Below are 57,671 nucleotides of genomic sequence, written 5' to 3'. Positions count from 1 at the left end.
GAACTCACTTACAACACTTCCAATCGGTGGCGGTAAGGGTGGTTCAGACTTCGACCCTAAGGGTAAGTCAGACAGAGAGATCATGGCATTCTGCCAGAGCTTCATGACAGAGCTTTGTAAGTATATCGGTGCTGATGTCGATGTTCCAGCTGGAGATATCGGAACAGGCGCTAGAGAGATCGGTTTCATGTTCGGTCAGTTCAAGAGAATCCGTGGATCATACGAGGGAGTTCTCACAGGTAAGGGACTTACATATGGTGGATCACTTGCTCGTACAGAGGCTACTGGTTACGGACTGCTTTACCTTACAAACGCACTGTTAAAGGATCATGACATTGATATCGCAGGCAAGACTTGTGCAGTATCAGGTGCTGGTAATGTTGCAATCTACGCAATCCAGAAGGCACATCAGTTAGGTGCTAAGTGTGTTACATGTTCAGATTCTACAGGTTGGATCTACGATCCAGAAGGAATCGATGTTGCACTTCTTAAGGAAGTTAAGGAAGTTAAGAGAGCACGTCTTGATGCTTATGCTGCTGCTAGACCATCAGCTGAGTACCATGTAAAGAAGGATGCAAATGATCACGGCGTATGGTCAATCAAGTGTGACCTTGCTCTTCCATGTGCTACACAGAACGAGCTTAACCTTGACGATGCTAAGATGCTTGTTGCAAACGGCGTTATCTCAGTAACAGAGGGCGCTAACATGCCTACAACTCTTGAGGCTACTAAGTACCTTCAGGAGAATGGTGTTCTCTTCGTTGGTGGTAAGGCTGCAAATGCAGGTGGTGTTGCTACATCAGCTCTTGAGATGAGCCAGAACAGCGAGAGACTTTCATGGACATTCGAGGAAGTTGACGGCAAGCTTAAGGGAATCATGGAGACAATCTACGCTAACATCTCAGATGCAGCAAAGAGATACGACATGACAGTTGGCGGAAACGCAGACTATGTTGCAGGTGCTAACATCGCCGGCTTCGAGAAGGTTGTTGACGCTATGCTTGCTCAGGGTGTTTGCTAATCATAAGCATTTGACGAGAGCCACATCTTCAAATCAACTAGACATAAGATTATAATATAAGACTATAGACGTCCATCTGTGGAGTGATCCGCAGATGGGCGTTTTTGCGTTGCAGTTGTCTTCGGTGACTCCTGTTGGTGTAATCTCTATGTTGTATATGTCTACCCTCACTTTGACTTTGCTTCCATCGTGCACGCCGCGCCAAGCACGATAAGGGCGCCTAGCTCTCTGCGGCGGCACAGAAGCGTCAAAGTTCGGTCGCCGACACTACCGATTGGATATACAACGTAGAGAATACACACCAACAGGAGTCACCGAAGACAATTTTTTATATTTAAAGTTCGTTTAAGTTTTACAGGCTATTATAGCATCATCAAGAGGGAATAAGGTAAAGAAAGGATGATGCTTATGGCAGACAACACGTTTAAAAGATATGAACTTAAGTACATGTTAGATAGAGAACAGTACGAGCAGATAATGAGCGAAATGATAAGGTATATGCAACCGGACAGGTTTGCACATAGCCAGATCATTAACATATATTTCGACACTCCTTCCCACAGGCTCATCAGAGACTCCATAGAAAAGCCGGTTTACAAAGAAAAGCTCAGGCTCAGAAGCTATGGAGTCCCGGATGACGATTCAGAGGTTTTTATTGAGCTCAAGAAGAAATACAAATCTGTTGTGTACAAAAGAAGGCTGGAGGTGCCTGAACAGGAGGCTATGGATTATCTGGTGGGCGGCCAGCCGCTGCACAAGGATTGTCAGATCGGCAGAGAGATCGATTATTTCATGCAGGTATACAAAGATCTGGAGCCTGCGGTGGTTCTCTCGTATGAGAGAGATTCCTACAAAGGGATAGATGATCCGGAGCTCAGGATCACGTTTGATTACAATATACTGTGGCAGAATGATGATCTGACACTTCAGAAAGAACCATATGGGCACAAGGTCGTACCAGAATATAAGGTGTTGATGGAGATCAAGATGGCAGGTGGGTTCCCGCTGTGGCTGTCACATCTGCTGACAAAGTATGGAGCATACAAGACGTCATTTTCAAAGTATGGAGAGGCGTATAAACAGATGGTAGGCTGACATAAGTGGATCATATACATTTAAAGCCAGAAACTAAAAAAGACGAATTATGTAAATGATAAAGTGGCAAACATAGACAGGAGGAGATAGAAGATGACAGGATTATTTGACAGTATATTTGGAACGGCGACAACGATATCAGTGCAGGAGTTTCTGACCTGCATAGCGGTATCCCTTATAATAGGAGTATTCCTTGCGTTGGTTTACGCATTCAGAAGTAAATACACCCAGAGTTTTCTGGTGACATTGGCACTTATACCTGCGGTTGTGTGCGTGGTGATCATGATGGTAAATGGCAATGTTGGCGCGGGTGTTGCTGTGGCAGGTGCATTCAGCCTTGTAAGGTTCAGATCGGTTCCAGGTTCGGCAAAGGAGATATGCGCCATATTCCTTGCGATGGGAGCTGGACTTGTGACCGGAATGGGATTTATAGGATATGCAGTATTATTTGCCACCATACTAGGCGGAGCGATGTTCATTTGCAGCCTTACTGGATTTGGCGGCGGAAGGGATGAAGAGAGAGCCCTGAAGATCACCGTGCCTGAAAATCTCGACTATACAGAGGCATTTGATGAGATACTTGCCGACTGTACAGACAGTTACAGACTGATAAATGTGAAGACGACCAACATGGGAAGCCTGTTCAAGCTTACATATGTGGTGAAGCTTAAGAAGCACACAAATCAGAAGGATATGATAGATAAGCTCAGAGTGAGAAATGGCAACCTTGAGATCATGCTGGCGCAGGTGGATTCGGGGGACATGACATTGTAGAAGTCAGTTGATAAGGCAGATACTTAGTAAGGAGATGATCGTATGAGGAAGAATAAATATATGAGACATATAGCGGGAATCCGCAAATGTCTGGCTATAGGGTTGACAGCGGCCATGTGCATGGCAATGCTTGCCGGATGTTCAACCAGCCAGAGCACAAGCTCGACTTCTGATACTGAGGTGACAAGTGATGTGAGCACAGAGACGGACGCTGATAAAGAAAGCCCAAATGGCAGTGCGGATGCAGAGAATACCAGTGTAAAGACAGAGATGACTGTGGAGGAAATGCAGGCGGCTATAGATGAAGCCATGAGCGATGCGGCTATAGATATAACAGATATGTTCACGAAGCGGGATCTGGCGGGAAACTATGATGAGAGCGAGGCTGTAAAGATAACATTATCGGGAAAGACAGCCGCATGTAATAGTTCAAATGTTCAGATCGAGGATGGAGTGGTGACTATCAAAGCGGCCGGTGTATACGTTCTGTCAGGGACACTCACAGACGGCACCATCGTGGTGGATGCGGGCGATGATGATAAGGTTCAACTTGTACTTGACGGAGTATCGATCATGGCTGCGGACTATGCGGCTATATATGCAAAGAACGCTGACAAGGTATTTGTTACGTTGGCGGAAGGGGCAGGGAACAGTCTTACGGTATCCGGAGACTACGTCCAGACGGATGACAATAATGTGGACGCTGTGATATTTGCCAAATGTGATCTCACACTTAATGGCACTGGAAGCCTGACGGTCAAGGATAACACGGGACATGGAATCGTGTCCAAGGATGACTTGGTGGTTACAGGCGGCACTTATACCATATACAGTCAGGATCACTGCCTGAATGGCAAGGATAGCGTGAGAATTGCGGATGGAACATTTAACCTGAGCTGTGATGAGGATGGTATACATGCGGGAAATGACGACCAGCAGGATGGATATGTATATATAGAAGGCGGAGACATCAACATATCGGTTGGGGATGACGCGCTCCATGCGGAGGGACTTCTGATAATAACTGGTGGAGATATAGATGTATCTAAGAGTTGTGAGGGGGTAGAGGGGTATAAGATTCTTGTGACTGGCGGTGATATAGACGTGGTGTCAAGCGATGACGGATTTAATGCGGCCGGAGGAAGCTCAGGCTCGGGATACAACCATGATGGTTTTGGAGGCGGCCCAGACATGGGCGGAGTGTACATGGATGCCGACAGTGATGCATATATTTTTATAACAGGAGGAACGATAAACATAAATGCTGATGGTGATGGAATAGACTCCAACGGCTGCATTGGAATTACAGGAGGCAGCGTGTATGTACTCGGCCCTTCTGACAATGGCAATGGCGCGATGGACTACGGAATCTGTGCTGCGATAACAGGCGGCGAGATCGTGGCTGTAGGTGGTTCTGGTATGGCACAGGGATTTGGAGATGAGTCCACACAGTGCTCGGCTCTGGTCAACTTTGACGAGTGGATAGACGCCGGAGAGACGATCACACTCACCAATTCCGATGGCAAAGAAGTGCTCAGCTACAAGGCAGACAAGAAATTTAACTCGGTTGTCATCAGTACATCAGATATGAAACAGGGTGGGATCTACACTCTGACTGTTGGAGACCAGGGCAGTACATTTACACTGGATGATATTACATACAGCGAGGGCTCAGGCGGAATGCAGAGACCGGGCGGCAATTTAGATAATGGCGGAATGCAGAGACCGGGCGGCAACTCAGATGATGGAAATATGCAGAGACCAGGTGGCAATTCAGATGATGGAAATATGCAGAGACCAGGCGGCAACTCAGATGATGGAAATATGCAGAGACCAGGTGGCAATTCAGATGATGGAAATATGCAGAGACCGGATGGTGATTCAGATAATGGGCAGAATGACAGCGCAAATGGCAGTTCACAGAACAAAGACAATAGTTCGAGCTCAGACAGCATGAGCATATAGAAGATAATTACAGACGCTTTAATAGCCGAAAACAGTTGATTAATTTGCAAAAATGCTTAATATTATAAAGACATGAGATTTTTGTAGTTAATACACAGTTGGGAGAAAGAGCAGATATTCAATATGACTGGAAGGAGAAAACATATGAAGTTATATGTTGCAAGACACGGAGAGACGGAATGGAACAGACTTAATAAGGTCTGTGGCAGGACAGATTCCCCTCTTACAGATAAAGGACTTCAGCAGGCACAGCTCCTTGCAGAGAGATTGGATAGCTGCTCTATTGACGTGATAATAGCATCGCCGCTCTCCAGGGCACAGGAGACAGCACGAGCGGTGGCGGAGAGAAAGCATTTGCCGGTACTTACGGATGAAAGGCTTATAGAACAGGATTACGGTGTGTATGAGGGTGTCCAGAGGGACGACAGGGATTTCCTGAACAATAAAAGAATGTTCGCATACAGATATCCTGGTGGAGAATCCATGATGGATATTGCCAGGAGAACGTACGATCTTATAATTGAAACCCGCGAGACCTATCCGGATTCGTCGGTACTGTTTGTCTGCCATAACGGAATATGCAGGGTGATATGCAGCTATTTCATGGATATGACCAACGAGGAGTATTTTGGATTCAGTCAGGACAATTGTGGGTACAATATCTACGAGTGCTGATCTGAGAAGGAGTGTTTTATAATATGAAGGAATTGCTTATAGATTCATTTAAGGATGCACTGTTTGATACGGTGAAGCTCATCCCGTTTCTGCTCATCACCTATGTGGTCATGGAGTGGCTTGAGAGAAAAACTGCAGGCCGACAGGCACATGTGCTTGGAAAGGCAGAGAAGCTTGGGCCATTGATTGGCGGAGTGCTGGGAATAGTGCCACAGTGCGGATTTTCACTTATGGCATCCAACCTGTACAGCGGAGGCGTGATAGGGGCGGGCGTGCTCATAGCCGTGTTCATGTCAACCTCGGACGAGATGCTGCCGATCATGCTGTCAAATGACGCGATAAGCGCGGGGACAATAGTGAAGATCCTTGCGACAAAGGCGGTCATAGCCGTAATAACAGGCTATATAGTAGGATTTGTGCTGGACAGACTGAGAAAGCCGGTCCAGGTAAAGAAGATAGATCCAGTCCACAGACATGGCGGACATGATGAACACGAACACCATGGCGGACATGTGCACAGTGACACTGCAAAAGCGGCAGAAAGCTCCATACATACACAGAATATAGTGTATAAGGATGCTGCTGAGAAGAAAGGAAAGGGACATGTGCATGACTATGTCCATGAGCACAGTCACGACCACGGACATTTGGGAGAGAAGAATATCCATGAGGTGTGCGAACAGGAACACTGCGACTGCGAGGGTGGAATATTCAGATCTGCTCTGGTGCACACTGCAAAGATTGCGATATTTATATTTATATTCTCACTTGTGATAAATGTGATCATAGAGGCTGTAGGAGAGAAATCCATAGCCCGCATATTCAATGATGTGCCTGTGCTTGGAGAGGCGGCAGCAGCGTTGGTGGGTCTTATTCCTAACTGTGCGGCATCAGTCATAATAACCGAGCTGTATCTTCAGGGAATACTCAGCGCGGGTGCTATGATGTCAGGACTTCTGGTGAGTGCAGGAGTAGGCCTTGTGGTGCTCTTTAGGATGAACAGGCATAGACCTGTGGAGAATATAAGGATAGCAGTGGTGCTGTATGCTGCAGGCCTTGCGTGGGGACTCATAATAAATGCTCTTGGAATCACATTTTAGCAGAGTGTAGAGAAAATAAATGTAAGCGATGTGCAGTGACCGCATTGCAATAAAGTAAAAAAGGGCTGCGAAAAAACTCAATCGATTTTTTTCACAGCCCCTTGTGTGTGTGTGTTGTTACTTTGTGCGTTTCTTACCGCAGACAGGACAGATATCCTGATCCGTAGGCTGTCCGCATCCCCAGCAGATCCAAGTGTCCCCTTCACTGGATGGTTGCTCCGCCAGCTTTTGTGTCGGCTTCATCTTGAAGTTTTTGGAAACAATCTCCACATTGCCGTCCTCGTCAAGAGTAGTCTTGATATCTGCGGCGGCGGGAGTTGTGTCCGATGAAATATTTTTCTTCTTTTTCCCAAATCCAAATCCCATTTTATAACCCCGATTCTATAACATATATAAAATATTCTAATGCAATATATACAATTAAGCAATAGAAATTTGGACGAAATTGCCTATACTGTTGTAAAATTTGATGAAAAGCACCTATTGCCATGCGCCATCAAATGTGATCACCTGACCATTCAGGTATTCTCCACACTCGGCAATGTGCACAATGAAATCTGCCGCTTCAGAAGGTATGGCCATTCTTCCTGCAGGTATTTCATCCTCCAGCATCTGGCGTTCCTCCGGTGACAGATGACCGTTCATGGAGGTGTCAATTGCGCCAAATGCTATGGCGTTGACAGTTATACCGCTTGGAGCAAGCTCTTTTCCAAGAGCCTTTGAGAAGGAATTTACAGCACCCTTGGAGGCTGAATATGCGACCTCACACGACGCACCGACATTTCCCCACACGGATGAGATATTGATTATGTGTCCTTTGTGGTGCTGGATCATGTGAGGAACCACGAGTCGGCAGCTATTGAAAACCGAGTACACATTTGACTTCATGGTTCTGTCAAAATCCTGTGCGGTCATATCGTTTATAAGCCCCACATAAGATATGCCGGCATTGTTGATGAGGAGATCGATGTCGCTGCCGAGATGATCTATGGTATTTTGTATAAACTTCTCCATAAATTCCATATCCCCGGCGTCTCCGGTCTCACAGTAACAGATGCAGCCTTTTGCCATAAGTTCGTCTCTCAGAGAGAGAAGCTCTTCTTTGTGTTTGAATGAAGTGATAGATATGCTGTTATATTTGCCTGAAAGCGCCAGTGCTGTCGCCCTTCCGATGCCTGTCGAGGCGCCAATTATTATCGCTGTTTTCAAATCTGTACCTCCGCTATTTGTGAACAAAAATTTAATTCTAGTATATCATGCGAATTAAATGTTGAAAATAAAAAAGCACTTTGGTATACTCTAGTTGTTTTTGTTAACAAATGAGAATATACATTTATATTGAGATGGAGGCTATATAATGGGTAAGAAAGTAATGAAATTATTCTTAGATACAATGCTCAGAGCAGCGGTTATCATACTTGCAGTGGCTATAGTTGTCATGCTCGTACTGCTTGCACGAACCGTCAGCAAGAGCAAGAAATCAGACGCATCGGACACGGGCAATAAGACAAGCATCGTGACTGAGGAGTCAGATCCGTCAGATCCTACATTTGGAGGTTCAGGCGATGCTGCAGACAGCTCAGACACATCAGCGGATGACAGCTCACAGGACGCTTCAACAGAGGATGCAAATGCAGGAAATGGCAAGGATGCAAAAGTAGTAGTGCTCAACGCATCAGGCGTGTCAGGTGTGGCAGCTACATGGCAGACAACACTCACAGCGGATGGATACACATCAGTAGATATAGGAACATATGACAACGGAGATCAGTCAACAACAGTTATCTACACATCAGATTCATATGATGTGAGCGGACTTGTAAGCCTTCTGGGTGGAGCGGCAACGGCTGACAGATCAGATATTGACTCATCTGTTGCTTCAGATGTTGACATTTCAGGTGCAGACATTGTCGTAGTAATAGGTGTGGACAACGCAGCCAACAACTAGATATAGAAGAATATGTAGAAAATATATAGAAAACTCTGCTGATATCGGAATAGAAAACGCCGATATCAGCAGAGTTTTTTTACTGTAGTACAAAATGTTACAGATTTTGCCGGCTGTTCTACATTTTTCTGGTTTGTCAAGTATATATATGAGTAAAAACAATAGGCAAAAGTAATAAAATATACCGAAAACGTGACGAAAAACCCTATTGACATAAATGGGTATGGTGAAGGTTTCACAAAAAAGGAAGTTTAAACCAAGGGAAAACGGTTCGAAAATCGTCAAAATGTTGCAAAATTTGTGCACGTATACAATTTAGACAAAAGTTTAAAAATTTTTTTGAGCAATAATCACATAGAATGAAAAATGCCAATGATGTAGAATAACAATAGTTTTTAGGGTGAACAAAAACAAGATTATATACACTACGGAGGTAATTTCAAATGGCAAGTTTATCACTTAAGAACATTTACAAGGTATATCCTAACGGATTCAACGCAGTTAAGGACTTCAACCTTGAGATCGAAGACAAGGAGTTCATCATCTTTGTTGGACCATCAGGATGTGGAAAGTCAACAACTCTTAGAATGATAGCAGGACTTGAGGATATCAGCTCAGGTGAGTTATGGATCGGCGACAAGCTCGTAAACGATGTAGAGCCAAAGGACAGAGATATTGCGATGGTATTCCAGAACTACGCTCTGTACCCACATATGTCAGTATATGATAACATGGCATTTGGACTTAAGTTAAGAAAGGTTCCAAAGGAGAAGATCGACAAGGCTGTACATGAGGCAGCTAAGATTCTTGATATCGAGCATCTTCTTGACAGAAAGCCAAAGGCTTTATCAGGTGGACAGAGACAGCGAGTTGCTATGGGACGTGCAATTGTCCGTGAGCCAAAGGTATTCCTTATGGACGAGCCTCTTTCAAACCTTGACGCTAAGCTTCGTGTACAGATGCGTGTTGAGATCTCAAAGCTTCATCAGAGACTCCAGACAACTATCATCTACGTAACACATGACCAGACAGAGGCTATGACACTTGGTACAAGAATCGTAGTTATGAAGGATGGTATCATCCAGCAGGTAGATACACCTCAGAACCTCTACGACAAGCCATGTAACCTGTTCGTTGCCGGATTCATGGGTATGCCACCTATGAACTTCATCGATTGTAAGGTTGTTAAGTCAGGTGCTGACGTTCTCCTTATGTTCGGTTCACATTCAATCAAGGTTCCAGACAGCAAGGCTGAGAGACTTATCGCACTTGATGCTATCGATAAGGAAGTTGTTCTTGGTATCCGTCCAGAGGATATTCATGATGAGCAGCTCTTCATCGAGTCATCACCAGAGAGCGTAATCGATGCAAGAATCAACATCTACGAGATGCTTGGTGCCGAGGTTTACTTATACTTCACAATCGACCAGTTCGATATCACAGCAAGAGTAAATGCTCGTACAACAGCTAGACCTGGCGACACAGTTCAGTTCGCATTTGACTTAAGCAAGATTCATATCTTCGATAAGGAGACAGAGGAGATCCTTGTTAACTAGTCTTAGATAACACATAGAACTTACAATTACACTCCAGATAACTGGAAACAGTAGTTTAATTCTTGGAAAATTGAGAAAATGCAGAAAATACATATAAAAAATCTGCATTTTCTCTTTTTTTTTCTGCATTTTTGCTTTAAAATAAGAGTAATGGATTACGGGATAAAACGTATAATGAGTATAAGGAGTGAAAAGAATGATATCAAACCAGATTCTTCAGGATACAATAGACGGATTAAAAGGTATAACAAGAACTGACCTGTGCGTGTTGGACACAGAGGGAAAAGTGCTTGCGTCAACACTTAAGGATATAGATGACTGCGAGGATTCAGTTCGTGCATTTGTTGATTCACCGGCAGAGAGCCAGGTTGTAAGAGGTTATCAGTTCTTCAAGGTGTTTGACGATAACCAGTTAGAGCATATTCTCATGGCAAAGGGCGAGACCGATGATACATATATGGTCGGCAAGATTGCAGCATTTCAGATCCAGAACCTTCTGGTCGCATACAAGGAGAGATTTGACAAGGACAACTTTATCAAGAACCTTCTTTTAGACAATCTCCTTCTGGTTGATATCTACAACAGAGCAAAGAAGCTCCACATAGATACTGATGTGAGAAGAATCGTATTTATCATAGAGACAAAGAATGAGAAGGATACCAATGCACTTGAGACAGTACGTAATATCTTCTCAGCCAAGACAAAGGATTTCATCACTGCTGTGGACGAGAAGAACATCATTCTTGTCAAGGAAGTCAAGTCCAACGAGACATATGACGACATGAACAAGATTGCCAAGGTCATCGTTGACATGCTCAATACCGAGGCGATGTCATCTGTACATGTATCATTCGGAACAATTGTCAATGAGATAAAGGAAGTTTCACGTTCATACAAAGAGGCTAAGATGGCTCTGGATGTTGGAAAGATATTCTATGAGAACACAGATATCATAGCATACAGCAATCTTGGAATAGGACGACTTATTTACCAGCTTCCACTTCCTCTGTGCAAGATGTTCATCAGAGAGATATTTGACGGCAAGAGCCCTGATGAGTTTGACGAGGAGACTTTGTCAACTATCAACAAGTTCTTTGAGAACAGCCTGAACGTATCAGAGACATCAAGACAGTTGTACATCCACAGAAATACTCTGGTATACAGACTTGATAAGTTGCAGAAGAGCACAGGCCTTGATCTGAGAGTATTCGAGGATGCCATCACATTCAAGATCGCTCTTATGGTTGTAAAGTACATGAAGTACATGGAGTCACTGGATTATTAAAATGTCCGGTGGACAGTTATCTGGAATATAGATTGCATAGAAGCGGCAGCCTTACATATGGATATATGAAGACTGCCGCATCGTGTATTAATTTTAATTCACAAACTATACACAACAAAACAATCAATATGTAGTATAATGAAGCGAGGATGAAATGAATCAGAATCATCCGACTATGGACAAATGTAAGATAATGTACAGTTTATGCCGTAAAGAGGCAATATAGGAGACATGAGATGATAGAGTTAGAGAACGTGAGTATGACATACCCTGGGGGCAATCAGGCGCTCAAGAATGTGAACATCAATATAGAAAAAGGCGAGTTCGTATTTATAGTTGGAAGCAGTGGATCAGGCAAGACCACTCTGTTTAGGCTTCTGCTCAAGGAGCTCGATCCTACGGAGGGAAATATCACTGTTGCCGGATACGACTATGGCAAGATAAAGAGAAAAGATATACCGAAGGTCAGAAGAAGGATTGGAGTCGTATTCCAGAACTTCAGGCTTCTGAAGGACAGGACTATATACGAGAATGTTGCATTTGCACAGAGAGTTATCCAGACTCCGGCGAGATACATCAGAAGACGTGTTCCGGCCATGCTGACGCTGGTTGGACTTGCAGACAAGTACAAATCATATCCAAAAGAGCTCTCAGGTGGTGAGCAGCAGAGAGTTGCCATGGCGAGAGCACTGGTCAACAATCCTGACATCATACTGGCGGATGAGCCTACAGGAAATCTCGATCCTAAGAACTCATTGGATATCATGAACCTCCTTGAGGATATCAACAAGAGAGGAACCACAGTTGTCGTGGTAACCCACAACAAGGATATCGTTAATGAGATGAAGAAGAGAGTTATCACCCTGAAGAAGGGTGTAATTATCAGCGACGAGAAGGAAGGAGGATATATAGATGAAGATTAGTACATTTTTCTATATCCTCAGACAGGGCTTTGCGAATATAAGAAGAAACATATTGTTCTCACTTGCATCACTTGGAACCATCATATCATGTCTGTTCCTCTTTGGAATCATATATGCGGTGGTTGTAAACTTCCAGTCCGGTATGCAGGAGCTTGAGAATACAGTTACAATATCAGTGTTCTTTGACGAGGATGTGTCGGACGACACGATACAGCTTATCGGATCACAGATAAGAACTCTGGATTATGTAAACACGATGGATTACGTGTCGGCGGATGACGCATGGAATAAATTTGTTGAGCAGAACTACGATGATCCACAGGCGGCAAAGGATGCATTTGGCGAGGACAATCCACTTAAGAATTCGGCCTCATATGAGGTTACGCTCAAGGATGTGGCCAGACAGCCGGAGTTCGTGGCATTTGCCCAGGGGCTTTCAGGAGTCAGAAAGGTCAAGAGCTCTGACGTGACTGCGGACAGCATCACGACACTGTCATCCCTTGTCGGATATGCATCCATAGGAATAGTTGTGATACTGATGCTGGTATCTATCTTCCTTATAAGCAATACTATCACCATAGGTATCACGGTGCGAAAGGAAGAGATAGGGATCATGAAGCTGATCGGTGCGACAAATGTATTTGTACGGGCGCCGTTCATCATAGAGGGCGTGATCATAGGTGCGGTCGGTTCGGCTATACCTCTGGTCCTTCTGTACTACATGTATGATAAGATACTGACATATGTTGCCGGAAGATTTAAGGTTGTCACAACGCTGTTTGCATTTGTGAGCCAGCATGACCTGTTCAAGACCATGATACCGGTTGGACTTGTGCTTGGTATCGGTGTTGGACTGGTAGGAAGTATCCTTACCACGAGGAAGCATTTGAGAGTATGATATAATGAGCATTGCGACGGATGCGCTTGCGCAAGACGTCATAATGCGAATGCCCTCATTGAGCCGGCAGGCGATATAATATAATGAAGCACGCTGATGCGTGCGCAGGTCATCGCGCTCACGCACGACGACATAAGATATACTAGTTAATTGTTAGATGGGGATAACAAGGAGTAGTAGATTATGAAAAAGAAAGTCAACGTAAAAGGGAATATCAGAAGGATGGCATTGCTTGTTGCGGGATGTGTAGTCATGGGGGGCATGGCTGCGTCTCAGACCGGGGGAAATATGGCATATGCCATGACGAAGGAAGAGGCTGAGCGTCAGAAGGATGATGCCAGTGAAAACGAGAAGAATGCCAAGGACGTTCTGGATTCTCTGGAGGAACAGCAGAACAAGATCGTTCAGGACGTTGCGGATCTGGATGCCAAGATGACATCCGTCCAGACTCAGATAACGAGCCTGCAGGAGCAGACAGACGAGCTCCAGACGGAGATAGACACAACTCAGAAAAGTCTGGATGAAGCTCAGAAGGCAGAGGATGAGCAGTATGAGGCGATGAAGCAGAGAATACAGTATCTGTATGAGGAGGGGGAGACGGAATATGTCGATGCCCTGCTCACATCCATATCATTCAGCGATCTCCTGAACAAATCAGAGTATATAGACCAGATATCGGAATACGATCAGAGGCAGCTTGCAAAGCTGATCAAGACCAAGACAGATATTGCCAATTATGAGGCGCAGCTTGAATCTGACCTCAGACAGGTGGAGTCGGTCAAGACGGATCTGGAGAGTAACGAGGCTGAACTGCAGACCATTATAGATCAGAAGCAGGAAGAGATCACCAGATATGATGGTGATATAGAAGCCCAGAAGTCGTTGATGAACAAGTTCACTGTGGCCCGTGAGGAAGCCGAGAGACGTATCGCGGAGATATCCAGACAGGAGATGGGCAAGGCAAATGCAAATGGTACGGGTGCGTATACGAAAGATGGAAAGGTATACGACACCTCCAAATATAAGGGCAAATTCATGTGGCCGGTATCGACCGGAGGTGTTATCACGGATGAATTTGGTTACCGAGATGCTCCTACAGCGGGAGCAAGTACATATCATCAGGGACTTGATATAGGCTGTGATTATGGAACAGATATTGTTGCGGCGGAGGCCGGCACAGTCGTGATGTCCTGCTACAATGGCGGCGGTGGCAACATGGTCATGATCAGCCACGGCGGCGGAATATGTACGGTATATATGCACAACTCACAGCTATGTGTAAATGTTGGCGACAAGGTTGTGAAAGGTCAGGTCATAGCAAAGGCAGGAAGTACGGGTGTGTCGACAGGTCCGCATTGCCATTTTGGCGTGTCGATAGACGGAACGTATGTCAATCCGCATGACTTCCTTGGACAGTAGACCGGGCAGGGGATATGGAGAGATTCAGGTATTTGATGGCAATACAAGGTTAGGAGATAATGATATGAGGAAAATGTTGAAGAAGACAGTAGTGACAGCGGTGCTGGCAAGTACGGTGATCGGTCTGACGGGCTGCGGTACATCAGGTGTGTTCAGTGGCACACTCAGCGGCAAAACCGGCAGTTCCACCAAGATAACCTATGATGGCAATCTGTTGGATGCGGACGTACTTGACAAGACAGAGAAGATCGAGAGTATCATAGACAATTATTATTACAATGATATTGACGATGATACGATCAGGGAGGGCATATACAAGGGTATAATGGAATCCCTTGACGATCCGTATGCACAGTATTACACCAAGGAAGAGTATGCCAAGCTGCAGGAGGATGATTCAGGTGAGTATGCCGGAATCGGAGTTACGGTCAGCAAGGATGAGGATACGGGATATGTCCGTGCGGTAAATATCCTTGAGGGTGCACCGGCTGAGAAGGTGGATATACAGCCTGATGACATTATTGTACAGATAGATGATCACGAGATCACTACAGACGATGATCTTGACTACCTCGTATCACTCATAAGAGGCGATGCTGGAACTGATGTTACGCTGAAGATATACAGGGAGCGTGATAAGGCTTACCACGATGTCACCATCACCAGGGAGATCGTTGAGTACAGTACGGTATCATCATTTATGATAGACGACAAGATCGGATATGTGAGGATCACGCAGTTCATAGACAACACAGACGAGCTTTTCCAGAAGGCAGTTGAGGAGCTCAAGAATGAGGGCATGCAGGCACTGATGATCGATGTCAGAAGTGATCCGGGTGGAATGCTCACCACGGTCGTAAACATTTGCGACTATCTGCTCCCAGAGGGAACCATAGTGTCCATCAAGGACAAGACCGGCAAGGTTGTGGACGAGTATAAATCGACAGATGATGAATACCTCGATATGCCTATGGTAGTCCTGACAAATGAGTACAGTGCCAGTGCGTCAGAGATACTTACATCGGCACTCAAGGAATTCGGGGCTGCAACTGTTGTAGGAAAGAATACCTACGGTAAGGGAATCGTGCAGAGTGTTATACCACTTGGTGATGGCACAGCGATCAAGCTCACGACACAGAAGTATTTCACACACGATGACAACGATATCCACAAGAAGGGTGTTGCGCCTGATATTGAAGTGGATCTTCCAGATGATTATACCTATGAGGATTTCCAGGGCAAGAATGACAGCCAGTACCAGAAGGGTATTGAGGTTCTGAAGGAGAAGCTGAAGTAGGGATTAAGATAGAGATTGGTATAAATATAGTTATATAATAGATTTCAATACTGAGTGGGCAGGGCAGATGACGTTACTGCGTTATATAAATTTGTCAGTGAAGTATCTGTTCGAATGCTATCGTATATGTAAAATGCATAAATAATTAAAACAACATAATTTTTAGATAATATGCAGCACAAAAGTGCTGCATATTGTGTTATACTAGGAAATGTTCAGAAATCTGTTATAAGTAATAAAAGGCAACAAAGGAGATATACATGGATAAGGAACTGATTATCGTATTGGACTTTGGCGGACAGTACAACCAACTGATCGCCAGACGTGTAAGAGAGTGTAATGTATATGCCGAAGTACATCCGTACACATTGCCGCTGGAGAAGATCAAGGAGATGAATCCAAAGGGAATCATCTTTACAGGCGGACCAAACAGCGTATACAAAGACGATTCACCTAGCTGCAGCAAGGAGATATTCGAACTGGGTATTCCTATTCTCGGAATATGTTACGGTTCACAGCTCATGGCTCATCTGCTGGGCGGCAAGGTCAGCACGGCCCCTGTCAGCGAGTATGGAAGAACAGAGGTTGAGGTTGACAAGACATCCAAGCTGTTTGCAGATGTGAATGACAAGACCATCTGCTGGATGAGTCACACAGATTATATTGCAGAGGTACCAGAGGGCTTCAAGAAGACAGCTTACACTCCTGTATGCCCAGTGGCAGCCATGGAGAATGCTGAGAAGAAGCTGTATGCGACTCAGTTCCACCCAGAGGTTATGCACACCGAGGAAGGTATGAAGATGCTCAGAGCATTTGTCATGGATGTATGCCAGTGTGCAGGCGACTGGAAGATGGATTCATTTGTAAAAGATACAATAGAGAGTCTCCGTGCCAAGATAGGCGATGGCAAGGTGCTGTGCGCCCTGTCAGGTGGTGTGGACTCATCAGTAGCTGCGGTTCTCCTGTCCAAGGCGATAGGCAAGCAGCTCACATGTGTGTTCGTAGACCACGGCCTTCTTCGTAAGAACGAGGGCGACGAAGTTGAGGCGGTATTCGGACCAGATGGACCTTACGACCTGAACTTCATCAGAGTAAATGCGCAGGACAGATTCTACAGCAAGCTTGCCGGAGTAACCGAGCCTGAGGCAAAGAGAAAGATAATAGGCGAGGAATTCATCCGTGTATTCGAGGAGGAGGCCAAGAAGATCGGTGCCGTTGACTTCCTCGTACAGGGAACCATATATCCTGATGTCATCGAGTCGGGCCTTGACAAGTCAGCGGTCATCAAGTCCCACCACAACGTAGGCGGACTTCCTGACTATGTAGATTTCAAGGAGATCGTGGAGCCACTCCGTCTTCTCTTCAAGGACGAGGTCCGCAAGGCCGGCCTTGAGCTTGGAATCCCAGAGTACCTGGTATTCCGTCAGCCATTCCCAGGCCCAGGCCTTGGAATAAGAATCATCGGAGAGGTCACAGCCGAGAAGGTCAAGATCGTTCAGGATGCCGACGCCATCTACCGTGAGGAGATCGCAAAGGCAGGCCTCGACAGAAGCCTCGGTCAGTACTTCGCAGCCCTGACCAACATGCGTTCAGTTGGCTGTATGGGAGATTTCAGAACGTACGATTACGCCGTAGCACTCCGTGCTGTAAATACAACAGACTTCATGACAGCAGATTGTTCAGAGATACCATTTGAGGTGCTTCAGAGGGTAATGAACAGGATTATTAATGAGGTCAAGGGTGTTAATAGAGTAATGTATGATCTGACTAGTAAGCCGCCTGGAACGATTGAATTCGAATAACGGATTAAAATGCCGAAAACCTGTATTTATGCGGGTTTCCGGCATTTGTTTTATCAAATGGCTCTGGTTTGGCTCTATTTGTGGGGAGAGTAATTGATGCAAATGTAATTTTTCATAAGAATGAAAAGGAAAAAATGATATGAAGAAATGCAAACTTCTTTTTTTTGATTTAGACGGAACTTTATTACAGAGTGAAAAAACAATATCAACAAGAACATTATCAGCTCAAAAAAATGCAGGGAAAATGATATATTGATAGGTGTTTCCACCTCCAGAAGTGAGCAAAACTCTTTGGTATTTTTAAATGAATTGATGCCCGATATTTTAATATCGAGTGGAGGGGCATTAGTAAAATACAAAACAGAATATATTTATAGGGCAGAATTTTCCGAAGAAGAAACGAATGTGATGATTGACATGGCAAGAAATATTTGTGGAAATGATTGCGAAATTACGATAGATACAATAGATACACATTATTGGAATTATAAAATAGATCCTAAGAAGTTAGATAAGAGTTGGGGAGATAGTATTTATACAGATTTTTCAGATTTTAACGAATGTTCATTAAAAATGTGTGTCGAGATATTTAATCAAGATAAGGCAGATAAGCTGGCTCGAAGTCTCTCTGATTGTGATTGTATTCGTTTCTCTGATGGATTTTGGTACAAGTTTACAAAAAAGAATGTGACGAAAGAAAACGCAATTATGAAGATTACGGAAGTATGTGGATTTAGTACAGATTCAATTATTGCATTTGGAGATGATTATGCAGATATCGGAATGCTTGAATTATGTGGAACAGGTGTTGCAATATGGAATGCGATTGATGAGGTAAAAGAGAGAGCGGATATTGTAATTGGTTCAAATGACGAAGAGGGAATTGCGGATTTTATTGAAAATGAAATATTGTAGATATGTACATGGAGAGGAAATATGGTGGAAGTAAGATTTTATGATACAGTTAATGATGAACTATTGAAATTTGCAGTAATTATCTCACAGAGTAACGGCAAGTGGGTATTTTGCAAGCATAAAGAAAGAGATACATATGAAGTGCCGGGAGGGCATAGAGAAGCTGGGGAGAATATTCTTGAAACGGCTAAAAGAGAGTTACAGGAAGAAACAGGGGCAGTCAAGTTCGAGATAAAGCCGATATGTGTATACTCAGTAATCGGTAAGACCAGAGTAAATGATACTGGGGAGGAAACATTTGGACTGCTTTGTTTTGCAGAGATAACTGAATTTGCAAAAGAATTACATAGCGAAATGGAGAAGGTTGTGTTTATGGATGAGCTACCCGAGAAATGGACATATCCTTTGATACAGCCTAGGTTGATAGAAAAGTATTTGCAGATGAAATAAAGCTATAATGGTACAATAATAGCTATCTCAGTTGCCAGACCATATGAAAGGCATCATCCAGAAAATAATAATTGAGGATTGTACAATGAAGTATGGTTATATTGAAAGAATTATGGTGTTAGAAGGATAATTGAAGCAATATATGTAATGAGAGATAGGAAAAAATGATAAAAAAGTATGTAATATAGCCTTGATTAAGAGTTGTTTAACTTTTAGCCAAGGCTTTTGTTGTACATAAGTTGAATATGAAATATGGGGACGTTTATGATTGGTAACAATACTGGAAGTAAAAAATAACTGCGAAAATGTAAATAAAATATTTACAACAATGTGCGGGAGTGATACTATAATTTATATGAATGCGGAATTTATATCAAGGAGATTAATATGCAGAATAGTAATGATTTGTTTGATTTGAGAGCAGCAATAGGAAGTAAAATAAAAAAACAAATGGAACAGCAGGCGATTTCAAAGGCTGAATTATGTCGTGAAACTGGCATGTCGAGACCAACGTTGGATAAGATGATCTCAGGAAGTATTACAAATAAGACGAATTATGATAAACATATATCAAAGATAATGGATTGCCTTGGGATATCGTCGGATGTGCTTTTAGGCAATATAAAAAAGAATCGGACTAGAAATATTAGAGAGATTTTAAGGAAATCTATTGAAGACATAGCAAAATTTACTGGCATATCAGTAGATCGTTTGAAAGATATAGAAGACGGTGCGGAGGCAACATTAACAGAACTGAGAGATATTGCTATGTGCTTTTCTACAAGCGTCAATGTAATACAGGAAAAAAATTTCTTTGAACCTCAACTGGCAGAGATGGATTTGTTGATTTCTACTATTGCTGAAAAGGGTACCAATGATGTAAGTGGTTTTTGGGGTCATGTTGGGATTCGGATATCGCGTGGAAAAAAATACAAATGGTTTCCTATTACTAGAATTACCAGAAAATTTGTATATCAGGATATGGAAAACAAATACATGGTAATCCCGTGTATGAACAACAAGGTTCTATTTCTGAATATGGATAATATTGATAGAGTTGTATTGTTAGACGACGCATGTGATCCGCCTGCTGATTTAGATTGGCCGATGTGGAGTGGGGAAGAAAAAATTAGTGAGGGAGAAGTCCCTCAGGTGTTATATGAACTTCTAGAGGATTATTACTTTGGCGAATTGACAGAGATTTCAGACAACTTGCATAAATGTTTAGAAGGGTTCGTTAGAGAGTATAAAATATCTGAAGAAGAAATGAATGATATTGTAAGTGGGATTGAAATATATTATGCTGATGGGCTGCACGAATCAGATACGATATATTTTGATGATAATGAAAATATATCAGAAGCAGTCTCGTATGTGTATGATCATGATGATTATGACGATTATGATTGTATGGATGAGGTTCTATATTATACTGGATATTGTGAATGCGAGAATTTGATAAAATTAAAGAATATAGCTATGTTAGAATTGCCATTTATAAAACTTGAAAATGCTATAATCGAAAAAAATGACTTATGAACATAAGGGGAAAGGAAAGGGTGGATATTGTTTGGACAAGAAAATATTTATAAGTCATTCTTCTAAGGATGTACGATACGTAGAAAAAATAATAGATCTTATTGTTGATATGGGTGTTCGTGAAAAACAGATATTTTGCTCGTCTGTACCAGGCTTTGGGATTCCGATGGACAAGGATATATATGATTATCTTGCAGAAGAATTTAGCAGGACTGACGTACATGTAATATTTGTGCTTTCGCGCAACTACTATAAAAGTATTCCCTGTTTGAATGAAATGGGGGCAGTATGGGCACTGAAAAAAGAGTATATGACTATATTATTGCCTCATTTTGATTATCAGGAGATCAAAGGCGCAATAAATCCCAGACAGATTTCGTTAAAACTTGATTCCGATCAGGGGGAGATGAAGGAGCGGATTGAGGAAATGAGAACTAAGTTAAGTAAGGAATTGGAGCTGCCTCCAATTGTTGTTACGAGATGGGAGAGGAATAGAGATAGGTTTATTAAGGATGTGTTGGAGATTGATGATTGGTTTTAGAAAGTTTGAGATATAAAATCAAGAAGGTGTCTCATAATTGATTGAATTCTCAAAATATAGTTTGGGTTGTATTAAATAAAGTTGAAGCCATTCGTATCGATTTTATATGACGAATGGCTCATGCTTTATAAATAACAAATGAAATTACTATTTAGAGGTATAAAAAATTTTTGGCTGTCTTAAGTCGTAAATTAAAGATTCATATTTAGTATAATCTTTATAAAAAAATGTCCTTATAATAGGTACTAATGAAAAAATAGAGACCGTTTCAAATTTTGTGTAAACGTTAAAAACCGATATAAGATTTGTGAATAGTTACAAATGGGCAGAGCCGACTTCGCGGGTTCTGCCCATATCTGCATTATACAGGAGTTTTTAGGCATGTCAATAAGACCTGGCTAAAACTTATCTGTTTTACAGGTTCCGTCCTGCCAGGCGTTCTTCAAAATAGATTTCCAGCTGGGAGTAAATCTGACCCCAGTCGTGCCTATGACCTGTCCATTTTTTCGTGATATCCATAGTTGCCAAATACAGCATTTTTAAAAGGCTGTCATCCGACGGAAAAACAGTCTTGCTTTTTGTTACCTTTCGGAGCTGGCGGTTAAAACCTTCGATGGCGTTTGTTGTGTAAATCAGGCGACTTACTGCTTCTGGATACTTGAAATAAGTCGACAGAGTTGCCCAGTTATCATACCAGGATTTGTAAATCTTAGGATACTTGGAATCCCATTTATCTCTAAACAGCTCTAGCTCATTTAATACTGTTTCTTCCGTTGGTGCAGCATATACGAGTTTCAAATCAGTCATTAGTTTTTTGATGTCTTTATATGAAACAAATTTTGTTGAATTACGGATCTGATGGATGATGCACTGCTGGATCTCTGTTTTAGGATAAACAGCCTCAATTGCTTGTGGAAATCCATTCAAACCATCAACACATGCAATAAGTATATCTTCAATTCCACGGTTTTTTAATCCATTCATGATTGAAAGCCAAAACTTTGCACTTTCGTTTTCGCCTACGTACATTCCAAGGACATCCTTGTCTGTGATCCTGCTGATTGTACTATCAGAAATATCAATATCGTATAATTCGCGCATGTGAGATTCGATATCGCCGGTTGTCATTCCCTTGGCATACATGGAAAGTATTTTTTCTTCCATGTCCTGAGTTACGGTATTTTGATATTTTTTAATCAGCTGTGGTTCATAATCACCGTTACGATCCCTTGGAATGGCTACATCCATATCTCCATAACTGGTATGCATAGTTTTATGGGAATGTCCATTTCTACTATTGTCCGTTTCTTTGTTTCGGTAGTCATACTTGGAATATCCTAATTCCTCATCCAGTTCTTCATCCAAGGCACCTTCTAAAAGGACAGACATCATGTCGCGCATGATACTGTTTACATCGGTGCCGTCTTTGATGCTGATATCATTATTTTTCAGATAGTCACGCATCATTTCTCTCATTGCTGCTTTTTGTGGGCTGTCTTTTCTTCTTGCCATAAAAATAACCTCCAAACTGAGTAATTTTATCTTACATCAGTTTGGAGGTTTACACAAACTTTGGGATGCTCCTCATGAGAAACAGCTGTATGATTGTTTCTTTATCAAACTTATTCAGTTGTTCCTAATCATACATTTTTGCCATAACAGACCTCCGTTTACATGAGTCTATTATACTATATCTCTTTTGAATTGGCGAATTGTGAATCCATGTGTTTTCGTCATAATGACTATGCCTCAGACTTCTTATACTGCTTGTAGATATGCTTTAAGATAATCAGATCTTTTGAATATCGAAATGTACTTGACCGCATGTAACGAATTAATTCTGTCCCCTGCAACATATATATCTATGCAGGGAGTAGGTGCTTTTTTACGTGAAATATCATATATTTTTCTTTGTTATGCACAAAAGTTATCAGCTCATGTACTCAAATGATACTTCTTTAACCGACTTTCTCGGCTCTATTGTCAAGCCCTCCATCAGCCACCTGAACTGTTTTGCAGTCAAGCTCTTTACTTCACTTGCATTCCGCGGCCACTGGAACAAACCATTTACAAGTTTCTTGTAAAGCAGAAGAAAACCATCACCTTCCCAGACTAATCCTTTGATCCTGTCTGATCTTCTCCCACAGAATAAATACAGCGTATTGGCCGCTGCCGGATTCTCGATGCCTAGTGATCGGAGAACTCCGGCAAGACTGTCTATGCCATATCTCAGATCAGTTCTGCCGCATACTATGTAAATGTTATTAAAACAGGTGGCTTTATTTAGCACGTACAGCCACCTCCATAATTGTCCGTATTATGTTCACGTCTGCTGTCACCGGTATGCTTATATTTAATTGTCCATGATTTATAGTGATCATATCTGTAGAAATATCTTGCGAGGTATCAACATCTTCGCACTCGATCCTCACTACTTGATTTATTTGAGCAGCCTCATTTTTGCTTTTGATATAAGCATTTTCTCGTACAAGCCTCAGCCAATAATAATACTGGTCTTTTGAAATGTTATTCTGATCCAACCAGTCCTTGGTCTTCAAACCGCTATTCTTGCATTCTTGGATAATCAAAGCCCAGCTTTCTAATTGTTTTTCTCTTGCAACTAATCGTGTATCCATAGACAACCTCCTTAACGTAGTTGGAAAATCCGCACGGATTTTCCAACTTTTTAGGAAGATTATCTCAAATTTTTTAAGAATACGGTAGGGTACTGGCTATGGAGCGTTTACTTTATAGAAGTTATATTTCTGTCTGCGTTTTCGTCTGATAATTAGTTTTTCCTGCTTCATAATACGGCGAACCACTTTTTCAGAAACTTTTACACCTTCACGATGAAGCAGCATATGAATTCTTCGATAACCAAATATATCTCGATTTTCATGAAACAGTTGTATAATTCTTTTGCGAAGATCAGAGTATTTATCTTCTGCATAAATGGTTTTTTCTTGATAATAATAGCTGCTTTTTGCAAGGTTAAGCTTTTTAAGAAAATCCGGCAGTGAATACTTATTTTTCAAGGCATCGATTATCACTGCCTTCTCCCAATTTGTGAGAGCTGTCTGGTCGATGCCGGGGTCTTTTTTTAATACATTGATTGTTTCTTTAAGAATATCTATTTCCATCTGCATATCGAGCATCTGAGCTTTAAGCTCATTGATATCTTCAGCAGAGGTAATATCGTTTGGATTTACATTAATGCGGGCAGTAGTTTTTTTCATGGGTTGAAAACATCCCTTCTCCCGATACTTCCTAATCCATTTATATATCAAGGAGGGGTGTATCCGATTTCTTCTGCCACTAATTTTACAGGCTCGCCTTTAATAAAGCAACGTTTAATTACGTCATGTTTCAATTCAGTTGGAGCTTGTCTCCAATGCTTTTGATTTGGAACATCGTAGTATTCAGGATACTTTTTGCGCCAATGATAAAGCATCGGTGAAGATGGATAACATAAGGTCTGAATTACTTTATCAGGTGATCCTGTGGCTTTTAACAATACAAGTGCTGTCGATATTTGTTCTTGTGTGTACCTCATAACATATCAGGCATTACACAGTCCAACTTTTTGTCCGCATGCTCTTAATCAGACACTGCAAATAAAGGAAATGCTGTAAAAACCTTCGTTGATTTTTACAGCATTTTGGGCTATAATAAAAGATGAAATATAGTATTGATTTGGAAAGGATGGTAACTATGCCAAATATATTACCGGTATCTGATTTGAGAAATTACAATGAAGTGTTGAAGAACTGCCAAGTGGGGGAGCCTGTTTTCCTTACTAAAAATGGCAGGGGCAGATTTGTGGTGATGGATATAGAAGATTATGAGCGTGACAAAGCTGAAAAGAAACTTTTAGAAAAGTTGCAAGAGGCAGAGGCGACTGTCAAGGATGGAAAAGGTTGGTTGTCATTGGATGAACTAAGGACAAGGGTGGGAGAATAGAACATGATGAAGTTACGGATTAATCCGTTAGTGGCAAAGGACTTGAAATCTATTAAGAATTATATTGCTGAGGATAATACAGATAAAGCATTGGAAACAATACAGGAGATTTACAGACAGTTTGAGAATATACAGCAGTTTCCTTACATTGGTGTAGACTTGTCTAAGCGTGTGAGTTTTAAGACGGATTATAAGTATGTGGTGTGGAAAGATTATGTTGTGCTGTATAAGGTTGTTAAAGAAGCAGTGGAGATTTACCGGGTGGTAAATCGGTATCAAGATATTACGAAGGTGTTTGGATAAAGTGGAGGGTAAAAATATGATAGATTTTACACAGTTGGGATTAAATACATTTCAAAAACAGATTAATCCAAGAGATATCTTCATGAGATTAACAAATAAAACGGAAAAATATCAGTATCCAAGAGATGTGCAAGGCGAAGTTTGGAAGCAATGGTTTGAGCAGAGAAATAATAGAGATACAATTATAAAAATGAATACGGGAAGTGGAAAGACCGTTGTGGCTTTAATGATTTTACAAAGTTGTTTGAATGAAGGTATAGGCCCGGCTATGTATGTTGTTCCTGATAAGTATTTGGTTGAACAGGTAATTAGTCAAGCAAAAGAATTAGGAATTAAGGTTATTGATTCAGAAACGGATTTGGATTATTCGCGTAAAAGAGCGATTTTAGTGACAACTATTCAAAAATTGGTTAATGGAAAGAGTGTGTTTGGACTTAGAGAAGAAAATAATTACAACATTGGAAGTGTCATTATTGATGATATGCATGCATGTATTGGAAATATTCAAGAACAATTTTCTATAATAGTTCCTAGGACAGATTCATTATATGAGCAAATTATTGCATTATTTTATGATGTGATGAATGTACAAGCCGAGGGGCGCTTTGCTGAAATTGTAGAAGATAGAAACATTTATGATAATATGTTAGTACCATTTTGGAGTTGGCAAGAGAAGAGTCATGAAATGTATCAATTGTTATGTGAAAATAGAGAAAAGAATTTTATCAAATTTAAGTTGAATCTTGTGAAAGATTCAATAAAATTATCTCATTGTTATATTTCTGCTAAAGGTATTAGTATTGTACCTAATTGTACACCTATACACAAAATTAAAAGTTTTGACGATGCAAAGCGAAGAATTTATATGAGTGCTACATTGCCAGATGATAGCCCATTTGCAACAGTAATGGGAGTAGATTTTAAGGAAGATATGAGAGTTATTACCCCTGAAAAAGCGAATGACATTGGAGAGCGATTAATAGTTGTACCTAAGTTAATTAATAAAGAGTTAACTGAAATGGAAATGAGAAATGCACTTATTGAAAAAGCTAAGGAATATAATGTTGTTGTACTTGTTCCTTCGTTTGCAATGTCAAAATATTGGGAGAGTAATGGGGGTGTAGTTTTATCGTCTGGAAATATTTCTGAAGGTGTTAGCCATATTAAAGAAAATAGTCATGGTTTATATGTAATTGTGAATAGATATGACGGGATTGATCTTCCCGATAATTCTTGTAGAATTTTAGTTATAGATGGACTCCCGAATATAAGCAATATGAATGATAAGTATGAACATGAAGTTGTTAGAAAAAGTGAAAGAATTCAACGTGAGCAAATACAAAGAATTGAACAGGGAATGGGAAGAGGAGTACGGTCGAGTAATGATTATTGCTTAATCTATTTATTAGGGAATCAGCTGACGAATGTTTTGTATGCTGAGGATGGATATAATTATTTTAGCAGTGCGACGAGAGCACAATTTAAATTATCTGAGAAAATGTGTGAGCAAATTGAAGGACAATCAATAGATGAGATTATGGGTATAGGAGATTATATTCTTCATAGAGATTCTAGTTGGATTGAGATATGTAAGAATGCTACAGCTAGTGTAGAGTATGTTTATTCAGTTAATATTAGTAACATGGCAAAAATGACAAGGAAAGCATTTGACTATGGAATGTATGGTGATTATGTAAAAGCGGCAGAAAGTATTAATTGCTTAGTCAACGAAGAAAAAAATGCTAGAGTAAAAGGATACTATAAACAAATTTTAGCAGAATATACAAATTTTATAGATCAAAGTGAAGCACAACAAATACTGAAATCTGCTAAAAAAGATAATATGGATGTTTTGAATCCTATTGAGGGAATTCAGTTTTTGAAAGTATCGGGAAATTTACCAGAACAGTCAAGGAATATTATTGATAGAATTAATGCGTTAAATTTTGATGAAAATAAATTTATATTATATATGGATGCTATTATGGATGACCTAAAGTTCTTAGAAGGGACGTCAAAGAAATTTGAAAATGCAATAAAAGATGTATTTTCGATAATTGGATATGGAGCAAGACAACCAGAAAGAGAAGTGGGAAAAGGACCAGATGATTTTATTATTTTAGGTTCTGGCAATTATTTGGTTATAGAGTGTAAAAACGAAACGACAACGGATACAATTAGTAAACATGATTGTAATCAGTTGAATGGATCCTATGCGTGGTTTCAGAATTTGTATCAAGATGAACAAGTAAAATGTATTCCTGTGATGATTCATAATAGTAGGATATTTAGTTTTGAATGTTCTCCAACTTCAGAAATTAGGATTATGACTCCTGAATTATTAGAAAAATTTAAAAAAAATGTAAGAGGTTTTGCTGTGGCAATGTGTCAGAAAAATAATTTTAAAAACATGGAAAAAATCAATAATTTGATACGCACCTATAAACTAAACAGAGAAGTTATAATTGAAGAATATACAACAATTTTTTCTGTAAAAAGTAGGTAATAAACGTATATTAATTAATGAAGACAGGATAAGGGCTTTAAAGGTGAAAGTTGTTACGATATAATAAAATGCTTTCTAGATAAGGTTTTATGCCCTAAACAAAAGAGATTAATTATTACTTGCGATGTATTGATGATATGTTTAGTTCTGAAGACTTTATCAAAGGTTGGGAGATATTTAATGTCGAAGGATAATAGAGATTTTTTTAAAGAGAAAAAAGATTGGTCGGAGATTAAAGATACATTATTGGGCGCATATTTAAAACCATATTTTCAAAAAGTTTTGATGACAAAACGTCCAATTTTTTATGTGGATTGCTTTTCTGGGAAAGGTAGATTTGATGATGGAAAACCAGGTTCTCCGATTATTGCACTTGATATACGCAAGGATTGTATTGCGCAGACAAGATCAGAAAATGCTCAGATTGATATGTGTTTTATTGATTTAAATTACGCATCAGATCTTGAATTAAATTTGTCTAGTTATTCTAGTTGCTATTGGAAGCCTGCTATTTTTTCGGGTAAATATGAGGAAAAAATTATTGAAATCCTTAAAACCAAGAAAAATGTTAATGTATTTTTGTACATTGATCCATATGGCATTCAGGCATTAGACTCTGAATTGTTTGATATATTTTCAACTTTTGAATTTGCATCATTTGAAATGCTAATAAATTTTAATTCCTTTGGCTTTTTTAGAGAGGCCTGCCGTGCATTAAAAGTTGATTATACAAAAGATCGTGCATTAACAGATCTTGAGGATTTGGTTGAGTACTCACCTATACAAGTGGAAGCAGATCAAAAATCTATCAATTTACTTAATAAGATTGCGGATGGAACTTATTGGCAGGAGATAGTTAGGGATTTTAATATGGGGAAATTTGATGGATATCAGGCAGAAGAATTACTATCCGCAGGTTATAAAAAACAATTACGAAAGAGATATTCATATGTTCTAGATATGCCAATACAGATTAAGAAAACAAATCATCCTAAATATCGAATGATACATGTATGTAACCATGAAGAAGGTTGCTTATTGATGGCACAGAATATGTTAAATCGTACAGATGAGTTAGTTTTAAATATACAAGGCGAAGGTCAGATGTCAATTTTTGATCTGATGTCAGATGTAAGCACTGATAGCTCAGGAAAACAAATCACTATTCAGGATGTTAAAGGCAAAATGAAAGAGCACTTATTAAATTATAACACGGGAGTGCATTTGAGTAGGCTAACTGCAGAATTTTATGTAAAATATGGATTGATAGGTTACATTAGCATGGTTAATGATGCTCTTAAAGAATTAGAAAAAGATGGATATATACAGATTGTGAGACAACCTCAATTTTCGGAGAAGACAAACAAGCCATTAAAATTTATGGACGAAAAGGGGAATCACAATGTAATAATTAGGAGGTTGCAACCATGAAGCGAGTGGCTGGTTATATTCAGCGAAAGTCAATGCTCTATGAAACAGGTGTTGAATACGGCGATTATACAATGAATCATGTTTTGGGATGTGCTCACGGATGTAAATTTCCATGTTATGCTTTCTTGCAAAAAAAAAGATTTGGACAAATACATACTTATGAACAATGGCTGCAACCATATTTGGTATCTAATACATTACAACTTCTTCAAAGTGAAATACCAAAGCTTCGAAATAGAATAGAATCAGTTCAACTGTGTTTTACCACAGATCCTTTTATGTATGAGTTTGATGAAATTGCTAAAATGAGTAAAGATGCGATTCGACTTCTAAATTTAAATGGGATAAAATGCACAGTTTTGACGAAGGGAATACTTCCGCTTGAATTGGGATACAAAAAGAATTATTCAATGGATAATGAGTATGGCATTACATTAATTTCTTTAGATGAAAAATATCGGGAAAAAATGGAGCCGTATGCAGCGCCTTATCAGCAAAGAATAGATGCTTTAAAAGCGTTGCATGATTCTGGGTGTAAGACATGGATAAGTATGGAGCCATATCCTACACCTAATTTGATTGATCAGGATATAAATGAACTTTTAGAAGCTGTGTCATTTACTGATAAAATTATTTTTGGTAGAACGAATTATTGTAAAGAGGTTTCACTAGGATATCCGCAGCATAAACACTTTTATAATGAAAAGGCAAAGCAAGTGATTGATTTTTGTGAAAAAAATAAAATAGATTCTTATATTAAAGAAAAAACAATTACACCAGATATATAAATTTTTTGCTATAGATAAATGCATAAATTGAAAGCGAGATGTTTTGATTTATTGAAATAGGAGATAAAATCTGTATAAGTTGGCATTATGTACCAAGGAGCAGATATATTGTGATTGTTTGGTAAATAAAGATAATGAAAGATTATTTACGTCGATAATACGCATGGAAATAATAAAATTTATGAAGTGGAGAAAAGCATACAGCTGAGAAATTTACATAGAGATGGATGATATTAAGTATATAATAAGTTACATTGTTGAAAAATGTTTGCAATGGCTATATGCAACAAGAAAAAAGCGATTTGGATATAGAATTATTGTTGGGATAATCTTGCTTGTTTTGCTTGTTCTTGGTCTAGCATTGATATTGTATATATTAGAGGCATTTTTGCTATATAATTGCATAGGGAATAATGGCGCAGATTTTGCTAGAATTTTAAGTGTAGTGGTAAGTACGGTAATTTTGATTATATTGTTAAACTGGGGAACTGGACAAGATAATTATAGCGAAGTATTATTGAGTTATTATTATTTAATAAGCAAGAGAAAGAGGTACCAATATAATTGGATAAAAATTATAGTAATTTTATTTGTAATAGTATTTTTGATTTCAACATTGTGTCAAGAAATAGATATTATTGCACAGGCGTTAAAGTTTAATCTGCCAGAGACCCTAATCATAGGGTTTGTAATTATATCTTTGTTTATATACATTCCATTAACAGAATGTGTTATTGATGAAGTGAAATTTTATAGGGTGAAATCAATTGCATCAATAGTGCAATTTTTGATTTTATTAGTTATATATATTACTTCCATGATGGATATGTCATCTGATGACGTAGGAAACATATATGATATAATGATTTTCGCAATTGGGCAAATTGCTTTTGCGGAGAGCGCAATAAGTAATTATAAAAGTATGTACAAAAAATTGAAAGAAGAGAAAAAAGATGAAGTAGAGAAATATCTTGAAGGAGTTGACAAACAATATGAAAAAAATGAAGAAATGATTCGGTCGGATATAAAAGAAGCAAAAAATTTTGTGGGAGAAATAGTTGATTTATGGTCTAAAATGAATTGGAAACAACGGATAAAAGTTGTAAGTGTTTTGTTGGCATTTATAGGTTTCTATGTGCTTCTTATATGGATATCAACATTATTGAGCAATATATAAATATATATATATTTGTTTTTATGTAAATGGGTACAATTTGGGTACAGCAGCTTTGAAACCACATTAACAAAAAATAAAAACGTATCAAAATGATACGATTTTGATACATGATAACATCAGATTAACATGAAAAATCGAACCCGAAAAAGAGTTTGAATAACGGACTAAAATGCCGAAAGCCTGTATTTATGCGGGTTTCCGGCATTTGTTTTATCAAATGGCTCTGGTTTGGCTCTATTTGTGGGCGGGATAAGGGTTGCGAAAGCACTGACGGAGAAATAAAGGCATAATGGTAAGGAAAAAGTGATATATGCATCTTGGAAGTACAGGAATACTGAAAATTATAAGTTCAGCTGGAACAAAAAGTATGTTATGTACTGGAGAATTCCGGGGATCTGTGGGGAGTAATTGCGGGAAAAAAGGGAAAAGCGTATAATGCAAGAAAATAATGTTTTCACAGTGTAAAATAGAGGAGAGAACTATCATGCAGAAAATACTGATTGTAGAAGATGATACAAATATCAATAATCTGCTTCAGGAAGCATTATCAAAAGCAGGCTATTCCTGTGAGCAGGCGTTTTCCGGAACTGAGGCAAAGCTGCTTTTGAATATGCAGGAGCATAGCTATGCACTGGTGTTGCTGGATTTGATGTTGCCGGGAATTACAGGAGAAGCAGTTCTGGAGGAAATACGGAAAAAGGGAAATCTTCCGGTTATTGTTTTGACTGCGAAAGATAGCTTGGATGAAAAGGTAAAGGTTTTAACTAGTGGGGCTGATGATTATATAACGAAACCTTTTGAAATCAGAGAGGTACTGGCAAGAATTCAGGTACAGCTTCGTCATACAGAAGAAAAGGAAATAAAAGAATCTAACCTTTCGTTCAGAGAGATGGTATTGAACAAAGCTACTTTTCAGGTCAGCATTGGTGGAAAAATACTTTCTAAGATAACAAGACAGGAGTTTGCGATTTTAGAATTACTGCTCAGAAATCCGAAGCAGGTTTTCAGTAAAGAGGACATTTTTGAATATGCGTGGGACGAACCATATATGGGTGAAACAAAAACTCTGGATGTACATATAAGCAATATTCGTAAAAAGATAAAAACAGTTACATCTGAGGAATATATTGAAACAGTCTGGGGAATCGGTTATCGTCTTCATCTATAATCTTTACTCTTTTTTTACTATTTATTTGCGTTTGATTAGGATTATTCCTTTATGATAAATGCAGATAAGAAAAAGGAGATGAAAAACTTGAGCGAAATGTTATTGGAAACAAGAAATTTGACTAAGCAATATGGACACCATAAAGCTGTGGACAGTGTCAATATGCATATTAAAAAAGGTGCTATTTATGGTTTTATCGGTCGGAATGGAGCTGGGAAGACAACTTGTCTGAAGATGATCAGTGGACTTTCCAAGCCAACTTGTGGAGAAATCGAGATGTTCGGATACAAGGGAAAGGATTTGCAAAAAGTTCGATCACGGATAGGATGTCTGATTGAGGCACCGGGACTTTATGAAAATATGACTGCATATGAAAATTTGAATATCAAATGCAAGCTGTTTGGAATAAAGAAAAAAAGTTATATTGAAGAAATATTGAGAATTATCGGTCTGGAGGATGTGGGAAAGAAAAAAACAAAACATTTTTCGCTTGGAATGAAACAGCGTTTGGGAATTGGTCTTGCTTTGGTTGGAGAACCAGATTTATTAGTTCTTGATGAGCCAATCAATGGATTGGATCCACAGGGTATTGCAGAGATCCGGGATACGATTCAGAGACTTCAGAAAGAGAAGAATATGACAATATGCATTTCCAGTCATATTCTTGAGGAATTATCGAAGATTGCTACTGATTATGGAATTATTCATAATGGAAGTTTATTACAGGAAATTACAAGAGAAGAATTAATAAGAAGATGCAGTGAACGGATAGAGTTGACATTGGATCATCCGAAACAGGCGATTCCGGTGCTGGATTCTATGGGATTTACCAACTATCAGGTAACAGATAAAGAGCATATTCATATTTTTGAACGATTGAATGAAAGTGCAGCGTTGAATATGGAACTTGCAAAGGCAGGAATTCCGGTAAAAGGGATTTCCATAACCAGTGAAGAACTGGAAACTTATTTTCTGAATCTGACGGGAGGTGCGGATCATGCTTAATATAATAAAAATGGATTTATACCGGATGCTTAAAACCAAAAGTATGTATGTAATCTGGATCGTACTGGCAGCAATATTATTGATTACAACATCTTTAAGCAAGACAGATTATGAGCTTTTGACTGAAAAGGATGTCATGAAACAGGAGCAGGTTACTGAACCTACTGTGGATAATATTAATGTGGGAATGATGGTAACGCTGCCTACGGAGCCGGGAGAAAAGGTGACGGTATATGATATCTTTTTTGCCAATTCCCAAGGAAAATTGTATGCACTGCTTTTGGTGATTTTTACTGTTCTGTTTTCAACAGCGGATATCAGTAGCGGATATATTAAGAATATAGGAGGTCAGGTTAGAAATAGAGGAACTCTGATTTTTTCCAGAGCAATTGCCTTGGCTGTCTTTACGGTACTGACAATGGCAGGTGCATTCTTATTTCAGGCAGCGGCGAATGGTATTGTTTTCGGGGAATTGGAATGGGGAAATACAAAGGCAATTTTATCTTATTTTGTGACTGAACTGGCTCTTCATTATGCACTTGTGCTGATTTGTATGGCGATTGCAATTATTTTGAAAAATAATGTAATCAGCATGGTCATTGCTGTCTGTCTTAGCATGAATGTAATGACCATTGTGTATGGGGTGATCAATAGTGCCATTCAAAAAATAGGAATTCAGAATTTCCAGATTTATAAGTATACGATAACAGGAAAATTATCACTGCTTCCTATGAATCCGAGTGGAAATGAGTGTTTGGCGGCATTTGGTGTGGCAATAGTGTTCATCGTTATGATGATATCAGTAAGCAGCGTTGTTTTTCAAAAGAGGGATATTTAACGGATGTATATCGTAATTGGGATATTAGCAGGAATTATTATCTTACAATTTATTATTATGTGGAAATACCAGCGGCAGGTGAAAGACATCTGCCGCCAATTGGCGTTTATGATGAAACATGACAGTAACATGTTGATTAACCATGAATTTGATGTGGGTGGAATAGGAAAGCTTTCTGACAAGTTGAATGAGCTTCTGGAACTGCGAAGAAAAGAGAAGCAGCATTATCAGGAGAAAGAAGCTCTGATTGCGGACACTTATACAAATCTTTCTCATGATATCCGCACACCACTGACATCTTTGGACGGATATTTCCAGCTAATGGAAGAATGTGAAAATATAGAGGATCAGAAACGTTATTTAAGCATTATCCACGAAAGAATTCATAGTCTGAATGAAATGTTGGAAGAACTTTTTATGTTTACAAAGTTAAAAAACGAATCTTACAGTTTGGAATTGACATTGTGCTGTATGAACCGGATTTTGAAAGAAACAGTTTTTTCATACTATGATGAATGGGTAAGAATGGAAATTCAGCCGGATATTCAGATTACGGAAGAACAGTTGTATATACATGGAAACAGGCAGGGACTCCGCCGTGTTATCCAGAATGTGATAAAAAATGGGTTGGATCATGGAGAAAAGAAGATTAGCATTGTGTTGGAACGTGATCAAAATCAGGCGGTGCTTAGAATCAGCAATCAGGTTACACATCCAGAACAGATTAATATAGATCAGGTATTTGAGCGATTTTATAAAGCAGATGTTGCCAGAAGTAAAACATCTACTGGATTGGGACTATCTATTGCAAAGGAGTTGGTTAGTCGGATGGATGGAGAGATTGAAGCAAAGATAGAGGAAAACGAGTTTATTGTTGAAATGAACTTTCCGATTGTAACCGATGCTAAATAGTATTTTGCGACGTAGAGGGATAATCAATAATTTTTATTTATCCTTGCAGAAGCATTAGCTCTTATGTTGGGATACTATCTAAGGAAAGTACCCATGACAGGGCGTTAAGTGTCCGGGGGGACGATTGTTTAGCGCCGACCGGAGCGGAGCGTAGAGGTGGCCTCCCGAGTTTTATGATATCGGACAACCGGAATACATAGGAAGGGGTGCTAGGTGCCAGTGGCACCTGCTTAGCACCGACCGAAACGGAGTGTAGACGTGGCGCCGATGTCGGCTTATGAGATCATTTCGATTTTCATTGGGATATTAGCATTGTTGATGTCCTTTGGTATAGTATAAATTGATAGAAAAAACAGAAAGTGAAAAATTCGTAGTAAAGAAGGAAGAAAATAATGAGGGTATGTGAGATATGCAATGCAAAAAAAGAAGATAGAATAATTGCAGGAATGAGTATTTGCAACAATTGTTTTACTAGATTACAAGGATTAAGAAATGGAAATGAGGATGATTTGCTATTCTTTAGAGACCCCATAAATGTTTCTAAATTTTCCCATAATGCAAAAGAATATATTGATGAAGTTGCAACAGATATTGAAAAGTCGCATAGGACAGCTGAAGAAATAATCATTGAAAGAAAGCGAATGCAAGAAGATGAAATGGAGAAACAAGAGTATGCACGTTCATTAATAGGCTTATATGAATATGCAGTTGAAACAATATTAAATGAAGATCATGGGTGTGTTGATGCAAAGAGAATGACTGAATTGATAAACAAGCGTGCTAGAGAGGGGTGGAAGTTACATACTGTTTATTCAAATGAGCTAGGCAAAAATGCATTAAAGGTGTTGGGATTAGTGGAAAATTCTACTGCTTGTGAAGATGTACTTGTATTCGAAAGAAAACTGATGGATAAGTAGTTCAAAGTTTAGTTATGTAGAATTGAATGGATACAGAAAACTATAAAAGAATAAGCATAGGCAGTTGGTTTTATAATGAGACTGCCTGACATCAATTATTTATTGTACTTAAAGGCGGGATAGAATCACCAAACCAGATTCTATCCCGCTTTAATTTTTACAAATCTCCCCATTCCCCATCTTTTATGATAAAATAAATCATACTATTTGAAATGGAGGACAACTATGATTCAGGATAAAACGCAGTTAGTACGTGCCGGATTGGAAACTGCATATATCGATGGTAATATTGCATCTGAGATATCATATAAGCCGGGCTTTGTTTCAAATAATCACAGGGAAGGCAAGAAAGTTATTTCAGTCATAGAGAGTGAACTTCTAAAATGTGATAAGTTTCAGATAAGTGTGGCATTTATTACTTTGGGCGGTGTAACACCGCTTCTTCAGACGTTGAAAGAGCTTGAGAGAAAAGGTGTTCCAGGGGAGATATTGACCTCAAACTATTTGGATTTTAGTGAGCCTTTGGCTTTGGAGAAATTGCATTCTCTGAAGAATATAAAGATTAGAATGTATGATACAAGATCTGCTAACAACGGCTTTCATACAAAGGGATATATATTCAGAGAGGAAGAAATATACAGGATCATAATTGGCAGCTCGAATATTACCAGTGCTGCACTCACGACCAATAGAGAATGGAATACGAAGCTTGTCTCCACGGCACAGGGAGAGATGTCAGAGGATATATTAAGAGAATTTGACGAGTTATGGAACTCAGAATATGCTCTGGACTATGATGTGTTTTATGAGGAATATAAGCAGAGATACGATATAATCAAAGCCCAAAGGAAAATCGCTTCAGAGGGAAATATTACCTCATTGGAGAGATATAAATTAAAACCAAACAGCATGCAGGTGAGATTTATTGCTAACCTTAAAGCTATATTGGAGAATGATGAGAAGAGAGCACTTCTTATAAGTGCCACTGGTACGGGAAAGACTTATGCGTCGGCATTTGCAATGCGTGAACTTGGATTTAAGAGAGTGTTATTTCTTGTCCATCGAGCGTCACTTGCTGTACAGGCAAAGAAATCGTATCAGAGAGTTTTCGGCAGTACGATTTCTGTAGGGTTGGTTGGTGCTGGCTATCATGAATACGATAGAGATTATATATTTGCCACTGTGGAGACGTTAAATAGGGATGTGCATTTGCAAATGTATGATCCAGCCGAGTTTGATTGTATTATTCTGGACGAGGCCCACCATAGCTCGGCAAATACATATCAGAAGGTTATGAATTACTTTACTCCACGTCTATTCCTTGGTATGACAGCTACGCCTGACAAGAGGAATGACAATGATTCTGGGGAAAATATTTATGAGATATTTAATCATCAGATAGCCTATGAGATTCGTCTGCAGCAGGCAATGGAAGAGGACTTGCTGTGTCCATTTCACTATTTTGGAATTACTGATTTATCCGTTGTACAGGATACCAAGTCAAAGAATCTATCTGAAGAAGATTTTAATAAATTGGTATGTGACGAGCGTGTAAAGCTTGTTATAGAGCAGTCGAATTACTATGGTTACAGCGGAGAACGTGTAAAGGGCCTGATATTTTGCAGCCGTAACCGGGAGTGTAAGGAACTTTCAAAGAAGTTCAACGAATTAGGATATAGGACAGTTGCACTTAGTGGTGAGAACTCAGAGATGGTTAGGCAGGATGCGTTTGAGAGACTTGCTATGGATGAGAGAGACGCAGCGGCAGATAAGACTCCTATAGATTATATTTTCTCTGTGGATGTCTTAAATGAAGGTGTTGATATTGTCGAGGTAAATCAGGTCATCATGTTGAGACCGACTCAGTCTCCAATTGTTTTTATACAGCAATTGGGAAGAGGCCTTCGAAAAGCAGAGGGGAAGGAATACGTTGTAATCCTTGATTTTATTGGAAACTATAACAACAATTTCATGATACCGATTGCCTTATCAGGAGATAGAACATATAACAAAGATAATATCCGTAGATATGTCATGGAAGGTGAACGGATGATTCCTGGTGCATCTACGGTTCATTTTGATGAGGTTAGCAGAAAGAGAATTTTTGCGTCGGTTGATAACGCAAACTTTAGTGATATAAGGCTCATCAAAGAGAATTATACGAACCTCAAGAATAAACTTGGACGTATTCCCAGATTGAGGGATTTTGATGAATACGGTGAGATGGATGTTATTCGAATCTTTGATAATAACAGTCTCGGCTCGTATTATAAGTTTTTAGTGAAATATGAGAAAGAATACAAGACTCGCTTGTCGGAGGATGAAGAAAAAGTAATCGAATTTGTTTCTAAGAAATTGGCAAATGGAAAAAGAATTCAAGAACTTCAGATGTTGAAAAGAATACTTACATATGCCCGGGGCCTAGCTAAATTTGGTTTGTTTGCCGGCCTTTCAGAGGATATGAAGAAATATGGAAGAGATGTCAGTCAGGAGCAGAAGGAAAACATTGTAAATGTTATGACTAATGAATTCCCAGCTGGAGCGAGCAAGAAAACTTACGCGAAGTGTGTGTTTATTGAGAAAAACGAAAACGATTATTGCCCAACAAAGTCATTTATACAAATGCTGTCAAATGGCGAATTTTATGATATCCTTCAAGAACTTGTTGAATTTGGTATTAGCAGATACGAGCGTGATTATAGTAATACATATGATCAAACAGATTTTGTTTTGTACCAGAAATACACTTATGAGGATGTATGTCGTCTTCTCAATTGGGAGCAGAATGAAGTTCCGTTAAATATTGGTGGATATAAATATGACAGAAAGACGAAGACATTTCCTGTGTTCATCAATTATGATAAGGCAGAGGATATTAGTGACACCACGAAATATGAAGATCATTTTGTCCCGGGCTTCAGGGATCGATTGATAGCTATTTCGAAGTCTGGCAGAAGTTTACAATCAGAGGATGTACAGAATTTCCTTAAAGCAAAGGAAAGAGGGATTCATGTAGAGCTTTTTGTAAGAAAGAATAAAGATGATAAGATTTCTAAGGAGTTTTATTATCTTGGACATATGACAGCAAGTGGAAAAACTAAAGAATTCAAAATGGCGAACACAGAGAAAACAGCAGTGGAAATTGAATGGATACTTGATGTTCCAGTGCGTGAAGATATTTACGAGTACATTGTAAATTCTTAATTGGAGGATGTTATGAAGACAATAAGAGTAGTTGCTGCAGTAATTGTAAGAGAAAAAAACAACCAAAAGCAGATATTTGCAACCCAGAGAGGATACGGAGAACTTAAAGGGGGATGGGAATTCCCTGGAGGAAAAATAGAAGCTGGTGAAACTCCACAGGACGCTCTGGTCAGGGAGATAAACGAGGAACTGGATGCAAGGATAAATGTTGGAGAATTGCTTGATACTATCGAATATGATTATCCAGCTTTTCAGTTGTCGATGGATTGTTTCTTGTGTGATCTGGCAGCAGATCATTTAGAATTAAAAGAACACGAAGATGCGAAGTGGCTCACTATAGAGGAACTTGATTCGGTCGATTGGCTGCCGGCGGATGTGACACTGGTGGATAAGATAAAGGGTAAGCAAATGTAAAAACAGATTCAAAAGTGAGGTTATAAGAAAGATCGGAAGATATTTCAAGAAAGAAGATTAGGGGTTACACCACAAGGAGCACACCGAATGGAAAACAAACGAAAAACTGCAGTCCTGGAAATCCTAAACTACTGGAAAATCACAGAATTTCTAGGTCAGATCGACATTCCACAGGAAAGTACAGAGAACAAAAAGCTAATTAAGAATATTAAGAATGGCAAAGAGGTTAAGGCAGAGAAGATCGAGGTCTTCTTTGATTTGCCAGTTTTGTCGGCTTCTGATATTGATCTGGAAATGATCCTGGAAAATGACAGGGACGACTATGCGAAGTTTCCTTCGGTTGGTGATGAGATCTATTTTTGTCTGGGGAAGGTAGAGCGGAATACAGTAGTTGATTATCTTGAGAAGTTTATAGAGGATAAATCCGATAATCCTGAGATAGCTTATCCGAAAAAGAGTGCGATCGCATGGTGCTCATTCAAGACAGATACGAAAGGCGTGTATCTTAAGAATAGTTTCCAGCTGTCATCGATACTGTGGGCAGTTGCCAGGTGGGATGAGTCAAGAGCACATAAGAGTCATGACTTTGCTCTCGATACTAACGAATATAAAGAACTTGTTGGAGAGATCGATGGGGAACTGCAGAACCAGAATGTTGATGAGTTCATTTCAACCATATATGAAAAGATTTTTAACGAGTATGTGAAACACAGATTCTCAGAGGATTCGCAGAAATCGATGGGAATTGCCGAATACAACAGGTATGCGAGCGAACAGGCCAGAGATGCGGACGAGGACGCATTTGACTATGCGGATCTGGGTAAAAGCTTCTTTCTGAATGACATTATCCAGGTGTCAGAGCTGGTTCAGAACGGGAGCTTTGGCGATGGGAATGAATATGAGAAGAAAGTGATCGAGTACATTCTGGCAGGGTACGAAAAGTCGAAAGGCCCAGACGATTTACCGAGAACGATCATCTCGCCGGATGCGGGAAAAAGTGAGATGAAGTTGTTCTTTGACAGAATTCTTAACGTTACAAATTCGCCAAGGGGAAAATGGCCGGCCAAATATATGCCGGCGTTGATGCAGCAGGTTGCGGTCAATATAGCGATCAGACAGGATGGGGATGCTCCTGTTTTTTCTGTAAATGGACCTCCCGGAACGGGAAAGACTACATTGCTCAAGGAGATCGTGGCAAGCAATATTGTTGAGCGTGCCAGACTTCTCGCTGAGAACGCAGAAGATTCAGACTCTATATTCGAAATGCATTCATTTTCTCATGGCCCGCTAGAGGCAAATGAGAATGCCTATTACCAGTATGCGCCTCATTATTATTCGATAAATGTTGATGAGATCAACAATTATAGTATGCTGGTCGCGTCATGTAACAATGCGGCGGTGGAAAATATCACGATAGATCTTCCGAAGGCGAGGGATATACTTGACAGTCTGGAGTCGTCTAGAGATGATGAAGAGGAGATCCGCTGCGGTCTGGATGAGGTTCATGATTTGTTTGATATCAACAAGTCAGGTGATGTGGAGACTATAACCAGATATGGTAAGAGCCATGAAGAGAAGGATATTTATTTTACGCGTTATGCGGATAAACTTTTAGGCGGAGCCGACTGCTGGGGCCTTATATCCGCTCCGTTTGGCAGAAAGGCAAATATCCGTAAGTATTGCAATTCGGTCCTGAAGCCATTTGTGGAGGACTATAAATCGAATGGTGTCAGAGAGCAGCATAAGGCAAAATATCTGGAGGTAAGAAAAAAGTTTTTATCTCAATATAAACTGGTGGAAAGCCTGCGAAATGAGTTGGAACAGATCTGTGCTCTGGCAAGTTCGGTTCCTGTGGAGTTGCAGGAAAATGCACCAGAGGATTTGTCATGTGAAATAAGTGATGTGGAAAGAAAGCGGCAGATGTTTGAGCGTCAGTTATTTGCTGAACAAAAAGAGCTGATCGAGCTTGAGGAAAGCAGACCGAAGGGATTGTTCGCAAGGCGTAAGGATACATCCGCAAGAGATATATTCATTCAGGAGAAGAAAGCGACAATATCAAAACTTAATGGAGAGATAACTTCTTTGAACAATAGGATATCAGGCCTGCAGAATCTTCAGGAATACCAGCGGTGTATTTCAAAATACTCGCATGGGCAGATGAAGATGACCCCGGTGGACGCTGCATTTATGGAACGTTATGTATCCGAGGACGACAGGCTGTCAACAAAAGCACAGATAACCAATCCATGGTTTACCGCCCAGTACAATAGAGAGCGTGAAAAGTTATTCCTGTATGCATGTAAGCTGCACAAAGAATTTGTCATTTCTTCAAAATGCATGCGGCATAATATCATCAACCTGATGATTGCGTGGAATGTGTTTGATGATTGTGGTGAGAGGATGAAGCTTGCTGACAGAGAAGAAGCCATGCCATATATGCTCCAGAGCATTTTCCTGCTCACCCCTGTGATATCCACGACATTTGCTTCTGCGCAGACATTTCTGGGCGATGTGAAGAAAAGCGGAGTGCTTGGAACTCTTATCGTCGATGAGGCGGGACAGGCACAGCCACAGATGGCAGTTGGTGCGATGTTCAGATGCAGAAAGGCGATCATAGTCGGAGATCCAAAGCAGATCGAGCCTGTGGTTACCGCAGAGACTGACATGATAAAACAGCTGCTTACCGCAGAGATATTGGCAGGTTACAAGGATAAGAAAATCTCTGTGCAGGCATTTGCTGACTATATAAATCCGTATGGAACTTATCTTGGAAAAGATGAGGAGAAAGAGTGGGTAGGCTGCCCGTTGGTAGTCCATAGGCGCTGCATTGACCCGATGTACACAATCTCAAATGTGCTTTCATATGATGGAACTATGAAGCAGCAGACGGCAGCACCTAAGGCTGATAGGGCAAAGACATTTATTTTGGACAAGAGCTGTTGGATAGATGTAGCCGGTGCTGAGAATTCGGGCAAGAAGGATCATTTTGTCAAGGCACAGGGGGAGCTTGTGCTGAAACTTCTGGCGAGAAAATTTGAACGGGATCCTATCGATATCCCGAGGCTGTTTATCATCACACCATTTACATCGGTGAAAGAGGGAATGCTGGAGATGATAAAGAAATCGGAGTTATACGGAAAAGAGCCAAGAGTCAGAAAATGGCTTAATGCAAATAACATTGGAACTGTGCACACTTTCCAGGGGCAGGGAACGGATGAGGTTATATTCCTGCTCGGATGCGACAGCAAATCTATGGGAGCAGTCAACTGGGTGAACAATAATATTGTAAATGTTGCAGCGACAAGGGCAAAATTCAGATTCTACATGATAGGCGATAAGTCGGTATGGACTTGCAGGCCGGTGAGGGTTGCGAGAGAATGCACAGCAGAGATACTAACAGATAAAGAGGTTGCTGAGCTGCTTGGCGATAAGACCGAAGAGGCTAAGTCTGCATCTTTAAAGATGTCTATGATATGCCCAGAATGCGGGAAAAAGTTGGTTGAAAGATCGGGGAAATTTGGAAAATTCATAGGTTGCTCGGGCTTCCCGAAATGCCGGTTTACGCAGTCGGTATAGGAACAGAGCAACACCCCGTTGCTTTCCCCAATCCCCGCAATCTGTTATGATATCCATAACGGAGGTGAGTACAATGGAGACAAAGGACGTTATATTAGAACTTCGAACCAAACGAGGATTATCCCAGGATGACCTGGCAGAGAAGGTCATGGTCACAAGGCAGGCGGTATCGCGCTGGGAGAATGGCGAGACGGTGCCGAATACAGATACGTTGAAACTGCTTTCAAAAGAGTTTGATGTATCGATAAACACTCTGCTTGGTGAACCGAGGAAACTGATATGTCAGTGCTGTGGAATGCCGCTTGAGGACGATGCCATTATGGGGCGGGACAGCGATGGTTCACTGAACGAGGACTACTGCAAATGGTGTTACGCCGACGGCACCTATACCTATAGCAACATGGATGATCTGATCGATGTATGTGTGAAGAATATGGTGGGGGAGAATTTCACTGAGGAGCAGGCGAGAGCATATTTGAAGGAAATTCTGCCGAAGCTTGATTATTGGAAGCGTTATGAGCAGCTAAGTGATGGCGGCCAGTTTGAGGCATTTAAAGAGCAGCTTATAGACGAGATCAATGCGCTTCATATAGAGGGGATGCCTCACCTTGAAAGACTCAATGCGCTTGTTGGCAAATATGTGAATCTCGAGTATCGTTTGCCAAATGGCATGAATGTCAAATTCCTTGATGACGAGAAAACATATCTGGGAAATCAGCTGGAATGTGAGTTTGGTGGAGACAGATGTTTTGGGGTCCTGGCGGATATGGATTTTATATTGATATCGACATATGAGGCGGAAGGGACAAATCCGGAGCTGGTTCTTTATAAAAAGAGGTAGTATAATGAGTTAGGTTATTTCGTCAATAATCTTTCACAATTTATATTACAGGGGGAAATACATATGATACAATGTGCCGGATGTGGCAGCAATCTGGTATATGATATAGCAAGAAAGAAAATGTACTGCAAAGCATGTGGAAATGAATACGAGCCGGAGAGTGTCGACAAGGATGAGGACAGCGAGGAACGCAAGCTTATGGAACTTACTGTATTCATTTGTCCGCAGTGTGGTGGGGAGATATACAGTACAGATGAATCAGCGACGGGATTCTGCAGTTACTGCGGGGCAGCGACTATGCTTTCCAGCCGGCTGAAAAGCGAGAGAAGACCGGATTATGTGATACCGTTTGCGGTGACGAAGGACATGTGCAAGGCATCATATGCCACAGTCATGAAGAGGGCGATATACGCTCCGAACAGGCTGAAACACAGACGAAATGTGCAGGAGTTCCGTGGAATCTACATGCCGTATTGGCTGTGTGATGTTGACCAGAAAGGTAAAACAGCTGTCAGGGCGACGGACAGCTATAGCTCAGGGGTTGATACAGTCAGTCATACATATAATGTAAGATGCTTTGCGGATAATCATTATGAGAATATAACCATGGATGCATCATCGCTGTTTCCGGATGATCTCAGCAGTAAGGTGGCACCATTTGACTCGGCGGATATGAAACCATTTTCCATGGGATATCTGAGCGGGTTCTACGCGGATCTGCCGGATGTGGATTATGGTGTGTACAGGGATAAGATAGCGCAGGTGACAGGTGATATGGCGTATGATGTGATGATGAGTAAGATAAAGCATCATCTATGTACATACGATGCTATCGGTGAACCGGAGGAGCCATTGTCAGAAACGATGGATATAAAGATCACTGGAGCAAAGACCGGGTTGTTTCCTGTGTGGCTTTTGTCATACAAGAACGGTAAGCGTATTGCATATGCAGCGGTAAATGGCAGCACAGGAAAAGTGGCTGCGGATATACCGCTTGATATCGGCAAGTTCCTGCTGGGATGCCTGATAGGAGTGGCTCCATTATACTTTTTGCTGAACTTATTTCTTACGGTGAGACCTGGCGTTCTGCTCGCATTTGTATCTGCGATAGGTGCGCTTGTGACCATGATATATTGCGATGAGATGGAGAAGATAGCGGATGTAGAGACACATGAAAATGATGTGGGATTCTTCGCAAGGCATACACTCAATGTAAAGAAAAGTGGAGGCAGGAAGAAAAAACTACAAATAAAAAAGCTACAAACAAAAAAGCCACAAAAAAATACAAAAAGAAAATTAAAAAATAAGATAACTTCATTTATAAAGTTTTCTTGTTTTCTTGAAGTCATACAGCTGATAGCATGCATGATATTATTTTTCTGCCTGAAGTTTGGAATAAATCCTTTACTTTTTAACTGGGATATTATGGGAAAGGCCAGTTATGTTGTGGCGGTCATCTCGTGTCTGGTTGCCATTTACGGAGCAGTAAAAGGCATAGCAAACGTGAGAAGAGTAAAAAGAAAAAGTGGCGTCATGGGATTATTTATTGCCTTTGCCACCATTCTGTCTGTAGTGGTTGTGTTGATAAAACCGGTTATGGATAAGTATTATTATGGATGCGTGCTCCTGGTGGGTGCTGCAACCATTCTGACGCTTATAGACCTGGTTATCAGCCACAACCGGATGTCCACAAGACCACTTCCGCAGTTTGAGTACAAGGGAGGTGATCATCGTGCGTAGAGCGATAATTGGCAGAGTGGTGATCACTGTAATGATCATGCTGCTGTTTCTGGTTGTGGGATGCAACGGTGCAGTGACTGTCCACGCATCTGAAAATGATCAGGATGATTCGTACAGTTACCACTATAAAGTGATAATCAAGGATTATGCCAATGTGTTGACTAAAAGTCAGGAAGAACAACTGATGGAGACTATGCAGGAGACAGCCCGTTATTGTAATGTATTATGCGAGATATCGGAATTTGCATTCCATTCTTCAGCGTACCATGCTGAGTCATCCTACAAAAGGGAATTGGGCACCCTGGATGGTGTTATGTTCCTCATTGATTTGTATAATAGACAGATATACATCTATTCTTATGGCGAACCGTATAAGATCATCACCAAGACAAATGCGTATACGATAACAGACAATGTCTATGAATATGCAAGTGAAGAGAAATATTTTGAGTGCGCAAATGAGGCATTCAAGCAGATAAATATGCTGCTGGTAGGAGAGCAGATAAGCCGTCCAATGAAGCATATCAGCAACATACTCCTTGCAATAATATTTTCTATATTGCTTAATTATCTTCTGCTGAAGAAGACGTCAAAGGTATATGACATTGGTTCAAAAAATCTGCTTACCGGTACAAAGGTTTCATATAACATGAATCAGAAATATGATATGCTCACTGAAACGAGAAGTACAAGATCCGGTTCCGGCGGCCATGGCGGAATTGGTGGAGGCGGCTTTGGAGGCGGAGGCATCGGTGGAGGTGGCGGTGGCCACAGCTTCTAGTCAAAGAGAAGAAAATCTGACAAAATATAAACGATGAAAAATGCTGTGAAGAATTTTCGAAATTCACAGCATTTTATTTTCATAAGGAGGGACCCACGTAAGTGGGAGGAATCCTTGTGAAGTACGCAGACGCCGCGCGAAGCGCCTAACATGCGTCTGCTCCTTTTGTAACGTTTTTCAATTATACTGGTCTTATATGTGAAGGGAGGTAAAAAACTTGGCGTCAGGAAAAGAAAAAAATGGAATAGAAGAAATATACGAAAAGTACTACAAAGACGTATATCGTTTTGTGCTGGCACTGTCTAAGAATCCCCACATAGCCGAAGACATAACACAGGAGACATTTGTTAAAGCGATAAAAGCTGTGGATCGGTTCAAAGGAGACTGTGATATAAAGGTCTGGCTCTGTCAGATAGCCAAGAATACATACTTTACATATGCGGGCAAACAGAACCGGGAGCAGGTGGACGTTGACGCGGTAAATAACCGGTCAGAGTCACAGGCTGCACTTATGGGGGATGCGGAGTATGATCTCATATCTGAGTCGGTTGAGGATAGCGGTGTATTCAAATTTTATCTCGGGGAGCAGGGACTGACATCACTTGATATATTTGGAAATGCAAGGTCGTGGATGTCAAGTGAGGCGTATCAGAGCTTTGGAGGATATAGAGAGGGCGCGGCTGTCCCTCAGACAGAACATAAGGATACAGGCAGTTCAGATATATACTATGGCGATGAGGAGCCAAGAGTTATAAATAAGATTGTGTATTGCCACAAGGATGGAACCGAGGTTGCGACTCTCTGGGAGGAGAACCAGAATCTGCCGATCCTGAACAGTGAAAAATAGAATGTGTATGCCACATAAAACTCACATTACAAATAATTAAAGTAAAAACCAACCTTTTTTGCCTTTTAATTGAATGATCCATGATATACTAGCATTGTGCATGACGTTCACGCTGTATTTAAAGGGGTATTGCCCCAGTTATGAAAAGGATAGTAAGCTAAATGGGAAATAAGAAAAAGATGGTGTTCAACGTATTGTTCCTGGTTCTCATATTTGCCGGAACGATATACGGAGTGTTTCACGGCGAGGATATAGGACAGATATCTGATATACTTCAGACGGTGAATCCTTGGTGGCTCATACCGGGAGTGGTATGTGTTGTGGTATTTATATGGGGAGAATCAATTATCATTCATTATATGATGCGAAATCTTGGAGTGAATGTAGGCAGGGGAACCTGTTTCCTGTTCTCGTCGGTTGGATTCTTTTTCAGCTGTATCACGCCATCTGCATCAGGTGGACAGCCGGCTCAGATATATTATATGAAGAAAAAGAAGATCCCTATTCCGGTGTCAACTCAGGTACTGCTCATAGTGACGATCATGTACAAGCTGGTGCTGGTACTTCTGGGACTTGGAATAGCTATATTTGGACAGAGTTTTATACATACATATATAGATGATGTGCAGTGGGTATTTTATCTTGGACTTGTGCTGAACGTTGTGTGTGTGGCAGGAATGGTGCTGTTCGCATTTCACCCGTCGCTTGCAAAGGCATTTGTGGTGAATGGCAGCAGACTTCTTGAGCGGATGAAGTTTTTAAGACACAAGAAGTCCCGTGAGGAAAAGCTCGCGGCATCAATGGAAAAGTACAACCAGACTGCGGATTACATGGTAGGACATTTCGGGATGCTGGTGGTAGTGTTCATTATAACAGTTGTGCAAAGATTCTCACTATTTGCAGCTACATGGTTTGTGTACAAGGCGTTTGGACTTTCAGGATCATCATCATGGCTTATCATTCTCATGCAGGGAGCCATAGCAGTTGCGGTGGATATGCTTCCCCTTCCGGGTGGTATGGGAATCAGTGAAAAACTCTTTATGGAGATGTTCTTGCCGATATTTGGCAGCACATTGCTCCTGCCGGGCATGATACTCAGCAGAGGGCTGGGATACTATACTGAGCTGATAATCAGTGCAATATTTACAGTGGTGGCAAGCTTTGTGATAGGAAGGAGATCTGAATGAAACCAAGATCAGAGATGAGCATGGAGCTCTATGAGATGATGCTTGACCGGGGATATCCCGAGGAGTTCTGTGATCTCATAACAAAGAATCTGAATACGGATTTTACGGCGGACAGGATGATGGGCTATCTGTCGCATTATCAGGAGCTGCCTCTTGAGGAGATTGTGGATGAGATGTTGTCCATTCTCGCAGACCGGAACCGTATCATGCAGAAGAAGCAGCTTGAGAGCAACAATGCCGAGTGGAACCGTTTTCTGGAGGAAGGCTTCGGACTGGATGAAGATGATGAATAATCTTTATAATAGTTGAGTTTCTTAACTGGTAAAATCTGTCGTTATATGGTACAAATATTTATAGAAAAGTATATGGAAAAAGGATTGATATAATGACGGAAAATGAAGCTAATCAGAGCGCTGAGGAACAGGAGAAAAAGGTACAGAGTGAGATAGAAGAGACCCTGGCCGGGGCCGGTATTGGTATGTGGACCATGGTGCTCATGAACGACGGCAGATCCATGCTGTATGCGAACAAGAAGATGAACGCTCTTCTTGGAACGACTGATGATCTGTCGCCTGAAGATAGATATGTAAAGTGGATAGCAGGCATTACTGAGGAGTCACAGCAGGCCACCGCTGAATACATGGAGACCATAAGACGCGACGGCAAGGCTGAGGTTATATATACCTGGATGCATCCAACCAGAGGACTGTTGCACATAAGATGTGGCGGTGTTCGGGACAGGAGTTTTACCGATGGCATAAAAGTCAGAGGCTACCATCAGGATATAACCGCTGTGCGCAATGCGGAACAGGCTCACAAGGAGGAACTCCGGGAGCAGGATTCGGTTATCGAGGCTGTTAGCAGCATATATTTTATTGTGTGGATATTCGATCTTCAGACCGGTAAGGTGCGGGTTATCAAGGAAGGTGATACCTTCAGAAAGCCGGCACAGAATGCGGATTACGAAGCAGGAAAGACAATAGAAAATGTGATAAATGACTGTGTGGTTGAAGAGGATCGTGAGCAGATGCGCAGATTCTACAATCTGGACAGGCTGGCGGAGAAACTCAGGACGGAGAAGAGCGTCAGTAAGGATTTCCGGGACACTTTATATGGCTGGTGCCGTATAACGGCGATTCCAGTCAGGACGGATGAGGAGAGTGAACTCACCCGTATACTCATAGGTGTTCAGGAGATCGACGAGGAGAAGAAGGAGGAGATCCGTGCCCAGAAGCTGCTTGCCGAAGCTTACGAAGAGGCCAAGCGTGCAAATACAGCGAAGACGGAATTTCTTTCACGCATGTCACACGACATAAGAACACCTATCAACGGAATCCTTGGAATGTCACGAATTGCCGAACAGTGCATAGATGACAGGGACAGAGTGATGGATGCGCTGTCCAAGATAGATGATGCTGGAAAACAGCTTGAACTGCTCATCAACGATGTGCTTGATATGAGCAGACTTGAGAGCGGAAGAACGGAGCTCACCAGTGAACCGTTTGACATAATAAAGGTTTTGAGAAGTGGATATGATCCAATCCTGGTCATGGCACAGGAGAACGATGTGAAGCTTACGGGTGCTCATTTCAATATAAAGCACAACATGGTTATAGGCAGTCCGCTTCATCTTCAGCGGATCTCTCTCAATATACTGACAAATGCCATCAAGTACAACAAGCCGGGCGGAACGGTAGAGGCGTGGATGGACGAGATACCTGTAGACGGCAGGCATTCCAATTATGTGTTCAGGATAGCTGACACAGGAGTTGGAATGAGCCAGGAGTTCATCAGCCACCTGTTTGAGCCATTTTCAAGGGAGCACACTGATGCGGGAACAAAGTATCAGGGAACAGGTCTTGGCATGGCTATTACCAAGGAGCTTCTCGACCTCATGGGTGGAAGCATAGAGGTTGATAGTAAGCCGGGTGTGGGTTCTACATTTACCATGAAGATACCATTTGAGATCTGTACAGATGTCGTTGAGCCGGAGAAGCCAGAGGATCACGAGGCAGTCAGACTTGATGGAATGAAGATACTGCTGGTTGAGGACAATTCGCTCAACATGGAGATAGCAACATTTATGGTGGAGACGGCTGGTGCTGTTGCCACAACTGCGGCAAATGGCCGTGAGGCTGTTGAGATATACAGATCACATCCGGCTGGAAGCTTCGATGTGATACTCATGGATGTGATGATGCCGGAGATGGATGGCCTTGAGGCCACCAGGCAGATAAGAAGCTCAGACCTTGAGGATGCCGGAACCATTCCGATCATTGCCATGACTGCAAATGTATTCGCAGAGGATGTGAAGAAGTGCAAGGCGGCGGGCATGAATGAGCACATAGCAAAGCCACTTGATGAGGATAAGGCATTACATATAATTGCGGGATACAGACATTAAACACAATAAGATACACGATTAAAGAGATAATGATACAGTAAGTAAAAAGCAGTCTGCGGACATCGCCAGTGTTATACATGGTGATGATCCGTCAGACTGCTTTTTATTAATTATATTGAAATGTCTGTCTAGCCGATGCCTCCGAGAAGGATACCAAGTATCAATACAAGGAGACATACAGGACAGTAGATGTATTTGCATATAGGCACGAACTTCTCTGTGAACTTCTTTTCCCTTCCGGTGTTGACCTGTGTCTCAACATATTTCTTGCCACATACCCAGAAGAACATGATTCCGGCAAGTCCTGCGCCAAGTGGGCAGATGTAGATGGACAGTACATCCATCCAGTCAGATACGATACCCTGTATACAGATGGATACCACAACTGCTATGACACCGATGATGGCACATGCAGGTTTTCTGCCAACTCCAAGCTTCTCCTGCACCGTTGCGATTGGTGCTTCGTACAGGTTGATTAGTGATGACAGTCCCGCCATGAACACAGCCACAAAGAAGAGTATGGCAACAATATAACCGCCAGGCATGGACTTGAACAGGCATGGCAGATAGATGAACAGCAATCCCGGGCCGCCCTGGTTGAGCTGTGCTCCGGCAGTTGCCATGGCAGGTATGATTACCAGTGCGGCAAGCATGGCAGCAATCGTATCGAAAAGTGCAACACGTCCGGCAGCCCCCGGTATATCCTCATCGTCTGGCAGATATGAGCCGTATATCAGAGTTCCGTTTCCCGCAACTGAGAGTGAGAAGAATGCCTGTCCCAGCGCAAATATCCATGTCTTTGGATCTGCAAGTACCTTTGGTTCTATGCGGAAGATGTATTTGTATCCCTCTATGGCTCCCGGCTGGCATGCCGCATATATGGTCAGGATGATGAACAATACGAAGAACGCCGGCATCAGGATCTTGTTGGCCTTCTCAATACCGTTGCCCACGCCGAACATAAGGATGGTGATTCCGATGGCAAGTGCAATGATCTGCCATGCATTGTTGCCAAATGAAGATGCCATTCCGCCGAAGTTTGAAGCAAAGCCGTCTATATCCTCCGGTGACAGTGTGCTTCCGGTGAAAGCTCCGATCATGTATTTCAGTATCCAGCCCATGACGACCGTGTATCCGATGGCCATTGCCAGTGCGCCGAGCACAGGTATGCCGCCCAGCAGTTCACCGAGCTTTCGCTTGCCCTTTTTCTCCATGGCGATTCCAAATGCATCGATTGGACCGGATCTTGTAGCTCGTCCGAAGCTCATCTCTCCGATAACTCCGGTGAATCCGATGAGTACCACAAATATAAAATATGGTATGAGATAGGATCCGCCTCCGTACATGGAGACTCTTGTAGGGAACATCCAGATGTTGCCCATGCCCACGGCAGAGCCGATGCAGGCCAGGATGAAGCCCCATTTGTTGTTAAAAGATTCTCTCTTTTTCATGTATAATTCCTCCCAAATGTGTTCGTTACCGCATTGGCGGACCTCCCTCATAGTCCGTAAATTACGTTAACTTAATTAATATACATGAATATCATTTGGAAGTAAATTAAATAATGTGGACATGACTTAAAACATAGCTGCAAAAGCAAGAATTTAATTGAAAAATAACCGGCAGGTGGCGTACAATGTACCAGAAAAATGGAAAAAGTTATTTGAATATTATCTGAGAGGTGAGAAGATTGACAGAGGACAGATATGAACATATAGTACATCCATTTCCCCCACTATACGACGAGAAATCAAGGATACTCATACTGGGAAGCCTGCCATCGGTGAAGTCCAGGGAGCAGATGTTCTTCTACGGACATCCGCAGAACAGATTCTGGAAGGTCATCAGCAGAGTGCTTGGCGAGAAACTTCCGGTGACCATAGATGAGAAGAAAGCCATGCTGCATGCACACCACATAGCCCTGTGGGATGCGATCTACAGTTGTGACATCATAGGTTCAAGCGACAGCAGTATAAAGAATGTTACGCCCACGGATCTGTCGAAGATAGTGGAAGCTTCCAAGGTCACAAAAGTGATATGCAACGGCAAGACCTCAGGAAAGTATTATGCAAAATATCAGCAGAAGATACTTGGCATAGAACCTGTTGTACTTCCGTCCACAAGCCCGGCAAATGCTGCGTTTTCAGTGGATAAGCTGGTTGACATCTGGGGTGCTGAGATACCGGATATATGCAAATTATAGACAGAAGATAAACTCATACATAACATTTTCTAAAGCTTTCTGTAGAATGATGTACAACGAGTGAGAATATGTTATCATAGAGACCGCAGCCGGATGGAGTCAGATATCCGCTGTGAATTTAAAATATTCATAATGAAGTTAAAAGGAGAGAGAAGAGATGGCATTAAGTTTTATCGAGATACTTAAGGTAGTATTCCTTGGTATCGTGGAGGGAGTCACAGAGTGGCTCCCGATCAGTAGCACAGGACATATGCTTCTTGTGGATGAATTTATCTCACTGAATGCGAGCACTGATTTCAAGGAAATGTTTTTCGTGGTGATACAGCTTGGAGCGATACTTGCTGTCGTGACCATATTCTGGAATAAGATGTGGCCTTTCCAGCTCAAAGACAAGACACAGCCTGTCATGAAGAAAGATACCTGGAGTATGTGGTTCAAGACAGTTGTTGCATGTATACCTGGAGCGATAGTTACGATACTGTTTGATAATTACATAGAGGCGCATTTGCACACAGCGGTTGTCATAGCGATTGCCCTTATTTTCTATGGAATAGCATTTATTGTGATTGAGAACTGGAACAAGACCAGAACACCGAAGGTTGAGACGCTGAACGACATAACATACAAGACAGCATTTCTTATAGGTATGTTTCAGGTGCTCTCCATCATACCGGGTACATCCCGTTCAGGTGCCACCATCATAGGCGCTCTGCTCATCGGTGTATCAAGAGTGGCAGCAGCGGAGTTCACATTCTTCCTTGCGGTTCCGGTTATGTTCGGACTCAGTGCTCTGAAGATGATCAAATTCGGACTGTCATTTACAAGTGCTGAGTTCGCTATACTTATTATAGGTTGTGTCGTTGCATACCTTGTATCCATTGTTGTCATCAAGTTCCTGATGAGCTACATCAAGAAGCATGACTTCAAGATATTTGGCTGGTACAGGATCGTGCTCGGAGTTATAGTTCTTGCATATTTTGCCTTATTTGCATAGCTTATAAATAAATAAAATCAAAAATTGCATAATATATATAGTATGTGCTATAATGCCCATGAATTGTGCATTATAGCACATATTAACATTGTGATAAAATTTTATGGGAGAAGAAAGATGGCAAAGGTTTCAATCATCATTCCAACATATAACGTAGAGATGTATCTGGTGGAGTGTATGGATAGTGTTGTAAATCAGACATTGAAGGATATCGAGATCATATGTATCAATGACGGATCTACAGACAGTTCACTTGAAATATTAAAGGGATATGCGGAGAAAGACGACCGTATCATTATTGTTGACAAGGAAAATGGCGGTTATGGAATAGGCATGAATATCGGTCTTGATAAGGCTACAGGTGAGTATATTGGTATAGTTGAGCCTGACGATTTTGTGCCACTTAATATGTATGAGGAACTGTACAACAAGGCGGTTGAGAACGACCTTGACCTTGTAAAGGCAGATTTCTATAGATTTAAGCGCAACGATGACAATGGCAACATGACTTTGGTGTACAACCACTTGTCACCGAATGCAGAGGATTATAATGTTGTGTTCAATCCAAGCGAGACACCAAGTGCGATCCGTTTCATTATGAACACATGGAGTGGAATCTACAAGAGAAGCTTCATAGAGGAGTATCATATCAGACACAACGAGACTCCGGGAGCATCATTCCAGGACAATGGTTTCTGGTTCCAGACATTTATATATGCCAAGAGAGCTATGATAGTGAACAAGCCATATTATATGAACCGCAGAGATAACCCGAATTCATCTGTTCACAGCAGAGAGAAGGTATACTGTGTCAATGTTGAGTATGATCACATCAGAGATATACTTGTAAAGGATCCCGAGATCTGGGAGCGTTTCAGAGGCGTATACTGGCTCAAGAAATACCACAATTACAACGAGACGATCAGGAGAATCGGACCTGAATTCAAGAAGGATTATATAAGAAGATACAGCTCCGAGTTCAAGAGAGCAATGGAGATGCAGGAGATTGATCAGACTATATTTACAAAGCTTGAGTGGGCGAACATCCAGTTTATCATCAAGTCCCCTGACGATTACTATTATACAAGGATCGCATGTACAGATCGTGAGCGCAAGCTTGAGAGAGAAGTCAAGAGACTCCGTGGTCTGGTTCATCAGACCCGTGCAGATTTGGACAGAGTGAAGAAGACACCTACATTCAGGATCGGTGCGGTCATTATGTTCATACCTAGAAAGATCAAGAGTTTATTTAGTCGAAACAAATAGAGGTAAAGCTATGGGTACAAAGGTATCAGTTATTCTTCCTGTTTACAATGTGTCTGATTATCTGCGCCAGTGCATGGACAGCATAGTGGGTCAGACACTTAAGGATATAGAGATCATTTGCGTGGATGATGGCTCCACAGATGATTCTCTGGCGATATTGAAGGAATATGAGGCGAAGGATCAGCGTGTAAAGGTTATACAGCAGGCAAATGCCGGAGCCGGGGCAGCGAGAAACAAAGGTCTTGAGATCGCGACCGGAGAGTATCTTTCATTTCTGGATTCCGATGATTTCTTTGAGCCGGACATGCTGGAAAAGGCATGGAGCAAGGCTCACGAGACCAGAGCTCAGGTAGTTGTGTTCAGATCAGATCAGTACAGAGAGGATCTTCAGGAATTTGTTCAGGTCAGATGGACACTTCACGAGAAGGAGCTTCCACCGTACAGACCAATGTATTTTCGTAATTTCACGGGCAATATATTCAAGGTATTTGTGGGATGGGCTTGGGATAAGCTCTTCAGCAGGGAATATGTTGAGGAGAACCATTTCCGATTCCAGCAGCTCAGAACTTCGAATGATATGCTGTTCGTATTTTCAGCGATAGCATTTGCAACAAATATAGAGATAGTGGACGAGGTGCTTGCACACCAGAGAAGAAACAATCCAAAGTCATTGTCCAACACCAGAGAGAAGTCATGGCAGTGCTTCCACGAGGCTCTTGTGGCACTCAAGGCGGCGCTTGAAGCCCACGGCAATTTCTGGGAGTATGAGCAGGATTACATCAACTATGCACTGCATTTCAGTCTGTGGCATCTGGAGACCATCACAGGACCAAAGAAGGAGGTTCTGTTCAACAAACTTAAGGAAGAGTGGTTCGAGGAGTTTGGTATCAAGAGTCTTTCAGAGGAGTGCTTCTACAACAAGACCGAGTATGGCAAGTACAAGGTTATCATGGATAAGACCTTTGAGGAGTACGAGAAGGCAACAGCATAGAAAAGAAAAAACAGTTTCACCAGTCGATCGGTGAAACTGTTTTTTGGTAGACAAATGTGTGTATCAGAACAGGTTCATAGCACCTATGATGCCCTGATTTCCCTCGAGCCCTGCGGGAACAATGTATGTGTCGGTGTCATTGACCTGTGGCATGTCGATGTAACCCGACAGCAATTCAGTGTAGTAATTGCGGATCATAGGGAACAGGAATTTGTTGTCCATGACTCCGCCGCCAAGGACGATCCTCTCAACTGAGTAGCACATGGTGTAGTTGACCAGTGCCTCAGCTATATAAAATGCTTCAAGATCCCATACCGGTGAGTCGGCTGGGATGTCTTTGCCTTTCATTCCGGTTCTGCGCTCAAGCATAGGGCCGGATGCAAGACCCTCTACACAGCTCTGGTGGAATCGGCAGGTACATGGTATATCATCGCCGGTTCGTCTAGGGATGAGGATGTGGCCTGTCTCCGGGTGTTCCATGCCGTGAATGAGTCTGCCATCGGATATTATACCGCCGCCGATGCCGGTTCCAACAGTGAGGTACATTCCCGAGTTGAGTCCTTTCAGTGCTCCATACAGGTATTCACCCCAGGCTGCTGCGTTTACGTCTGTGTCCACCACAACCAGGCAGCCAAGCGCATCCGTAAATGCTTTGTAAAGGCTGAATCCCTCCCAATCTTTCTTGGGACTCCTCATGATGGAGCCGTAGGTAGGGGAATTAGGATTGATGTCGGCCGGGCCAAATGTACCGATTCCGAGAGCGGATATGTCATATTTCTTAAAGTAATCTATCATGGCAGGCACGGACTGGTCAGGTGTGCCCGTCGGTATGGATATTCTGTCTATTATATTCTTGTCTGCATCGCCTATGGCACAAACCATCTTGGTGCCACCGGCTTCAAGTGCGCCGTAGTACATATTTCCTCCTTGGTGCCATGCTTATATGGCAGAAATTTTTCAAAATTATATACATTATATATGCCGTGTCACTTATCTTCAAGCCCGGATTTGCGTC

General features: G+C 41.2%; 50 protein-coding genes and 1 pseudogene (1 of these 51 only partly in view). 43 read left to right on the top strand and 8 right to left on the bottom strand.

The window, feature by feature from the left end; all coding sequences use genetic code 11:
* From gdhA to ABUA31_RS04720, 6 genes are all read left to right on the top strand, one after another.
* A protein-coding gene (gene gdhA / locus ABUA31_RS04745) for an NADP-specific glutamate dehydrogenase (RefSeq protein WP_022216903.1) crosses the window boundary here: on the top strand, positions 1-1,021 show its 3' portion. The gene continues 341 nt to the left of window position 1, outside the view; only the last 1,021 of its 1,362 coding nucleotides appear in the window; its start codon lies off the left edge, out of view; it ends in the stop codon at positions 1,019-1,021.
* 408 nt (positions 1,022-1,429) lie between these two features.
* A complete protein-coding gene (locus ABUA31_RS04740) occupies positions 1,430-2,116 on the top strand; it encodes a polyphosphate polymerase domain-containing protein (protein ID WP_117551200.1) in 687 nt (228 codons plus the stop codon).
* A gap of 93 nt (positions 2,117-2,209) precedes the next feature.
* Complete coding sequence (locus tag ABUA31_RS04735; protein WP_117874800.1) at positions 2,210-2,890, top strand: DUF4956 domain-containing protein; 681 nt, start codon at positions 2,210-2,212, stop codon at positions 2,888-2,890.
* 42 nt (positions 2,891-2,932) lie between these two features.
* Positions 2,933-4,855: a carbohydrate-binding domain-containing protein gene (locus ABUA31_RS04730; protein WP_349818838.1), complete on the top strand. Its 1,923-nt coding sequence runs from the start codon at positions 2,933-2,935 to the stop codon at positions 4,853-4,855.
* A 144-nt stretch (positions 4,856-4,999) separates the two neighbouring features.
* The gene (locus tag ABUA31_RS04725; protein WP_022216900.1) at positions 5,000-5,530 is read left to right on the top strand and encodes a histidine phosphatase family protein; all 531 of its coding nucleotides are present in this window, start codon (positions 5,000-5,002) and stop codon (positions 5,528-5,530) included.
* Positions 5,531-5,553: 23 nt separating this feature from the next.
* The gene (locus ABUA31_RS04720) at positions 5,554-6,630 is read left to right on the top strand and encodes a putative manganese transporter (RefSeq protein ID WP_055147183.1); all 1,077 of its coding nucleotides are present in this window, start codon (positions 5,554-5,556) and stop codon (positions 6,628-6,630) included.
* Positions 6,631-6,747: 117 nt separating this feature from the next.
* Here the strand turns inward: ABUA31_RS04720 and ABUA31_RS04715 are convergent, their stop codons facing one another.
* Both ABUA31_RS04715 and ABUA31_RS04710 read right to left on the bottom strand, forming a co-directional pair.
* Complete coding sequence (locus ABUA31_RS04715; protein ID WP_015533997.1) at positions 6,748-6,996, bottom strand: hypothetical protein; 249 nt, start codon at positions 6,994-6,996, stop codon at positions 6,748-6,750.
* 114 nt (positions 6,997-7,110) lie between these two features.
* Complete coding sequence (locus ABUA31_RS04710; protein ID WP_055147186.1) at positions 7,111-7,839, bottom strand: SDR family NAD(P)-dependent oxidoreductase; 729 nt, start codon at positions 7,837-7,839, stop codon at positions 7,111-7,113.
* 148 nt (positions 7,840-7,987) lie between these two features.
* Here ABUA31_RS04710 and ABUA31_RS04705 point away from each other — a divergent pair, with 148 nt between their 5' ends.
* From ABUA31_RS04705 to ABUA31_RS04650, 12 genes and pseudogenes are all read left to right on the top strand, one after another.
* Positions 7,988-8,578, top strand: coding sequence for a LytR C-terminal domain-containing protein (locus ABUA31_RS04705; protein ID WP_015533996.1), 591 nt, complete (start codon positions 7,988-7,990; stop codon positions 8,576-8,578).
* A 443-nt stretch (positions 8,579-9,021) separates the two neighbouring features.
* A complete protein-coding gene (locus tag ABUA31_RS04700; protein WP_004851294.1) occupies positions 9,022-10,134 on the top strand; it encodes an ABC transporter ATP-binding protein in 1,113 nt (370 codons plus the stop codon).
* Between the two features lie 196 nt (positions 10,135-10,330).
* A complete protein-coding gene (locus ABUA31_RS04695; RefSeq protein WP_055224350.1) occupies positions 10,331-11,419 on the top strand; it encodes a PucR family transcriptional regulator in 1,089 nt (362 codons plus the stop codon).
* Between the two features lie 236 nt (positions 11,420-11,655).
* Positions 11,656-12,342, top strand: coding sequence for a cell division ATP-binding protein FtsE (gene ftsE / locus ABUA31_RS04690; protein ID WP_022216898.1), 687 nt, complete (start codon positions 11,656-11,658; stop codon positions 12,340-12,342).
* A complete protein-coding gene (gene ftsX / locus ABUA31_RS04685) occupies positions 12,332-13,240 on the top strand; it encodes a permease-like cell division protein FtsX (RefSeq protein ID WP_118758191.1) in 909 nt (302 codons plus the stop codon). Before ftsE ends, ftsX begins: the two co-directional genes overlap by 11 nt.
* Before the next feature lie 183 nt (positions 13,241-13,423).
* Positions 13,424-14,659 (top strand): murein hydrolase activator EnvC family protein, encoded by a 1,236-nt coding sequence (locus tag ABUA31_RS04680; protein WP_055147198.1) that lies wholly within the window; start codon positions 13,424-13,426, stop codon positions 14,657-14,659.
* A gap of 64 nt (positions 14,660-14,723) precedes the next feature.
* Positions 14,724-15,956, top strand: coding sequence for a S41 family peptidase (locus ABUA31_RS04675; protein WP_349818837.1), 1,233 nt, complete (start codon positions 14,724-14,726; stop codon positions 15,954-15,956).
* 260 nt (positions 15,957-16,216) lie between these two features.
* A complete protein-coding gene (gene guaA / locus ABUA31_RS04670) occupies positions 16,217-17,758 on the top strand; it encodes a glutamine-hydrolyzing GMP synthase (RefSeq protein ID WP_349818836.1) in 1,542 nt (513 codons plus the stop codon).
* Between the two features lie 139 nt (positions 17,759-17,897).
* Positions 17,898-18,673 (top strand): annotated as a pseudogene (locus ABUA31_RS04665) (HAD-IIB family hydrolase).
* Between the two features lie 21 nt (positions 18,674-18,694).
* Entirely contained in the window at positions 18,695-19,123 is a 429-nt protein-coding gene (locus ABUA31_RS04660; RefSeq protein ID WP_173795988.1) for an NUDIX hydrolase, read from the top strand.
* 387 nt (positions 19,124-19,510) lie between these two features.
* Positions 19,511-20,662, top strand: coding sequence for a helix-turn-helix transcriptional regulator (locus tag ABUA31_RS04655; protein ID WP_173795987.1), 1,152 nt, complete (start codon positions 19,511-19,513; stop codon positions 20,660-20,662).
* Between the two features lie 31 nt (positions 20,663-20,693).
* Positions 20,694-21,203, top strand: coding sequence for a toll/interleukin-1 receptor domain-containing protein (locus tag ABUA31_RS04650; protein ID WP_173795986.1), 510 nt, complete (start codon positions 20,694-20,696; stop codon positions 21,201-21,203).
* 414 nt (positions 21,204-21,617) lie between these two features.
* Here ABUA31_RS04650 and ABUA31_RS04645 read toward each other — a convergent pair whose 3' ends face one another.
* The 4 genes from ABUA31_RS04645 to ABUA31_RS04630 all read right to left on the bottom strand — a co-directional run bounded on the left by ABUA31_RS04645 (position 21,618) and on the right by ABUA31_RS04630 (position 24,439).
* On the bottom strand, positions 21,618-22,679 hold the full coding sequence (locus tag ABUA31_RS04645; RefSeq protein WP_173796019.1) for an IS256 family transposase: 1,062 nt from the start codon (positions 22,677-22,679) through the stop codon (positions 21,618-21,620).
* Between the two features lie 454 nt (positions 22,680-23,133).
* Complete coding sequence (tnpB, locus tag ABUA31_RS04640) at positions 23,134-23,493, bottom strand: IS66 family insertion sequence element accessory protein TnpB (RefSeq protein ID WP_173795985.1); 360 nt, start codon at positions 23,491-23,493, stop codon at positions 23,134-23,136.
* A complete protein-coding gene (gene tnpA / locus ABUA31_RS04635) occupies positions 23,483-23,839 on the bottom strand; it encodes an IS66 family insertion sequence element accessory protein TnpA (RefSeq protein WP_173795984.1) in 357 nt (118 codons plus the stop codon). The genes tnpB and tnpA overlap by 11 nt, the downstream gene beginning before the upstream one ends.
* A gap of 96 nt (positions 23,840-23,935) precedes the next feature.
* Positions 23,936-24,439, bottom strand: a complete 504-nt coding sequence (locus ABUA31_RS04630) for an IS3 family transposase (RefSeq protein ID WP_349818835.1) — start codon at positions 24,437-24,439, stop codon at positions 23,936-23,938.
* 475 nt (positions 24,440-24,914) lie between these two features.
* Between ABUA31_RS04630 and ABUA31_RS04625 the strand changes: the two genes are divergently transcribed.
* The 21 genes from ABUA31_RS04625 (at position 24,915) to ABUA31_RS04525 (ending at position 51,202) form a co-directional block, all read left to right on the top strand.
* Complete coding sequence (locus tag ABUA31_RS04625) at positions 24,915-25,163, top strand: type II toxin-antitoxin system prevent-host-death family antitoxin (RefSeq protein WP_173795982.1); 249 nt, start codon at positions 24,915-24,917, stop codon at positions 25,161-25,163.
* Positions 25,164-25,166: 3 nt separating this feature from the next.
* Complete coding sequence (locus tag ABUA31_RS04620) at positions 25,167-25,466, top strand: type II toxin-antitoxin system RelE/ParE family toxin (RefSeq protein ID WP_173795981.1); 300 nt, start codon at positions 25,167-25,169, stop codon at positions 25,464-25,466.
* Positions 25,467-25,482: 16 nt separating this feature from the next.
* On the top strand, positions 25,483-27,972 hold the full coding sequence (locus tag ABUA31_RS04615) for a DEAD/DEAH box helicase family protein (protein WP_173795980.1): 2,490 nt from the start codon (positions 25,483-25,485) through the stop codon (positions 27,970-27,972).
* A 180-nt stretch (positions 27,973-28,152) separates the two neighbouring features.
* Positions 28,153-29,403: a three-Cys-motif partner protein TcmP gene (gene tcmP / locus ABUA31_RS04610; protein WP_173795979.1), complete on the top strand. Its 1,251-nt coding sequence runs from the start codon at positions 28,153-28,155 to the stop codon at positions 29,401-29,403.
* Positions 29,400-30,191, top strand: coding sequence for a radical SAM protein (locus tag ABUA31_RS04605; RefSeq protein WP_173795978.1), 792 nt, complete (start codon positions 29,400-29,402; stop codon positions 30,189-30,191). Before tcmP ends, ABUA31_RS04605 begins: the two co-directional genes overlap by 4 nt.
* A 223-nt stretch (positions 30,192-30,414) precedes the next feature.
* Complete coding sequence (locus ABUA31_RS04600; RefSeq protein WP_173795977.1) at positions 30,415-31,368, top strand: hypothetical protein; 954 nt, start codon at positions 30,415-30,417, stop codon at positions 31,366-31,368.
* A 484-nt stretch (positions 31,369-31,852) separates the two neighbouring features.
* Positions 31,853-32,536, top strand: a complete 684-nt coding sequence (locus ABUA31_RS04595) for a response regulator transcription factor (RefSeq protein WP_349818834.1) — start codon at positions 31,853-31,855, stop codon at positions 32,534-32,536.
* Between the two features lie 51 nt (positions 32,537-32,587).
* Entirely contained in the window at positions 32,588-33,541 is a 954-nt protein-coding gene (locus ABUA31_RS04590; RefSeq protein WP_349818833.1) for an ABC transporter ATP-binding protein, read from the top strand.
* Positions 33,534-34,379 (top strand): DUF2705 family protein, encoded by an 846-nt coding sequence (locus tag ABUA31_RS04585; RefSeq protein WP_055147242.1) that lies wholly within the window; start codon positions 33,534-33,536, stop codon positions 34,377-34,379. Before ABUA31_RS04590 ends, ABUA31_RS04585 begins: the two co-directional genes overlap by 8 nt.
* A gap of 3 nt (positions 34,380-34,382) precedes the next feature.
* Positions 34,383-35,291, top strand: a complete 909-nt coding sequence (locus ABUA31_RS04580) for a sensor histidine kinase (protein ID WP_349818832.1) — start codon at positions 34,383-34,385, stop codon at positions 35,289-35,291.
* Between the two features lie 392 nt (positions 35,292-35,683).
* Positions 35,684-36,208 carry a hypothetical protein gene (locus ABUA31_RS04575; RefSeq protein ID WP_055224314.1) on the top strand — a complete coding sequence of 175 codons (525 nt, stop codon included), beginning with the start codon at positions 35,684-35,686 and terminating at the stop codon, positions 36,206-36,208.
* Positions 36,209-36,433: 225 nt separating this feature from the next.
* Positions 36,434-39,412, top strand: a complete 2,979-nt coding sequence (locus ABUA31_RS04570) for a DEAD/DEAH box helicase (RefSeq protein ID WP_349818831.1) — start codon at positions 36,434-36,436, stop codon at positions 39,410-39,412.
* A gap of 12 nt (positions 39,413-39,424) precedes the next feature.
* Complete coding sequence (gene mutT / locus ABUA31_RS04565) at positions 39,425-39,826, top strand: 8-oxo-dGTP diphosphatase MutT (RefSeq protein ID WP_349818830.1); 402 nt, start codon at positions 39,425-39,427, stop codon at positions 39,824-39,826.
* A gap of 87 nt (positions 39,827-39,913) precedes the next feature.
* Positions 39,914-43,402: an AAA domain-containing protein gene (locus ABUA31_RS04560; protein WP_349818829.1), complete on the top strand. Its 3,489-nt coding sequence runs from the start codon at positions 39,914-39,916 to the stop codon at positions 43,400-43,402.
* A 73-nt stretch (positions 43,403-43,475) separates the two neighbouring features.
* Complete coding sequence (locus tag ABUA31_RS04555; protein WP_055273806.1) at positions 43,476-44,243, top strand: zinc ribbon domain-containing protein; 768 nt, start codon at positions 43,476-43,478, stop codon at positions 44,241-44,243.
* 63 nt (positions 44,244-44,306) lie between these two features.
* Positions 44,307-45,983, top strand: a complete 1,677-nt coding sequence (locus ABUA31_RS04550; protein WP_022216298.1) for a ygiT-type zinc finger domain protein — start codon at positions 44,307-44,309, stop codon at positions 45,981-45,983.
* A complete protein-coding gene (locus ABUA31_RS04545) occupies positions 45,976-46,764 on the top strand; it encodes a TPM domain-containing protein (protein WP_055273804.1) in 789 nt (262 codons plus the stop codon). Before ABUA31_RS04550 ends, ABUA31_RS04545 begins: the two co-directional genes overlap by 8 nt.
* A 217-nt stretch (positions 46,765-46,981) precedes the next feature.
* Positions 46,982-47,611, top strand: coding sequence for an RNA polymerase sigma factor (locus ABUA31_RS04540; RefSeq protein ID WP_349818828.1), 630 nt, complete (start codon positions 46,982-46,984; stop codon positions 47,609-47,611).
* A 161-nt stretch (positions 47,612-47,772) separates the two neighbouring features.
* The gene (locus tag ABUA31_RS04535) at positions 47,773-48,798 is read left to right on the top strand and encodes a lysylphosphatidylglycerol synthase transmembrane domain-containing protein (protein ID WP_055224298.1); all 1,026 of its coding nucleotides are present in this window, start codon (positions 47,773-47,775) and stop codon (positions 48,796-48,798) included.
* Entirely contained in the window at positions 48,795-49,091 is a 297-nt protein-coding gene (locus tag ABUA31_RS04530) for a hypothetical protein (RefSeq protein WP_349818827.1), read from the top strand. The genes ABUA31_RS04535 and ABUA31_RS04530 overlap by 4 nt, the downstream gene beginning before the upstream one ends.
* Before the next feature lie 92 nt (positions 49,092-49,183).
* On the top strand, positions 49,184-51,202 hold the full coding sequence (locus ABUA31_RS04525; RefSeq protein ID WP_349818826.1) for a hybrid sensor histidine kinase/response regulator: 2,019 nt from the start codon (positions 49,184-49,186) through the stop codon (positions 51,200-51,202).
* A 128-nt stretch (positions 51,203-51,330) separates the two neighbouring features.
* Here ABUA31_RS04525 and ABUA31_RS04520 read toward each other — a convergent pair whose 3' ends face one another.
* Positions 51,331-52,653, bottom strand: a complete 1,323-nt coding sequence (locus ABUA31_RS04520) for a sodium-dependent transporter (protein ID WP_349818825.1) — start codon at positions 52,651-52,653, stop codon at positions 51,331-51,333.
* A 239-nt stretch (positions 52,654-52,892) separates the two neighbouring features.
* On the opposite strand from ABUA31_RS04520, the gene ABUA31_RS04515 reads away from it, so the two are divergent.
* The 4 genes from ABUA31_RS04515 to ABUA31_RS04500 all read left to right on the top strand — a co-directional run bounded on the left by ABUA31_RS04515 (position 52,893) and on the right by ABUA31_RS04500 (position 56,656).
* Positions 52,893-53,405, top strand: coding sequence for a DNA-deoxyinosine glycosylase (locus tag ABUA31_RS04515; RefSeq protein ID WP_192934988.1), 513 nt, complete (start codon positions 52,893-52,895; stop codon positions 53,403-53,405).
* 157 nt (positions 53,406-53,562) lie between these two features.
* Positions 53,563-54,399: an undecaprenyl-diphosphate phosphatase gene (locus ABUA31_RS04510; RefSeq protein ID WP_015533460.1), complete on the top strand. Its 837-nt coding sequence runs from the start codon at positions 53,563-53,565 to the stop codon at positions 54,397-54,399.
* Positions 54,400-54,516: 117 nt separating this feature from the next.
* Positions 54,517-55,665, top strand: coding sequence for a glycosyltransferase family 2 protein (locus ABUA31_RS04505; RefSeq protein ID WP_015533459.1), 1,149 nt, complete (start codon positions 54,517-54,519; stop codon positions 55,663-55,665).
* A 10-nt stretch (positions 55,666-55,675) separates the two neighbouring features.
* Positions 55,676-56,656 carry a glycosyltransferase family 2 protein gene (locus ABUA31_RS04500; protein ID WP_015533458.1) on the top strand — a complete coding sequence of 327 codons (981 nt, stop codon included), beginning with the start codon at positions 55,676-55,678 and terminating at the stop codon, positions 56,654-56,656.
* Between the two features lie 63 nt (positions 56,657-56,719).
* Here the strand turns inward: ABUA31_RS04500 and ABUA31_RS04495 are convergent, their stop codons facing one another.
* Positions 56,720-57,574, bottom strand: a complete 855-nt coding sequence (locus ABUA31_RS04495; RefSeq protein ID WP_349818824.1) for an ROK family protein — start codon at positions 57,572-57,574, stop codon at positions 56,720-56,722.
* Between the last annotated feature and the right edge of the window lie 97 nt (positions 57,575-57,671).

It is taken from the genome of Coprococcus sp. RTP31081st1_H1_RTP31081_211007 (assembly GCF_040227275.1).
GTDB classification, from domain to species: Bacteria; Bacillota; Clostridia; order Lachnospirales; family Lachnospiraceae; genus Coprococcus; species Coprococcus aceti.
Note: the sequence above shows the minus strand (reverse complement) of the source record. Positions and strands in the feature narration are given on the sequence as shown.

Coding starts and splice junctions, on each gene's coding strand:
- tcmP (WP_173795979.1), top strand. CDS start 28,153: ATGTCGAAGGATAATAGAGATTTTTTTAAAGAGAAAAAAGATTGGTCG.
- ABUA31_RS04585 (WP_055147242.1), top strand. CDS start 33,534: ATGCTTAATATAATAAAAATGGATTTATACCGGATGCTTAAAACCAAA.
- ABUA31_RS04735 (WP_117874800.1), top strand. CDS start 2,210: ATGACAGGATTATTTGACAGTATATTTGGAACGGCGACAACGATATCA.
- ABUA31_RS04625 (WP_173795982.1), top strand. CDS start 24,915: ATGCCAAATATATTACCGGTATCTGATTTGAGAAATTACAATGAAGTG.
- ABUA31_RS04715 (WP_015533997.1), bottom strand. CDS start 6,996: ATGGGATTTGGATTTGGGAAAAAGAAGAAAAATATTTCATCGGACACA.
- ABUA31_RS04695 (WP_055224350.1), top strand. CDS start 10,331: ATGATATCAAACCAGATTCTTCAGGATACAATAGACGGATTAAAAGGT.
- ABUA31_RS04595 (WP_349818834.1), top strand. CDS start 31,853: ATGCAGAAAATACTGATTGTAGAAGATGATACAAATATCAATAATCTG.
- ABUA31_RS04500 (WP_015533458.1), top strand. CDS start 55,676: ATGGGTACAAAGGTATCAGTTATTCTTCCTGTTTACAATGTGTCTGAT.
- ABUA31_RS04495 (WP_349818824.1), bottom strand. CDS start 57,574: ATGTACTACGGCGCACTTGAAGCCGGTGGCACCAAGATGGTTTGTGCC.
- ftsX (WP_118758191.1), top strand. CDS start 12,332: ATGAAGATTAGTACATTTTTCTATATCCTCAGACAGGGCTTTGCGAAT.
- ABUA31_RS04605 (WP_173795978.1), top strand. CDS start 29,400: ATGAAGCGAGTGGCTGGTTATATTCAGCGAAAGTCAATGCTCTATGAA.
- ABUA31_RS04590 (WP_349818833.1), top strand. CDS start 32,588: ATGATAAATGCAGATAAGAAAAAGGAGATGAAAAACTTGAGCGAAATG.
- ABUA31_RS04580 (WP_349818832.1), top strand. CDS start 34,383: ATGTATATCGTAATTGGGATATTAGCAGGAATTATTATCTTACAATTT.
- ABUA31_RS04560 (WP_349818829.1), top strand. CDS start 39,914: ATGGAAAACAAACGAAAAACTGCAGTCCTGGAAATCCTAAACTACTGG.
- ABUA31_RS04720 (WP_055147183.1), top strand. CDS start 5,554: ATGAAGGAATTGCTTATAGATTCATTTAAGGATGCACTGTTTGATACG.
- ABUA31_RS04630 (WP_349818835.1), bottom strand. CDS start 24,439: ATGAAAAAAACTACTGCCCGCATTAATGTAAATCCAAACGATATTACC.
- ABUA31_RS04740 (WP_117551200.1), top strand. CDS start 1,430: ATGGCAGACAACACGTTTAAAAGATATGAACTTAAGTACATGTTAGAT.
- ABUA31_RS04730 (WP_349818838.1), top strand. CDS start 2,933: ATGAGGAAGAATAAATATATGAGACATATAGCGGGAATCCGCAAATGT.
- ABUA31_RS04575 (WP_055224314.1), top strand. CDS start 35,684: ATGAGGGTATGTGAGATATGCAATGCAAAAAAAGAAGATAGAATAATT.
- ABUA31_RS04615 (WP_173795980.1), top strand. CDS start 25,483: ATGATAGATTTTACACAGTTGGGATTAAATACATTTCAAAAACAGATT.
- ABUA31_RS04725 (WP_022216900.1), top strand. CDS start 5,000: ATGAAGTTATATGTTGCAAGACACGGAGAGACGGAATGGAACAGACTT.
- ABUA31_RS04510 (WP_015533460.1), top strand. CDS start 53,563: ATGGCATTAAGTTTTATCGAGATACTTAAGGTAGTATTCCTTGGTATC.
- ABUA31_RS04570 (WP_349818831.1), top strand. CDS start 36,434: ATGATTCAGGATAAAACGCAGTTAGTACGTGCCGGATTGGAAACTGCA.
- ABUA31_RS04535 (WP_055224298.1), top strand. CDS start 47,773: ATGGGAAATAAGAAAAAGATGGTGTTCAACGTATTGTTCCTGGTTCTC.
- ABUA31_RS04620 (WP_173795981.1), top strand. CDS start 25,167: ATGATGAAGTTACGGATTAATCCGTTAGTGGCAAAGGACTTGAAATCT.
- ABUA31_RS04555 (WP_055273806.1), top strand. CDS start 43,476: ATGGAGACAAAGGACGTTATATTAGAACTTCGAACCAAACGAGGATTA.
- ABUA31_RS04705 (WP_015533996.1), top strand. CDS start 7,988: ATGGGTAAGAAAGTAATGAAATTATTCTTAGATACAATGCTCAGAGCA.
- ABUA31_RS04700 (WP_004851294.1), top strand. CDS start 9,022: ATGGCAAGTTTATCACTTAAGAACATTTACAAGGTATATCCTAACGGA.
- ABUA31_RS04680 (WP_055147198.1), top strand. CDS start 13,424: ATGAAAAAGAAAGTCAACGTAAAAGGGAATATCAGAAGGATGGCATTG.
- ABUA31_RS04675 (WP_349818837.1), top strand. CDS start 14,724: ATGAGGAAAATGTTGAAGAAGACAGTAGTGACAGCGGTGCTGGCAAGT.
- mutT (WP_349818830.1), top strand. CDS start 39,425: ATGAAGACAATAAGAGTAGTTGCTGCAGTAATTGTAAGAGAAAAAAAC.
- ABUA31_RS04600 (WP_173795977.1), top strand. CDS start 30,415: ATGGATGATATTAAGTATATAATAAGTTACATTGTTGAAAAATGTTTG.
- ABUA31_RS04660 (WP_173795988.1), top strand. CDS start 18,695: ATGGTGGAAGTAAGATTTTATGATACAGTTAATGATGAACTATTGAAA.
- ftsE (WP_022216898.1), top strand. CDS start 11,656: ATGATAGAGTTAGAGAACGTGAGTATGACATACCCTGGGGGCAATCAG.
- ABUA31_RS04655 (WP_173795987.1), top strand. CDS start 19,511: ATGCAGAATAGTAATGATTTGTTTGATTTGAGAGCAGCAATAGGAAGT.
- ABUA31_RS04645 (WP_173796019.1), bottom strand. CDS start 22,679: ATGAGAGAAATGATGCGTGACTATCTGAAAAATAATGATATCAGCATC.
- guaA (WP_349818836.1), top strand. CDS start 16,217: ATGGATAAGGAACTGATTATCGTATTGGACTTTGGCGGACAGTACAAC.
- ABUA31_RS04520 (WP_349818825.1), bottom strand. CDS start 52,653: ATGAAAAAGAGAGAATCTTTTAACAACAAATGGGGCTTCATCCTGGCC.
- ABUA31_RS04550 (WP_022216298.1), top strand. CDS start 44,307: ATGATACAATGTGCCGGATGTGGCAGCAATCTGGTATATGATATAGCA.
- ABUA31_RS04505 (WP_015533459.1), top strand. CDS start 54,517: ATGGCAAAGGTTTCAATCATCATTCCAACATATAACGTAGAGATGTAT.
- ABUA31_RS04525 (WP_349818826.1), top strand. CDS start 49,184: ATGACGGAAAATGAAGCTAATCAGAGCGCTGAGGAACAGGAGAAAAAG.
- ABUA31_RS04530 (WP_349818827.1), top strand. CDS start 48,795: ATGAAACCAAGATCAGAGATGAGCATGGAGCTCTATGAGATGATGCTT.
- tnpA (WP_173795984.1), bottom strand. CDS start 23,839: ATGGATACACGATTAGTTGCAAGAGAAAAACAATTAGAAAGCTGGGCT.